A 57,671-nucleotide genomic window follows, 5' to 3' on the forward strand; every position below is an offset into this window, starting at 1 on the left:
TTGCTGCAATGAATCAATTTAAACCCTCTTATGCTTCTGGATGATTTAGCTCCTAAACTACTTGCTTATTCCGGAAAGTGACAGAAGAGGGATAGGGCAGTTTGTGGATTTGTTCTTTATCCCCAACATGGTTAACGAATACGAACACAACCTGAGATTAAAAGCGGGTATATCTCCCTTGGGTGTGCCGTTGAATCAAGCAGTGGTTGCTTCTCAAGTCCACAGGCCAACAGGCAACCAACTCATGAGCAAACTGATTGAAGCGGCGGAAAGCAAGGGTGGTATTTTAACTGTCACTCAAGGGGTGAAGTTTACGGGAGCTAGCTTTGCTGAAGTGGAAGCTACACTCTTAGAGATGTACAAATCAGGTTATGTAAAAATTGATAACGACCCCAATACTGGAGCCGTTACCTACCATTTCTACGAGCTTTAATTGTTATTTGTCATTTGTCATTCCTTACAAAGTCTGAGCGGAGGAAATCTCCGCCAGACTTTGCGCTTTGTCCTTTGTTAAAAACTAATGACCAATGATCAATGACCAATGACTAATTTCTACCTAACCACTTTTGACCATCCAAGCGCTGAACTAAGCCATATACCAATAAATCGAGAGTAATTTTGCGCTCATCGATTAAGAATGACTCAAGAGTGCTGGGTTTTTTGCCTTCATTACAAGAAAATCCCTTTTTCCCTTGAATATCTTCTTCGGGGAAATACAGGTTAAACTGACGCTTACCAATTTCTGACCAACTGCCGATAATTTGCCAGCATTCTTCGGCGGATTCAAAGCCAGTAATTGGCACTTTTTGCTTGGCAAAAGACACCTGTAAATCTTGTACACCTTTTTGAGCGATCGCTTTTTGTAAAGCTGGCAAGTAGTCTTGCTCAATGAACTCTACAAATGGCTTATTTTCAACAGCTGGGGCTTTTTCTTTTTTAGCGGCTTTAGCTGCGGCGGGTTTTTCTTCTGTTGCGTCGTCGGCTACAGGTTTTTCTGCTTTTGCGGCTTTAGCTGCGGCGGCGGGTTTTTCTTCTGTTGTGTCGTCGTCAGCGGGTTTTTCTGCTTTTGCGGCTTTAGCTGCGGCGGCGGGTTTTTCTCGCTTGGGTGGTACAGCAACTGGTTTAGCAGCATTGGGGTTATCTTCGGGATTCGCGGCTTTAGGATCTGGTGTGTTGGCAGTAGGAATATCTGTGGCTTCGGGTGAGTCTGTACTAGGAGCGTGTTCTTCAGCTACACTTGGAGCTTGCTTGTCAACAGTGCTGGGAGCTACTTCTCCCGCTTGATTGTGATTGGTTGGTTCTGCCATTGCTCAGGTCAATCCTTTAATCTAGCTTTGGGAGCGATCGCTCACCTTAATGTATCGGGTATTTTTATTTTGACATACTAGTACTGCAAGGCGGAATTCCTAATTTGTAATAATGCTCCTGCGGACGCTTATACAGTTAGAAATAACACAAAAGCTTAGGATATAGCAGGAGGCAGGAGGCAGAGGGCAGTTCTTGCTGGAGGTAAAACTATTGCTAACTCTCTTCTTTCACCGTTTCCAAATGTCCTAACCTGTGTGACTACGGCTATATAAGCTTTTTTACCCTCCGTCTCTTTCAAATCCCTTTGAATCCCATACCAGTTTCTACCTGTTGCTGTGCTGAAGTAGAAATCACTTTATCAGATACAATGCTAGAAGTTTGACGCTTAGTACCAACTTGGCTCAAGAATATGCCTACTAAAATCAAGCTACCGCCAATATATTGAGGTCGGGTAGGAGCTTCACCCAAAATTAAATAGGCTGCTATAATTCCCACAATTGGACCAAATGAGCTAACCAAAGAAGCCATAGAAGCAGTAGAAGTTTTCAAACCTTTAATCCAAAAAGACTGGCCCAGCACCACAATCAACCCGCCATAGATAAACATCCACTGCCACAAGAATGGTGAGAGGACACCAGCGAAATGATCCCTGCCATAGAGGATTAAAGCAAAAAAGAAAAAGATTACAGTTCCTAGTGCAGTCCGAAAAATGCTATAGATTCCCAAAGGAATCTGCAAAAGGTGTTTCTTGCTAATAATTGTAGAAACGGCTATAGCCACAGATGCGACTGCGGCCAAAAGTTCCCCTATACCTAAACCGAAACTTCCCATGTTCATCATGGTTTCTGTTGGAGGCTGAAGGATAATAGTTAGGATAACGCCAATAAAAGCTGCGATCGCACCAAGAAATTCCCAAATATTTACCCGTTCTCTTAATAACCAGACTGATAAAGCCAGAGTTAGAGGCGGTTCCAAGCGTCCCACCAAGATGACATTGTTCACCCTTGTGAGTGCCAGTGCCTGGAAAATTAAGCCAGGGGCTAGCGCTCCTAATAAAATAGCTACTGCCGTTAGACTGACCCAATCCTTCCTTGAGAGTTGCTTCAAAGTAGCTTTGTTCCACTGCCGCCCATAGATTAAGATCAGAAGTATCAAAGCGCAAAGGTTTCCCACGAATAAAACATTACACAAAGAAATCGGATTGCGATTATCAATGAAATGTTGAGCACCAATTTCTGTTAGTTTCCGGGTAACAGCGCTAGATGCTCCAAAAATTAGCATTGCTAGCCAAAGATATGTTTGTCCTGAAATTCTATGGATTTGGCGAGATGGTCTTTTGGCTCTAGTCACAATAACATCACTGCAATGAAAGCATTGCTCATTATATTAAGTTACGCTCACGCACTTCAAAATGAGGTTTTGTTGAGAAAATACTTAAATTATCCTGTGACTTTGAGCAGCCATGATTACCTGAGAAAATGCTGAGAATTCACTAAATTTTCTCAAAGGATAAATTCATGAAAATAGTGGCTTAGTTTCAATAAGCTCTCACTGCTACCTGAGATGCTTGGGATGTTCAGGATAAAACAAAAAACAGAAGTAACAAATGAAACTCGCACCCTTACTTACAAGTGTAGCTTTGGTTGGTTTTTTCACAGTTTGGGACGTACCATTAAAAGCGATCAATCCGTTATTAGTGCAAGCATCAGCAGCCCAAGAAATGTCTGTAGCACAGAAATTAGATTTGCTTACTAAGAGTAAGGGTCAAATTGGTAGTGGCGATCAACTACGTCGTTTCTTCTTTGGTGACTTGGAACCAATCGGTATCCAGGTAGGTGGTGCAGGTCATGTAGTTAACCTCTATAACAAAGCTAATGATGTCACCTTCGCTTACTGTTCACATTACGATGTGATTGTTGCCATTAAAAAAGGTAAGGTAACTAAATTTGAACCCAGTGAAGTGAAGTAATAATAAATCCACTTTCTAATTAATATTTTGCTGAAACTAGAGGAGCAATTCGATTAGTATCTAGGTTGCAATATATGAATAGAAGCCCGGAGTAACGGAAACGTCTCCGGCTTTATGCTGTGCGTTTACGCCCTAGCAAAAGTCTGATTACCTATCCAGAAAAAGCCATCAAATTTCTAGCAAAACAAGCTAAAAAAAAGGGGGAAAGATAAAACTTTCTTTTTAATTTTGTCCTTTAAGTCTTATTTAATTATTTTTGCCCAAGGTATTTTTAAGTGAGTAGGCTAAAAGCGATCGCCTACGAAAAGAAATTGTTTAATAGCTATTAAATCAATCAACTTTTACTTATACTGATACCTTTACTAAATGTATAAATTAATTATAATATTTATCTAGTAAAATTCTCTTTATTTGTGAAACTCTACAAAATTAGACTTGGCAAGACAAAAGATTGAGTAAATTGCTCTATGCAACCTCAGAGGTAATGGGTAGTGTTTTCACGAAGAGAAAGCCTACTTATATACTACTTTGCCCCAATATGCTTTTTTGTTGAAACAACGGAAGAAGTATATCAGCGAGTGAAAACATTCAGCAACTACTAAACCTTAACCAAGATGTTATGAAACCTTAATTTTATTCAAATATAGTCTTGTTAAGATAACTCCAAATACAATTTACAACCTTAGTTTTTGACTTTTAACGAGCAAATTTAAAGATGCTTAACTCTCGGCTCATTGTAATCTAGTTTGGGAATAATGGGTTTCCCAAAAATGCCTGGAAGTGTAACCTAAAGTAGTTTTGAGATTTCTATCTCCGAGCATCAAGTTATCACATATCCTACTCTCAAAAATTGAGTAAATACATAGTAATTACAAAAATCTTGAGTTAAGTAGTCCTAGCTTGTTTACAGTCAAAAGTTTAGCAGTATGTATTTCAGGTTTGCAAATTTCTCTGCTATATAAGCAAAGTAAGATAACACGGACTAATCTTAAATCTCAACCTGGGAAGGTTAGCTTTGTTTGTGTCGTACAAGCTTTTAGTCAGATAGTAATTTGCATATTTGGAGTGTTCCCAAAAGTTTAACAGGTTTCAATAAGGAGAAAATTCTCATGGCTCTTTACGGCTATACGATTGGAGAGGATCGTGACCAAAACCCTAATAATGGCAAGCAACTTGACGTTTACCGCTTTTTGATCCCTTCTGCACCTGGAGGTACTATTACTCCCACACGAGTAGGTACAGTCAATATTGCAGGTACTGTTACTAACGCAGATCTAGAAGGTTTGGCAACTAACCCCACTACCGGAAGGGTAATTGCAGTTAACGAAGCACGGGCTACTGCTCTTCCAAATAATCCAGGTCCTGTTATTGTCGTTAATAATGTAGATCAGCCTTTTGCTCCAGCCCAGGTCTCACCAACTCCTACACCATCTAACCTAGTGCGTTTTGGATTTGAGTCAGGTGCTGACTTTAGTAAACAACAAAATGCTCTCTACAACATTTCAGGCAATAAAACTGCTAATCTTGGTGGAGAACTAGTAGGAAGCTCACTTTATAAAATTACTACAGGTACCCCTGGAAATATTAGCCTTGTAGACGCTTTTGGCGCACCTACTACTGCTGCACAAACACAAGGAACTCAACCTACCAACCCTGGAAAATTTACCGATGGATTAGCTATCGACAATCTCAATCCTGGTGGAACTCGCGCTTTTGCTAGCGATTTTCATACCTCTGATGGAAATGGGAACAATCTTTATAAAGTCGATTTACTCACTGGTCAGCTATCTGCGCCGATTGCTCTGAGAACTCCTTCAGGGCAACCTCTGAATGTCAACGCAGATTCTGATTTGTCATTTACTAACTTAGGTTCTCAAAGATTGATCGGTTGGCTGGAAACTGGTGCTGTTTATGAGATCACAGGCTACCAAGATGAACTTGCTGCATCAGGTCTAGGTTTAGGTAGTGCCACAGGTACTAATGGCGCTGGCTTTGCAACCGCCACCTTACTTGGTAACGTTACCTTACCAAATGCTTTGGCAACACCACCCGTTCAGTATGAAGGCTTTTCGATTGTTAATGAATAACAGTCGTTAAGATGCTCTTTCTTCAACTCTTGTAAAAGTAGTTTTTACAAGAGTTGAAGAACGGATCTAAAGATAAAAAAAATTTATTTGCCAAACTACCTGTACTTTTTGTAAAGATTAACTAAATTTTTATTTTGAAATTTATCAAAACAGAATACATACATCAGTTTTAATAGCAAGTTCAATTTAGCACTTATAAACTAGTTAATTCTCGTAAAGAAAATTAAGCTTGAGTGATGGTTATGCATAGTGCAACCGTACATCTTGTTATGGGCGTAGGCGTAGCCCGCCGCAGGCATCGCCTGCAAACTACACCGAGGTTGATAACTAGTAACTTCGATTAATAGTCTGCCAAGCGGGATTATGACAGGTTAACGGAGTTGGTAGTAAGCACTTTAGTCTTTAAATAAGAGCTACCACCATTCAAAGTTTTATTTGATGAGCCATTAGAGCCTATAGTTAGCATTTCTTTAAAGATTAGTTTATTGTTGTCAATCGATAGAGAAATATCCGTTCCTTCAATGACTTGTTTCAAAAAGCTTGTCAATGTTTTACCATACTTATCTCTTTTTTTGTCAAAGTTGGGGATATTATCTTTCAATATTTTGTGAATTTGAGGTAGATGAATACCACCTTGTTTAAGCTGATTTAATTGCTCAACATTCTGCTTCAAGTTTTGTAAAGTATTCTTAGTTACTACTAAAATATCATCATCATTTAATGGACTCTCGCTAGTTACTTCATTAATTAAAATATCTTTTATTTTTTCCTGAGGAGCAGGTATAGGTATAAAGCAATCACAAACAGACTTGAGAATACGATTAATTTGTCCTTCGTAAGCACATCCAATTACAGTCTTTCCATACTCATGGAGCTTTTTAGCTAAAGCGGCAAATGCACCATCACCTGATACAATAACAAAAACTTGCAGTGTAGGACGACTCTGGGCTAATTCCATGACATCAATTGCCAATTGCATATCTGCTGCATTCCGTTTATGACTGTAATCAAAAATTTGAATTGCTTCAATACCAAGTTCTTGAATCTCATTTTTGAGTAGCCTTAATCGAGAATCACTCCAGTCAGCATAAGCGCATTGGATAGCTATTTTATTAACTAGGGTAGTATTTTCTAGATTTGTTTGAATTTGTTTCAGAGAAAAATTTAAGTTAGGGTTGCTTCTACCCATTGTTAAATTTTCGATATCATAAAAAATAGCTGTATTGAACTGCTCAGTCTTAGGTGAAGTATGAGCTGTGGAAGTAAACTGTTCTACACGAATCTGACGCTGCTTTAACTCTTTTAACTCAGCGATTAAGGACGTTATTTCTGGCGCTGACTCTGAACTACTCGTTTCCTGTTTTAACTCCGTAATTGTTGTTGTTAAGTCATTAACTTGTAATTTTGCTTGTTGTAATTCTTCTTGTAACTGCTCAGTTAATGTATTAATCTGACTCTGGGTTTGGACAGTCTGCTCTCGTAGTTCACCAATGGTTTTGGAGAGAATATACTGGCGTTGCTGATAAGCTGTTACTAAAGCTTGCTGAACAACATCCCATTCATGGGGGAAAGCCTCACGGGTACACACTTGCAAAACTGTTTCATAACCGGCGATCGCAATTTCTAAATTACTAGCAATATCCCCTTGTTTAAACTCTTGAATAATGGTACTTAGTTTGATAATGACTCTAGCTAAATTAATAGCAATAGCGGGTTCTTTAGCAAAGCGATCGCTTACCCTTTTTCGCAGCTTTAAAGCTAAATCATCGTTGATTTTACTTAAGTTTTGTTGCAGAATTGGATATACTTCCTGATTTTGATAAGTCGCTCTTAATAAATCAATTAGGAAGTCTTGCTCTTGGTTAGCAGCTTCGTTTGGCATAGCTAAATCCCTGACAATATATCTTTTAAGTTAGTATTCCCAAGTTTTCATGCTATCTAACAATTAAAGTGGTGTCATCCAATAGTTAATACCTCGAATAGCTTGTTTTTTTAAACCAAATAAACGTAAATTCTCTTCAGATAAACCTACATAAGTCCAATGTGGAACATCGTTTTCTACAGTTTGAAACCAACCATTTTGATTAAGAGCTTTTCTCTGTTCTTTACTACCTACGCGTAAATCAATTGCTAATCCAAAGAGATGTTGTGAAGTTCCAGGAGGTGCAACTAAACCGAGAATTTTTGTTTCTTTACCTTGTTGAACTTTTGCTAAAACTTGATTATTAGCATATTTATTCCAAAATTTTAAATTCGTGTTGAAAGTGCGAGTACAATCACCAGAGCCATAACCAGATTTTAGCGGAATTTGTTGTTGAGTTCGCGCTTTATTTAAAGCATCAGCCGCAGGTTTCTGTAAAAAACAGTCGTTAGTACCATCAATATGACCCATTGTTAAAGTAGCTTGAAACTCTTGGGTTTCTTGTTCATTAGCAAAGATATCTTTTTGCGGCAATTTAATCTTCATATCTGGATTTATAAATACTGCACCATAACTTCGCAGCAAAGTATATTCATAAGTACCAAGCTGAGGAATCGTGGGTAATTTTTTAGCGATCGCAGATAAAAAACGCTGTTGGGCATTTAATTTGGGATCGGGAATAAATGGTTCTGATGTTATATTTTTAGAGGAATCTATACAATGTAATGAATCATTATTAAAACATTTTTGTAATGGTTGAGCAGTTATAGCAACTTGGTGGTGATTAATCTCATTGCTAGCTACTAATACAAAAATCATCAATAAAACAATACCGATGAAACTGATTTTTCTAATAAATCTAGTAATATTTCTTTGATTGCTAAGGGTAAGTTTCATTTTTAAATAATTGCTTAGTGAGTTAATTCAATTAACATATTTAGAAAAAGTATTATTGATGACTGAAAATTTTAGATTATTTATCGATATTAAAATTTAGTTGCATCTGCTCAAAAAATATATAATACATATCAGTTATAAATTAATTTCTACTGTTTAACGATACAAACAATAGCTGCGATCGCAAAACCGGAATCTTGTCACAAATTTTAAAAAGATGATATTTTCCACTTACTACTAAAGTTAAAAAATAGAATCTTGCCTTTAATTGAGTACTAGTAAGTTTGTATAACTTTTTTATGAGAAAGTTACATCCATGAAACCACTGGAACAGTTAAAATTGAAAAGAACTCTAAGCTTGCCGATCCTGTAAGTATGACCATGCACAATTCCGTTGAATTCCAAGACGCTTTTGATGTCATAGTCGTCGGTGCAGGTCACTCCGGTTGCGAAGCAGCTCTCGCCTCTGCACGCCTCGGTTGTCGTACCCTGCTATTGACGCTCAACTTGGATAAAATCGCTTGGCAACCTTGTAACCCAGCCGTGGGTGGCCCAGCCAAATCTCAGTTGACTCATGAGGTAGATGCACTCGGCGGAGAAATTGGTAAAGTAGCAGACCGTACCTATCTACAAAAACGCATCCTCAACTCTTCACGAGGGCCTGCTGTTTGGGCATTACGCGCCCAGACTGATAAGCGCGAATATGCAGCAGTGATGAAAAATATTGTCGAGAATCAAGACAACTTGACAATCCGCGAAAGTATGGCAATAGATTTGGTGCTAGGCGCGAATGGTGAAGTCATTGGGGTTGAAACATATTTTGGTGTAGGGTTCCAATGTAAAGCAGTCATTTTGACAACTGGCACCTTTCTGGGAGGCAAAATTTGGGTTGGTAACAAATCAATGCCAGCAGGACGAGCTGGAGAATTTGCAGCTGAAGGATTGACACAAACCCTAAATCGCCTGGGATTTGAAACAGGTAGACTTAAAACTGGAACTCCAGCGCGGGTAGATAAGCGATCGGTAGATTATAGTAAAATGCTCATCCAGCCAGGGGATGAAGATGTGCGCTGGTTTAGCTTTGACCCAGATGTGTGGATAGAACGGGAACAGATGCCTTGCTACATCACCCGCACAACTGCCGAAACACATCGTCTGATTCAGGAAAATTTACACCTGTCGCCAGTTTATGGCGGTTGGGTGGAAGCCAAAGGGCCGCGTTATTGTCCCAGTATTGAAGATAAAATTGTCCGCTTTGCCGATAAAGAAAGCCACCAAATCTTTATTGAACCAGAAGGAAGGGATATACCCGAACTTTATATCCAAGGGTTTTCTACAGGGTTGCCAGAAAATTTGCAACTGCAAATGTTGCGGACTCTCCCCGGTTTGGAAAAATGTGTGATGCTGCGTCCCGCCTATGCAGTGGAATATGACTATTTACCAGCAACTCAGTGTTACCCCACGCTGATGACTAAGAAAATTGCGGGGCTGTTTTGTGCTGGGCAGATTAACGGCACTACAGGTTATGAAGAAGCTGCTGCTCAAGGACTGGTGGCAGGAATTAACGCCGCTCGATTTGTTCGCTCTCAAGAAATGATTGTCTTTGCCCGCGAACAAAGTTACATTGGGACGCTAGTTGATGACCTGTGTACAAAAGACCTGCGAGAACCTTACCGGATGCTTACCAGTAGGTCAGAGTACCGATTGCTATTGCGTTCTGACAATGCCGACCAACGCCTGACACCCTTGGGACGAGAAATTGGTTTAATTGACGATCGCCGTTGGGATATGTTTACCCAAAAACAGGGTAATATCACCACAGAAAAACAAAGATTGCAAACCACACGAGTTAAAGAACATGATCAAATTGGCATAGCGATCGCATCTGATACCCAACAAGCAATTAAAGGTTCGATTACCCTCAACGACTTGTTGCGCCGTCCAGGATTACATTACGTTGACCTCGACAGGTTCGGACTGGGAAACCCCAACCTCAACCGGGCCGAGAAAGAAGGCGCAGAAATTGACATCAAGTATTCTGGCTATCTCGCTAGGCAACAAAATCAGATTGACCAAATTGCCCGCCAAGCTCACCGCCAGTTACCTGGGAATTTAGATTACACAACAATTGATACTCTTTCTAAAGAGGCACGGGAAAAGCTGACTCACGTAAAACCACTTACTCTTGGTCAAGCTGCACGTATAGGTGGTGTAAACCCAGCGGATATTAATGCCTTATTATTATATTTAGAATTGCGTAGAACTAAGAACCAGTCAGGGTTTCCAGCGTTAACTTAATATAAACTTGATAAAGACTGAGTATAGTAGTAGAAAGAGAGATTGGTATGATAGATGACATAAATATTAGTAATGTCATCATCAACAATCTCTAGATGAAAGTTGAGTTTAATAATCAACACTCAATCAACTTATCTCAATTAAGATGGGGAATTGGATGTTTCTATTATTCAGGAGGCAAAAGGCAGGAGTAACCCACGCGCAACTGCATAGGATTGGAGCAAGACAGGAGACAAAGCGGCTCCAAGCTTTGTATCTCACTCAACACGTTTCAATACAATTCTGCTTTTTAATACGGGTAATTACTTAACTTTAAAGTTTTTATTCATACTTGTTTTCAGTAATAACTGTCCTTTTCCTGCTACCTCCTTTATAATCCTAATTCCAGGCAGTAGGGGTGGCGTTTACTCGTCCAAGCAACAACCCGAACGTCTATGTTACAACAAGCCAGCACCCGTCTCATAGTACCAGAACCATCAGAGGACTTAATCACCAACGAGCCTTGGTCGATAGAAAACTATGCTGATGGTTTAATGGATGAACTCTTTGCCGATATCGACTACATTCTGGATGTTAGTGGTAATTTACTTTCTCAAACTGTTAGGCACAGTAATCAAAACAAATCAAACCACTCTGTTGCTGGGGTTTTTGCCCAAGCTCAACGCCAATCGCCTTCAGAATACGTGCCTGTGCAGACAGCTACAATACCACAGATTATCTTACCAAACACACTCAATCAAGCAGTACATTCAGTTGCTCAAGATAACCACAAGCAATTAAGTACCGTTATATTTGATCCCGCTAATGTCGAACCAGTTAGTAGAAAGCGTCAGAAAACTAGTCCGGTTTTGGGCAAACTGCTGATTGTAGCAACAACTTTAGGGGTAGCGATCGCTAGTACAATCTACTTGGTGCAGTCTGGAGTCATATATCTTTTTAATACCAAATTGCCCGAATCAGCGCTGATAGTGCCGCAACCGCAGTCACGATTGCCCGTGAAAACAGAAATTGAGGCAGAATTAGTTGACTATATGCTCCAATCACTGGCAGTTATAGACAAGCAAGGAGCAAAAAGCAATCAAAAATCTTTCAGTCTAGGATTCTCCAATCAGGCAAATACTAACCAAATAGCCCTTAATCGCGAGCAAGCAACTGGTAATCTACCACCACTTCCACCACTTCTAGCTAACAATACACCACCAGCCCCCAACCCCCCCAACCGTTCTGGAAGCGTTGTTGAGCGCATCTACGTCCCCGTTTATCAAGCGCCGTCGCCAATGCGCTACGCCCTTCCAGCCATTCCGGGGACTCCCACACTTTTACCACAAGTTGCCAGTGCATTACGGCTATCTCAACCCAATGTTGTGAAAACTGCCCTGAATACAGTGCGGCAAGCTGCCAAGCCTGTAACTGTTAATATGTTAGCTGCTGCTGTCCAAACCGAACTCAAACCTGTGGCAGCCAAAACTGCACCTATTACCGTACGCCAAACACCCAAGCCTCTACCTGCATTACCAGTAGTTCCATTACGCGCCGCACTCGCCCCAGAGTCAGAACCAACTATTACTCAAGAACAAGTATATCCGCCAACTGCGATCGCAGAAGCTCCGAGTAATACCTTAGAGGGGTTGCTAGAGTTGGGCAACAAATCTGCCGCTTTATTTAAAATCGATGGCGTGACTCGTCGCATTAATATGGGTGAAAGTATCGGATCAAGCGGTTGGACGCTAGTAGATGTCAGTAATGGCGAAGCAGTCGTCCGACGTAATGGCGAAGTGCGATCGATTTATGCAGGACAGAAACTATAAATTTTTTAACCCACTGCTTGGTTAAGGAGAGTTTAAAAATTAAACTTATCTATCACCATTAATATGACTGCAACTAGTAATAATTGATTGAAATAATTTGATTCTGTCAAATAGTCCTCTATCTCTTTCTGCACTGTTAAGATTGCCTAGCATAGCTCATGCGATCGCGTTTAGTTTTAACACCATCAGCTTTATTAACAGTAAGATCGCTTTTACCTGAAATACCACAATCTTTAATCAATATAAGCAGAAAATCAGGTTTGTAATAAATAATTCAATTTCCCTACCTCAAGATAGTTTACATAAATAAATTTCAATGTTAAAACTAGAACTTGTGTTGATTATAGATCCATTACAGTGACTATATGTAAACTTACATCTTGCATATATCTTGCTTAAGCAAGATATATTTAGCTAAAAAAGTTAGTTTGTTAATTGATGTAATCCTCAAACCCTATATCATTTGTTTGTGAGGCTGCGCCAAATTTTCTTTTTTCCTTTGTGTCCTTCTCTAAGGAGATGCTACGTGAATGCGACCTACCCTGCGGGTTCACTCTTAGCATTATCGTAAGAGTAGTCGCTTTGCGTCTATGCAATTCATTTTTCAAAGTTGGCGCATTTTTATAGATAATTGGTATTAACAACATGAAACAACTTAACTATTTTAAAAATAATTCTAAAAACTCTTTAAGAGAAAAGTATCATCTTTACAAAGGTGAAAAATTAAACTGGTTTCAAGTAACTCTTCGACTTGAAAGGTCAATTATCTCTATTATTCTTCCTTGGGTAATTTTTTGTACTATCTATGGTACTTTTATATCATTTTTAAATCATTTAGGATTACCAATAGCATTTTCAGATTCTAGCAATATTCTTACCAATGCTGTTTTAAGTTTTAATATTGGTTTTACACTACTATTAGTATTTCGGACGAATACAGCCCATGATAGATTTTGGGAAGGTCGTCAGTTATGGGGAGCTTTAGTAAATACATCACGTAATTTAACTCGGGGAATTTCGATAATAGTTAAAGAGAAGACACCACAAGATAAATTAGAAAAAGAAGCAATGCTTCGGTTAGTAACTGCTTTTGCAATTGCAATGAAGTTACATCTAAGATCGGTACCTTTAGACACTCAGTTAGCATCATTAATGTCTGAAAAACAATATCTACAACTCCAAGAGACTAATCATCCTCCACTACAAATTGCTTATTGGATAGGAGATTACTTGCAATATCAGCATGACCGAAATTGTCTGAATGTTTATCAACTGACTACTTTACATAATTGTGTAGATGATTTAGTAGATATTTTAGGCGGTTGCGAACGCATTTTAAAAACGCCGCTGCCTTTGATATATACTATTAAACTCAGACAACTTTTATTAATGTTTTGTCTTATATTACCTTTAGAAATTGTGAGCTTTTTAAATTGGTGGACTGGTATAGTAATGGCTTTTGTAAGTTTTACATTATTAAGTATTGAACAAATTGGCTCAGAAATTGAAGAACCTTTTGGATTTGATCCGAATGACTTACCTTTAAATACTATTTGTAACACAATCTCAAACAATGTAGAAGAATTAATCAGTCTTTCTTCTAACAATGTTCGTTATTATTAAGGTCTATTATTAAAGTAATAATTTTAACTGCACACGACTAAAATTTATAAACTTGATTAGCTAATTCATCTAAAGAATAAACAATTTGAATATCAGGACGTACCAAACCAGTTTGAATTTCTACATCTTGTCTTCTAGCGTAGTTAGGATGAACTCCCACGAATAAAGGTTTATTTGTCATTGACCAAGCACCCAGTTCGTAGAGAACTATTGGACAGAGAGTTTCACATGGAAACCAAAAAAGAATTGCTGTGGCAAGTCGCAGATGCTTAAACTCCCATGTGATCTGCTGTTGAGAAGCACTTGAGTCATGAATGGGAAAATTAGCTTGTCGAGGATTTAAAATTATCCAAGGTGAGGGTTCTAATAATTCCACTATCTGTGATTGCCAATCTGGACAACCTGTAATTCCACCAGCAAAAAATATAGCTTTTCCTTCACCATCAAATTCTGAGGGTACTTCAATATATTTACTCGTATTCGTGTTTTTTTACACATCAATTACATACTTACAGTATATTTGCTCTAAATCCTACCTGCTCTGGTTTGTGAGAAAATACGGAAAAGAATTTAAAGTATAATTAGTAGCCATTATAAGGGGATATCAATGTGGATGCGTTAGCGAAGCTCACCGAAGGTATCGCTATCAGAGTTTATCGAAAATAGCCAAGACAAGCGAGAAATTCAACGGGCACTCGCAGTCAAGATGCTGCTAGAAGGATACACTCATGTTGCTATCCAACTGGAGTTTAGTCTAAACTCCAGGACGCTGTTCGCGTTCGTTCAACCCAACCTACGGCTATCTTTAACCCAAGCGTATTGATCTATAAACAAGTTATACCAAAATTTTATGATGAGAACGGAGAGATTTTTCCTTTATTAAACATAGAAAACACTTGGCTAAAAAATGCAATTGCTTAATAAATAGTTCGCCAAGCTTTTACTGTACCTTTGCCAATTTCGCTATCAACAGTTTGACCTCCTTCCAAGACTAATCTGATATCTAAGTTTTCATCTGGAGCATTTTTCAAAGCAGTAGCTAATTCTTTACTAACAGCAAATGTGCCAGTTGAACTGTCTAATTGAAAAACTTTTTTTCTGACCTTGAGCAAAAGCTTATCAACTTTTTTAGTCGTGACAAATCTAAAATAGTCAGGTCTAGGATATACGCGACCTGCTATGTAGAAAGGAGAGCTTGCTTGATCCGAATTTACTGTTACGAGTACTCGAATGCTCGAAGGAGTCCACAAACTAATAACTTGCTTTGAACTCTCACGGTACAAGCGGCCACCTAAAGAATTGCGATCAAACACTCCAACTAACTCCCCTTCAAAGGGGTCAACAATTCTTACGGTTTTCGACCAAGGCACATCCATATCGGGGGACAGTCCAGCTGATTTGACCATTGGCAAATCGCTTGATGCTTGGGCAACAATAGCTACCTCTTGAACGCCCAAAGCAGCACTTTGAGGGGAAATTACAGCCAAGCTAGCCCCAAAAAGAAGAACTGGAATCGTTTGCGGTAACTTCATCATAAGTCAAAGGTATAATCTTCAAATAGTTCTTACAGCAAAATGGTTTGCCTTACTTCAACTGGTTCACCCGTCAAACTAAAAGGGCGAACTTCGGTAATTTTTACCTTGACTAACTGCCCTTTGAGTTCTTTGATGTTACCGTTAAAAAAGGTCAAACGATTACCACCAGTGCGTCCCATCACCTGAGTTGGATCTTTAGGATTTTGGTCTTCTACTAAAACTTCTTCAATGCGTCCAAAGTAACGTTGCGATCGCTCTGCTACTTTCAAGTTTCCCAGATGATTGAGCCGTTGCAGGCGATCGCTTTTAATTTCTTCACTCAGTTGATTGTCCCATAAAGCAGCTGGTGTGCCTGGACGCGGCGAATATGCTGCTGTATTCAACATATCAAAGCCAATATCTTCCACCAGTTTCAAGGTATTTTCAAACTGTGCTTCTGTCTCCCCAGGAAAACCGACAATTACATCGGCACTAACCGAGGCATCTGGCATATACCGCCGAATGGTATCAATAATCCGGCGATATTTCTCATGAGTATAACCCCGCGCCATCGCTTTTAAAAGTTCATTATCCCCAGATTGAAAGGGAATGTGGAAGTGTTCGCACACCTTGGGCAACTCAGCACAAGCTTGAATTAATCTCTCGGTAAAATAGCGAGGGTGACTAGTAGCAAATCTTAATCTTTCAATTCCCGGTACATCATGCACATAATAAAGTAAATCTGTAAAGTTGTGCAGATGCCGACCTTCTGGTGTGACTCCAGGTAAATCTCTGCCGTAAGCATCAATATTTTGACCGAGTAGAGTAATTTCTTTGTAACCTTGCCTTCCTAATTCTTCCATTTCCGCCCGGATAGCTGACGGCGTGCGAGATTGTTCGACACCGCGCACATTGGGAACCACGCAATAAGTACAGCGTTCGTTACAGCCGTAAATTACATTCACCCAAGCTGTGACTGTACTATCTCGTCGCGGCTGCGTGATATCCTCAATAATGTGAACTGCTTCGGTTGCTACGACTTGATTACCCTCAAATACTGACTCCAGCAAATCTTTCAGACGGTTGGCATGTTGTGGCCCCATTACCAAATCTAATTCTGGGACTCGCCGCAACAGCGCTTCTCCTTCTTGCTGGGCAACACAACCAGCAACAATCAGGGTTAAATCAGGTTGCTCGTGTTTACGCTTGGCTTGTCTGCCAAGATAGGAATACACCTTTTGTTCAGCATTATCTCGAATTGTACAAGTATTGTAGAGAATCACATCTGCATGATTCGGATCTTGACACCACTCAAAGCCCATGTCTTCTAAAACGCCAGCCATGCGCTCTGAGTCAGCTTTATTCATCTGACAACCGAAAGTAGTGATGTGATATTGGCGTTTAGAACTGGTCATGGGCAATTCTGCTGAATCAGCGTAATGTTATGTAAGGTTTATTTCTATTCTATAACGCTCTTAAGCTGCTTCAGGAATGCTGAGTATCTTAGCTCAGATTTCTTTTAATATTTCGATATAAAAACCTCAATAAGTTACAAGCTGCAAGCATTAGCGGTGATGAAATTCAACTTCTGTTTCCAGAATTTTAATATCATAGTTGCCAAAGAAATCATGCCCTAATAAGCCGATGCTGGCTTTTGGTGCGATCGCCACTTGAAGATTGTTGGCTGTAACTCCACCTACTGCAACAGATTTTACCTTACTGGTTGAGAATTGTACTTCACTACCATCAGCAATTTGGGCTTGCATTATACCTGTAGCCTGTAGTTGAAGTGTATTCGCCATATCTTGAGTGATAATGGTTCCACTAGCACCTGTATCTACAATCATTTCAAAAGTTTTTTTGTCATTGAAGGTGACATCAATCACAGGAGTTCCACCAAAACGGCGTTTGATTGAGACTCGAAAAACTCTGTTGTCTGAAGGTGCGTCTATGATATTGCCACAAATCCCCCCCAATTCAACGGTTTTACCAGAGGAAGTTATCATGTAACACGCTCCTGGATCGTCTGCTGTTGCCTGATGAGAGAATGCTAAAAATATCAGCGTCGGCATTAGTGCAATCGTAGCTTGTTTAACAGTCGTAATCCAACGCCTACAAGCATTCTTCATGTTATATTGCTCTCCATTTTTTATAATTACTCTTAATAACTAAACTACTCATGGCGGCTATAAAACATTAAAATTATAGTTTTTCAATATGAAAAGTCAGTTTTTCTTAATTAACAAATAAAAATTAAAACTCTCTCTTTTTGTCACGGGATACTTTTAACCAATTATTGTAGTTTTAAGTTAGCTAGTAAAGTTTTTTATATAATATATCTCAATCAAGATAAAATTGCATTTTACTCAATACATATTACCGATAACTACTGAGTAAAAAATTAAAGATTAGGTAAAGACATGATAAAAATACTTAGAGCAAATTCAATCTGACATGCTAAGAAGTTGATCACAGAGATTTGTTAGCTTCTTCAAAGCTTAGTGCTGCATTAACAGTAGTTGCAAAGATATTTAAGCGCCGATATTCTTGTGTAATGCTATGAGCGATCGCATTAAATTTGGATTGGCTGAATCAATGCGTTCTTGTCCCTTGTAAAAAGTATTAGAAGATGCGCCCAATTATCTTAGAAAGCGTAAGTATTGCTTTACAGAAAATCTCCTCCTTCCCATATTTGAAGTTGTCTTTCAGCCGCAACTATGCAATTAAGATGTTTGGGTGGGTACAGAAAATGATCTTAATGAATGACCAAAAAAACGGATAATTGCCGCATCAATGCCACCATCCATCATTCCAAAAGAGTTAGCAAGGCTGACCATACAATCAAAATCTGGCAACCACTCGAAATAGTTATTCACTATTTCTACATTTGGTAAATAATTAAAATGCTGTTCAAAGGCTGCACACAACAAAGAGTTGGAAGCTACCAATATCAATTTCAAGCTTTCATTTCCTTCGCTTGAATACCTATTTTAAACGTCAGCTACGTCAAACATCAACGGTTTTTCTGTATTATCGGCTTTTTGTACTACAATTATAATACAAGATATGCCACCACTCAGTTGGTGACTGTTTGTCCCTTGAACAAGCTAAAGTACCGCAGGCGCATGTTATCTTTAGCATTGAGTAACTTGCAAATACCTGAAGCTTTAGCATCGGCAAAGGTGCAGTCTCGTTTGCCACATCCAGATGAATTGGAATTACTCACTGAATGGAGCGCTGCTTATAGTGTGGAAACTTTGGGACAAAGAGATACTCCCAGTTTAAGAACAGCTAGCCGTCTGGTAGTTGAGGCACGTCAAGCTACGGCTATGCATTGGGTTTTGGTAGCAGGAGATACCCCAGTTTCTTACTCTGCTTTCAATGCCAGCCTACCTGATATTGTGCAAATCGGTGGAGTCTGGACACCGCCAGCGCTGCGGGGTAAAGGCTACGCTAAAAGTGTAGTAGCAGGCTCATTGTTAGATGCGCGATCGCTCTTAGTAAAACGTTCCATCCTGTTTACAGGTGATAATAACCAAGCAGCCCAAGCAGTTTATCGAGGAATTGGCTTTTTGCCTACTGGCGAGAAGTATGGTTTAGTCTTATTTGAAGAGACTCAGGCTTGAGAAATATTGGGTTAAACGTTAGAGGTGCAACACCTTACGCCCTTGTTACCTATTTATAATTTCCCTTTTTCTGGATTTGCTGGAATTGATTTTGTAATTTTTACTAAATTGATAGTAATACTTAAACTATGAGCCATTATCGTTTCAAACAGTCATTCTCTGATGATCCCAGCTTAAGCGATAAGCTTTTTGACTTGATGGAAGTCACATTTCCCGGACTCAGCAGTTTAGCAGAATGTGCAAAAAAACTAGGTGCTTCCTGGGAAACAGCTTCAACTCCGTTTATGCGTTTTCATGATGATGTCGCTATTACCCATGTGGGAGTGTTAGAAATTCCCATGCAAATTATGGGACAAAAGCTTACTGTAGGAGGAATTCATGGAGTAGCTACCCGTGCAGAATTTCGCCGGAGAGGCTATTACCGCGAAGTAATGGAGGAAGTGCTAGGGTATTGCAATAGCATTTATGAAACACTAGTATTGACGACACCACAACCAGAGTTTTACTTACCTTTTGGCTTTCGTATAGTCGAAGAACATATCTTCAAAGTTAAGTGTAACTCCACAGGTAGCACTGATAGCTTCAGAATACTGGATTTTACAAATACCAAAGATTACACATTACTACACAGACTTTTAGAAACACGCGCCCCTGTCTCTAATATAGTTGGCGTAGTCAACAAAAAACTTGTGTTCTGCGTCAATGAAGGAAGTCGTCCCTTATACTATGCAGAAGATTTAGATTTAATCGCCTGTCTGGAGATAGAAGATAACCGACTTCATCTTTTCGATTTAGTTACAACGCAGATATGCTCTTTGAAGAATATTCTTAGTAAGATACCTCAACCAATTGAAGAAGTAGTGATTTACTTTAGCCCAGAACTTCTAGATGTCAAAGAAGTGCAAGCATTCACCCATACTTTTGATGAAACTGTGCTGATGGTTCGCGGTAAATTTGCAGCAGAGGGCGAGAAATTTATGCTGCCCCGTTCTGCAAGGTGTTAAGTTAATCAAAAACAATTAAATCATAATAGAACTGAAAGTTTCATGATCGGGACTGCTTTATGATGTATCAAACCGACCCGCCGCGATCGCCAAAAGATGTATTGCCGACAATGTACGATCTTCCCAGTGAAGATCCTGAGGAACCTGGTTTGCCCGATCAGTTTCATTTATTGCAACCTCGTCTGTTAGACGAAACCTTTCGTCCACCAAATTATCCTAGTGATGAGATATTTGTTGCTAGCGATCTGAATCTTTATTATGATCCGCGTTATCCACTGTGGTATAAGCGACCAGATTGGTTTGCCGTTTTAGGTGTTTCCCGTCTCTATGAACAACGGGATTTACGCTTAAATTATGTCGTTTGGCAAGAGGGAGTTCATCCTTTTATTGTAGTTGAATTGCTGTCTCCAGGTACTGAAAAAGAATACCTGGGGCAGATATTGCGAGATATCAAGCAACCACCAGGAAAATGGGAAGTGTATGAGCAGATTCTACGTGTTCCCTATTATGTAGTATTTGATCGGTACAAATATGAATTAAAAGTATTTAAGTTAGACGGTGGTCGTTATGCTGAGATAGCACTGTCAGAATCGCGCTTTTGGATACCAGAACTAGAACTAGGTTTGGGTGTATGGCAGGGACGCTATCAAGGTATAGAACAGCCCTGGTTACGCTGATATGATTGGACAGGCTGCTGGGTATTAACTTCTACTGAACAAGAAAGACAACGAGCTGAACGGTTGATAGCACAATTGCGATCGCTAGGCGTTGAACCTGATATAGATTAGCTTTTTGCCTGCCTTATCCCAACAACAAATAAATATTTCCGCCCACTTACTTAGTAGCACTGGAATAATACCAGTGTAAACTAGACGATGCCATACATAATTTTTATGTTGGGCTTCTGACTGACTTGCAATACTTTTAAGTCACCACAATGTTTGCAGATAAACTACTGTCTGCAATGCGCTATAGTTTTGTGGAGATATTGAAGAATATGCGGAGATTTTATCATGACGGCTGCCACCACGCCCCAGGTTCCTGTTGAAGCCTCAATCCGTCCGGCAGAACCCTGTGCGCTCGTTATCTTTGGAGCAGCAGGAGATTTAACCAAACGTCTGCTGCTTCCCGCCCTCTATAACCTCAAACAAAGCAATTTGCTGCCGCAAGAATTTGCGATCGTTGGAGTCGCACACACTTCAATGAGTCAGGACGATTTTCGTAGCAAACTCGCTCAAGACATTCATGAGTTCGCAACGGTTCCTGTAGACGAGAAGCTCTGGCAACCGCTTGAGGAGCGACTATACTATCTTGCTGGTGAGTTTCAGGAGGCCGACACTTACCATCAATTACAAGACTTACTCACTCAAATCGATCGAGACTGTGGCACTCAGGGAAACTATTTGTTCTACCTGGCAACTGGCTCTAACTTCTTTTGTGACATCATTACGCAGCTTGGCGCGGCAGGATTAGTGCGCGAAGAGAGCGATCGCTGGCGGCGAGTTATCATTGAGAAACCGTTTGGGCACGACTTGGACTCGGCTCGTGCCCTGAATAAATCCATTGGTGCTGTCCTTCAGGAAAAACAGATTTACCGCATCGATCACTACCTGGGCAAAGAGACTGTACAAAACATTTTGGTGTTTCGGTTTGGTAATGGCTTGTTTGAACCGATTTGGAATCGCGAACATATCGATCACGTACAGATTACCGTAGCCGAAACGGTTGGAGTAGAAGGCAGAGGCAACTTCTATGAAGGTACAGGCGCAGTGCGGGACATGGTGCAAAACCATCTGTTTCAACTACTGGCAATGACGGCGATGGAACCACCAGTCTCGTTTTCAGCCGATGAGGTGCGTGATGAAAAGTCAAAACTATTGAAGTCGATCATTCCGCTCACTGCTGAAAGTGTGCAAACTGATACTGTACGGGGACAATATGGTGCGGCAACGGTGAAGGATACCCAAGTGCCTGCTTATCGCTCAGAGCCACGAGTTGCATCAGACTCTACCACTGAAACTTATGCTGCCTTAAAGCTGAACATCGACAACTGGCGCTGGGCAGGGGTGCCGTTTTATCTCCGAACAGGCAAGCGTTTGGCTAAACGTGTGACTGAAATTGCAATTCAGTTTAAGCAAGTACCTTCACTATTATTTCGCCAAACCTCAATTGAGCGTCTCACGCCTAATTTCTTGACCATCCGCATTCAACCAGAGGAAGGAATTCACCTCCAATTTGGTGCAAAGGTGCCTGGACCAGCGATGGCAATGGATGCAGTAGAAATGGACTTTTGCTACACTGATTACTTTGGCAAGATCCAGAGTACTGGCTACGAAACCTTGCTATACGACTGCATGATCGGTGATGCGACTTTGTTTCAGCGATCGGACAACGTAGAACTGGGCTGGAGCGTCGTTACCCCCCTTCTAGAGGCTTGGGCAACCACGTCTCCTGAAAACTTTCCCAACTATGCAGCAGGCTCATGGGGACCATTGGCAGCAGATGATTTATTGGTGCGCGATGGTCGGCAATGGCACAAGACTGACTGATAGTCTAAACATACACTTATGTGCTAAATCTCTTAACATCAAGTTTTCACACAATTGAGGTGACATCAGATGCCAGATATTATAGATACTGCAATTAATGCAGGTTCTTTCAACACCTTGGTAACAGCTATTACTACCGCTGGTCTTGATACTGCACTTAAGGGAGATGGCCCATTTACTGTCTTTGCACCAACAGACGAAGCTTTTTCCAAGCTTCCATCAGGAGCCGTAGAAGAACTCCTACAGGATGTGATTAAGTTAAGAAAGGTTTTAGAGTATCATGTGGTTTCTGGCAAGATTAATGCAAGTGAACTAAATCAGTCGCAAAAGCTAACAACAACCGAGGGAAAAGATATCAAAGTTAATACTGAGAATAATGTTAAGGTGAATGATGCTTACATTGTGACTCCGGATGTGGAAGCTGACAATGGTGTTATCCATATTATTGATAATGTGTTGTTTCCTGAATAACTTTGTTCAGATACTTGCTTTCATTTAAATTTGTAACTACGATCGGATGAGCATTTGATTTTTTGCCTTTATTGGCAATCAAAATCACCTAAACTAAATATACTTATTCAGATTTAGTAGTTAATGTTGTATATCTATTACTGATAATTGGATTTAAATAGTTAAATATTTCCAGTGAATCGCTAGTAGATATATAACATATTGATATCGCTCAGTATTCACCGCCGCTTTTGCTGAAACGTCGAGAGTCAGTACTCAAAGGCTGTAAATAGTTGGAAACGCTCGTCTAACTTGTGAAGTTGCAAAAATTACATTGGGAGCAGGAGGCGATCGCCATAATATCATCTGCGGTTAAATACAAATCAATTGCGATCGCAATCACATATTACAAGTAATTTGCTGGATTTGATTCAGCAACGCCTGCCGTTGAGATTTATTTCTCCCGTCTCTTCTGTTTAATTGCATAGCCGTAGGGCAAAGACCAGTTCGGTTCCTCATCCAAGCTGCAACGGGCACGAATTGACCAATATGGATCGCGGAGCATTTCTCGACCGACGAGAACCAAATCTGCACATCCACGAGTAATTACTTGGTTGGCATACTCAGCCTCCTTGATCATCCCTACAGCCCCTGTCCTAATCCCAGCCTCTTCTCGGATTTTGGCAGCAAAAGGCACTTGATAACCTGTCTGCACGGGAATCCTAGCATGAGGGACTAAGCCTCCTGTGGAAACATCGATTAAATCAACGCCTAATTCCTTTAGTTCACGGGATAATATAACTGACTGCTCGATATCCCAACCTCCCTCTACCCAGTCGGTAGCAGAGAGGCGTACAAAAAGCGGCATCCCACTTGGCAGAATCTCTCGGATTCGTCTTGTCACCTCCAGTAATAAACGCATTCGGTTCTCCAACGAACCTCCGTAACGATCTGTTCGTTGATTACTTAGCGGTGAAAGAAAAGAATGCAGTAGGTATCCATGAGCCGAGTGGATTTCGATAATCTCAAAGCCCGCTTGCAGGGCACGCCCGGCTGTGGTAACGAAGGCTTGAATCACCTCTTCAATCCCAGCCTCATCGAGGGGTATGGGAATGGGGCCGCCCTCTTGAAACGGAATTGGGCTTGCCCCGATTACCGGCCAAGCCCCTTGTTCAGGTGTTAACGGTGTACCACCCAGCCACGGAACATTGCAACTCGCCTTCCGGCCAGCATGAGCTAATTGAATCCCGGCGATCGCTCCTTGTTGGTGAAGGAAGCGCACAATCCGAGCTAGTGGCTCGATTTGCATATCATCCCAAAGACCAAGATCGCCAGGGGTGATTCGTCCTTGGGATGTCACGGCTGTTGCTTCCACTATAATCAGCCCAGTACCTCCAACAGCCCTACTCCCCAAATGGACAAAGTGCCAATCATTGGCGACTCCATTCTCTGCTGAATATTGACACATTGGTGACATTGCTATGCGATCGGGCAGGGTGATATCTCGAATTTTCAGTGGACTAAACAAGTCTACTTCTGGTACATCCGAGTCGTGCAAACTCGTTGATTGACAGCCAGGGGAATCTATGGATTTTAATTCTGTCTGGGCTGGAGATGATGGCAAGGTAGTTAAGTTCTCTGTAGTCATGCTGTTACTTTTGCGTGCTTTGTGGATTAAGACCCAGTGTCCGAGTTAGCTCGTCGAAATCGATTCTGGATAAGTTTTAGATATTGGGTGTCTGATATTTTGTCGCTTACCAAACGATTTTTAACTAATCGCCATAATTCCCCATCCCTCTATAGGGTAAGGATGTAAGGAAATTGCAAATAAAAAATATCCCATTACACAGGGACAAGGAACACAAGGAGGACAAGGTAAAATTTCCTCTCTTATCTCCCCCATCTTCCCCTGCTCCCCCTGCGTCCCCTGCTTGCCTCATAGCCCTGCAAACCACTCATAGCCCTGATCCTCCCAATAGCCTTTAGTAGGTAACAAATTACTAACAAAGGTAATTTGAGTTACCCACTTGCTTTGCTTATAGCCCAGTTTGATTGGGGATGCTAGACGCATGGGCGCACCATTATCAACTGATAAAGGTTGTCCATTCTTTTGATAAGCCATGAGAGTTTGAGGATGGACAGCAGAGGCAATATCCCAGCTTTCATAGTAGCCATCAGCAGATTTGAAGTAGACATAGCGGACGTTTGATTTCGGCTGTACCAGCGCTACTAAGTCTCGTAATCGCACGCCTCCCCATTGAACGATCGCAGCCCAGCCTTCAACACAGACATGGCGAATTACCATTGAAGTCAAGGGAAGTTTTTGAATGTCTGCTATGCTCAATTGCATCGGATTACTAACCTCGCCATCAATTTTCAGGCGAAACTGCGCCGGATCAATTTGCGGGGTGAAGTCAAAGGTATTGATCAGCAACTTGTCTGCTTCTATGGCGCTGACAGAAAATTCTGGTGCTGGTTTCTGAGATAACAGGAGTGCTTCAAGACGTTCATTCAGTGGCTCAGATATTTGCCGCAGATTATCTGAGAACAAATTTGTCCCACAGCCACCTAAAAGAAAGCCTACCCCTGAAAGTCCAGATACTTGCAGTAACCGACGACGGGATAAGGTACGTTTGGGAAGAATCAGACTCATAAAACCTCTACAAAAACATAGATTTCACTAAACGGATGCTTCCTACCTTCAAGGCAAGTAAAGAATGAGCAACTGTAAACAGTATGACAGTGGGAACAGTGATAAAGTGAACAGTGCGTAGAGTTTGCCAACTACCAAACAGCGCGGAAAGCCAATGCAATTGGGCAGGTTTGTACATCGCCAGACCGCTCAAAATTGCCAGCAGCAACACTGGAATGATAGCAGTATAAACTAGCCGATGCCATGCGTAGTTTTTGCGCTTTGGGTTCTGGCTGATTTGCAATGCTTTTAAGTCACCGCGATCGGCAAACCGACGTTGCCAACGACGAGTTATAAAGATATAAAGTCCATACCAAAGTAAATTTAGCGAAAACAGCCACATAGCAGCAAAATGCCAGTTTCTGCCACCTGCTAGCCAGCCTCCTAGCAACAGAAAGTCAGGAAAATGCCAACCTTCACGCCCTCCAAATACCGGATTAGCATTATAGATTTGTAGTCCGCTAGCAATCATCAAGATGAGACTGATGATATTAATCCAGTGAAAAATCTTTGATAGGAAAGTCTGACTTGGTGTTGAGCGAACTTTACGTTTAGATGAGGTCATACCAATTTTGGATTTTAGATTGTTCCCAGTCAGACTTTTGGATTTGAGATTTTTATATTATTCCCAGGTAGACTTTTGGATTAGGTCTTCTAATCCAAAATCTAAAATTGGCACGTTTCACAGAGGTTGAGAGGGAAAGAACAAAGCCAGCCAAAGTTGTATCTCGATCGCCGATGCTCCTGTCCCAAGATTTATTTCGGTGAAAAAAGTGTGGAACTGTAATGTATTGCAATTGCAACAAGCCATCGGCTTTCATTAGCCATCGCCGCAGTCTTCACCTGCCTGCACCAGTTTTTGTAATTAGCCGATATCAATTATCAATATGCAGAAAGTTTTTTTGCATAGCGATGCCTACACTAATTATACTTAAAGAAATAAGGTATTGTATATTGCAAAATAATGCTGACATTTTTTTTTCTAGTAGCGATCGCTCGAAAGCAACTGATAGATCGAGCTTGAGATTGTCAAGAGTCGGCACTTGTCGATTTGCTTACTGGTTTAAATATGAACGATTTAGGCTTAGTTTTAACAGAGGAAAAATTTTGGTTGTTAAGCCCGGAAAGCTTATAGCAAGCACACCAGAAGACTAGCCTAGGAGCAAGCGGCTTGCCAAAAATCCCCAGAGGCGATCGCATCGTCACAGCCAGAGGTACACCATGACCAACACTAACAGCAACCGAGACGACGAACTGGAGTTAATCAGACTACTCAAGTAGAATTTCTGGCGACAGTCTTTGAAAACAAAAACAAAGTTATATTTGATGATTCTCATACTAGAGAAGTACTTCAACTTTAATGGAAGTATAAAGTCGCTGATGAGATTAAAGGTTAGGTAGAGAGACTAAAAGAGTTAGGAACTTATTTTTTAGAGTAAATAAAAGTTAAAAGTTAAGTAACTGCTGTAAATATTCGTGCAAATCTGATTATCAGATCAGCGTTAACTAACGATTCGGGTGGGCACTGTTACCCACCCTAACACTTTAACTTGCTACTGCCTCAGCAGGGGCTGCCTCAGCAGCAGCTACGGGTGAATAAACACTAACTTTTTTACGAGTTTTACCCTTTCTCTCAAACGTCACAACACCGTCGATTAAGGCAAACAAAGTGTCATCGCTACCAATACCGACATTGTTACCAGGGTGGAATTTAGTACCACGCTGACGCACAAGAATGTTTCCTGCACGTACAGCTTGACCGCCATAACGCTTGACACCCAGACGTTGGGCATTAGAATCACGACCGTTGCGTGTACTACCTGTTCCTTTCTTATGAGCCATATATTTCCTCTTGTGTATCTACTTCTTTTATTATTCAGCAGCGGTTTCAACTTCTTCAGCAGCAGTGTCATCTACAAGGGGAGTTTCCTTCTCCGCTTCTCCTTGGGCAGCAAACACTGCACCGTTAAGAGTGATGGAGTCAATCATAAGTCTGGTAATTTCCTGACGATGCCCCCGCTTTTTGCGGGTTTTCTTTTTCGGCTTCATTTTGTATACCAGAACTTTACGACCTCTGTAATGTCGCATTACAGTCCCTTCTACAGTCGCACCTGTTACTAATGGCTGTCCAATGGTGACTTCGCCATCGTGCTGCACGAGTAATACGGAATCTATCGTAATTTTTTCATCGGGTTCGATCGCAAGCAATTCAATATCATAAAACCGCCCTGGCTCTACTCGTATTTGTTTGCCGCCAGTTTCAATAATCGCGTAGGTCATGGAATTGTCCTTGAGGTTGCCGTACAGGTAGCTGGTTTCTATCTCTTGTAGAGATGCTTTTGCCAGCCTTTGTAATATGTCTACCTGATCCGAGCAGGAATTAGACAGACAATCTAACATACTATTTTATTAACAAGCGTCAAGTCAAGCTAGACGAGAATTTTTTTGGTAATTATCCTTATGTATGTTTTTAACCAATGCATAACACTTATTGATATTGCAATATCTGCGTAATTTTCTCAAAAAAAGAGTGATATAAAACTAAAGGAAAATATCTTTACTTTAAATGAGCAAGGAGTATTTATATGCATTATTCTTTTAGCACTTGCTTGCAAAATAGACTTCATCGCCAGAGCTTACTGAGTACGAGTGTGTTAGTTTCTCTAACTTTGATCTCACCCTTGTTTGTAACCAATTCAGGAATATTGAGTGCATCAGCACAAACACAAACAGTCCAGAAGCGCACAGAAGAGGCTTTACGTCTCTATCAAGTAGGCGAACAGCAGTATAATCAAGGTCAGTTGAGCCAAGCCCTAGAGACATTTCAACGGGTTTTAGTTATTTATCGAGAAATTGGCGATCGCTCTCACCAAGCGAAGACCTTTAATAATATTGGGGAAGTTTATAACGATATCAGTCAGTACCCCAAAGCTTTAGAGTTTTATCAGCAAGCAAATGCTATTACCAAACAAATCGGTGATACACAGGGGTCAGGTGCAACACTTAGAGGTATTGGGTCAGTTTACAACAACATCGATCAGTACCCCAAAGCTTTAGAGTTCTACCAACAAGCCTTATCCATTGCCAAACAAATTAACAACAACAAAGAGGAAAGTAAGACACTCAATGGTATTGGGGAACTTTACTATAAACAAAGTCAGTACCCCAAAGCTTTAGAGTTCTACCAACAAGCAAATACTATTGCTAAACAAATCGGCGACAACAAAGGGGAAATTCAAACCCTTAATAGTATTGGAGAAGTTTACTCTAGGCAGAGTCAGTATGCCAAAGCTTTAGAGTCCTATCAACAAGCAAATAGTATTGCTAAACAAAGCGGCGACAAAAAAGAGGAAAGTCAGGCCCTCAATAGTATTGGAAAGTTTTACTCTAGCCAGAGTCAGTACGCCAAAGCATTAGAGTTTTACCAGCAAGCAAATGGCATTGCCAAACAAATCGGCAACAAGAAAGGGGAAGTTGAGTCCCTCAACAGTATTGGGGCAGTTTATGACGACCTCAGTCAGTATGGCATAGCCTTAGAGTTTTTTGAGCAAGCAAATACCATTGCCAAACAAATCGGCGACAAAGAGGGAGAAGGTGCAAACCTCACAGATATTGGGTCAGTTTACTCTAGCCAGCGTCAGTACAAAAAAGCTCTAGAGTTCTACCAACAAGCAAATGCCATTTACCAACAAATCGGCAGCAAAGCCAAAGAAGGTACAACCTTGAATAGCATTGGGGATGCTTACTCCATTCAAGGTCAATACCCCAAAGCCTTAGAGTTTTACCAGCAAGCCTTAGAGATTACCAAACAAATTGGCAACAAAGAGGGAGAAGGTGCAAATCTGGCAAGTATGGGAGGATTTTACCACAGTCAGAGTCAGTATCCCAAAGCCTTAGAGTTTTACCAGCAAGCCTTAGCTATTTACAAACAAATAGGCAGCAAAGCCAAAGAAGCCTCTGCTCTCAACGGCATCGGGTCAGTTTATTATGGACAGAAGCAGTACCCTAAAGCCTTAGAGGTTATTGAGCAAGCGTTAGCAATTCACAAACAAATTGGCAGCAAAGCAGGGGAAGGTACAACCCTCAATAATATAGGAGCATTTTACTACAGCCAGAGTCAGTATCCCAAAGCTTTAGAGTTTTTTGGGCAAGCCTTAGCAATTAATAAAGAAATTGGCAACAAGTCAACAGAAGGTATAACTCTCAACAGTATTGGGGCAGTTTACTATAAACAGCGTGAGTACAAAAAAGCCTTAGAGTTTTTTGGACAAGCTTTAGTCATTTACCAACAAACTGGCTCTATTAGAAGTGAATGCATAACCCTGAAAAACATTGGAGCAATCTACACTAACTATAATCAAAATCCCAGATCCTTAAACTTGTATCGGCAAGCTTTAGGAACTTGCAAAAAAATTGGCATTAAGCTTTGATATGATACCAATTTCAATGCTATTGAGCTGAGTCTGAGCAGTAGTATTTCTTGCTCAGATTTTTTTCTATTCCCTGGGGCTTAATTATCATTTTTATTTACTTGGAGGCATAGTCTGCGATCGCCTACCTTCCCATATCATGAAGTAGACTGAATTCTTATAAAAACAACATAGCAAAACATACGTAATTTCACCAAACCCTTACTAGATAAGGAGATTGATAAAAAATAGCCTAAACGAGCAAACGCCCAAACCCAAGCTATTGAAGGATTATATATTTTAGATGCGTTTGCCCTAATCTCCTATGTCTTTACCTGCTTAATTTATGAGTTAGGATGGCTATATTTTCATTAGGTGATATGAAAAGAATAGAAGTTGAGCAAAGAACTATTTTAATTGGTTTGGCTGGTAGCCACGGTTATGGTTTAAATCGCCCTGATTCCGACTTTGATTATCGGGGAGTATTTATCGCACCCAAAAGGTACTACTTGGGATTTGATCGTATAGAACAAAAAGACGCTGGTTGGGATGAACCAGGTCTTTTTCCATTCGTTGATGGTAACAAAGATACAGTTATATATGAATTAAGAAAAATCCTCCAGTTATTAGCGGGCGCAAATCCCAATGTTTTAGAATTGCTGTGGTTGAATAACTATCCTTTTTTAAGTACAGTCGGACAGCATTTAATCGCTCAAAGACAGTTATTTTTGAGTAAGAAGGTAAAACATACTTATACAGGTTATGCCTTTGCTCAAATCAAAAAGATGGAAACTCATCGTAAGTGGTTGTTAAAGCCACCACAAAAAAAACCAATACCATCTGACTTCGCCATAGAAGACGAAGCACCTTTGAGCAAAGATGAATTAAATGCTTTTCTGGAGTATCTTTATAACTTAATTAGAGGACGGATTGAATTTTTGGAAGAAGCAGAACAATTATATCAATTGCTGACAGCAGATATTGATTTTAAAGGAGTGTTAAAACAATATACTTTACCCGATAAAACTTTGGAATATACCCAAAAGTTAACCAATAGCCGGAAAGATTTTATCCGTCTACTTCAGAAAAGTCAAAGCTATCAAATAGCTTTAAGAGAATGGAAAGCTTACTTATCTTGGCAGGAAAATAGAAATCCAGCTAGAGCAGAAATGGAAAGAAAGTCGGGTTTTGACTTAAAACATGGAATGCACTGCATTAGATTGTTACGCAGTGGAGTAGAAATATTGCAGCAAGGTGAAGTGATTGTAGATAGGAGAACATCTGGTGATGTTGAAGATTTAAAAGCTATTTTAAAAGGTGAGTATTCTTATGAGCAGGTGATGAGAATGGCAGAAGATTTAGTCGCCGAAATGGAAATTGTTTGCGAACAATCTGCCTTACCTCATAAACCTGATTTGGAGCAAATTAATCAGTTGTGTATGGAATTAGTGGAAATGCAAGGATGGAGTCATTAGTCATTGGCTGTGAACAAATGACTAGCTAGAGAGTGTACATCAAGTCAGCAAAGCCATAGAGGCTGATGATTAGTAATAGAAATGCTGTAAGTTGGGTAATTCGTCTCTGGGGTGAAGGGGCGATCGCTTCCCGCACTAAGATAGAAATAGATGCCCCAACTACTAAACTCAAGCCTAAGATTAAATAGGGTATATCATTGGGTAAAATACTAGCTACTGCCAACATAGCGATCGCTAATAAGAGCATCAATAATTCTACAAACCTGGGCGGGTTGTATTGGCTAGATAGAACAAAGCTGTTGAACCAAAAAGACCAAATTCTCATATTTTAGTGCTGAGTGCTGTTAGCGGTAGCGGGGCGTTTAGCCCGTAATAAGTGAGGAGTTAGGAGTTATATATAGTCAGTGCTGAGTGAGGAATTAGATAAAATTGTGAGATATGAAGCAGCTTTCCATTCAAAACTCTTAACTATTAATTCTTCACTGGAGGCGGAGCGTTTCCGGCTCCGCTCTTAACTTTTAACCCCTAGTCCCTAACTTTTGACCTGTGCCGTTTTTTTGTGCAGTATCACTTTCTGGTAGTTCGACGCCAAAAACACGGCTAAAAACTTTGGCGACTTTGTAGCCAGAATCAATCGATTCTAAAGGGTCTTTCCGCAGTCTGTGACGCAAACATAGTGTAATTACGCGATGAATATCATCAACTGTAACTTCAGTGCGTCCTTCATAAGCTGTTAAAGCTTTGGCAGCGCGGTTACTAACAATGTCACCCCGCAAACCATCCACATCCAATTCTGAACAGACTTCAGAAATTTTCACCCGCAAATCGTAGTCAATTTTCACTTCTGGCAAAAGCTGTTGAGCATTGACAATTTGCTCTTGTAATGCTTCTTGCTGGGGTTTGTAGTTTTCGAGAAATACTGGCGGATTTTGGTCAAAATCCGCCCGTTGTTCCACGATTTGCACCCGCAAGGCTGGTTCTTTGACCGTGTGAATTTCTGCGTGCATCCCAAAGCGATCGAGTAATTGGGGGCGTAGTTCGCCTTCTTCGGGGTTTCCAGAACCGACAAGCACAAAACGTGCAGGGTGACGAATAGAAATACCTTCCCGTTCTACAGTGTTCCATCCACTGGCAGCGGAGTCGAGTAACACGTCTACAAGGTGGTCATCTAGTAAGTTGACTTCATCCACATAGAGAATGCCGCGATTAGCCTTTGCCAAGAGTCCCGGTTCAAAAGCTTTGACACCTTCAGATAAAGCTTTCTCAATGTCGATTGTGCCACAAACTCGGTCTTCTGTAGCTCCTAGCGGCAAATCTACCATTTGGACTTTTTTGTGAGCTACGGGAATTTCCGCCCCTTGTTCTAAAAGTTGGCGGACTTCATCGCTCATCAAGTCGGGATCGCTAGGATCGCTACTGAAGGGGTCATTAGCAACCACAGAAATTTCTGGTAGCAGATCTGCCAGCGCCCGGATAGTTGTGGATTTCCCGGTGCCGCGATCGCCCATAATCATTACACCACCAATTTTGGGGTCAATCACGTTCAATAGCAGCGCCAGTTTCATTTCTTCCTGGCCGACAATTGCCGTAAAAGGAAATACTACGCGACGCGCACTTGCCGTGGATTGAGCAGTTGGACTCACTAAATTACCTTAACAATATTTTTCTTATTACAGTTCTTTATTGTGACACAGGTGGGGTGTGGGGGAATGTGAAGATCGGGAAGCGGCGGGCAGGGGTGAATTATTGAACAAGTCTCTCTTTTCTCTTCCCAATGCCGCATTCCCCATACCAAAAATATCTATTGGGCACAAATGCTTACTAGCTGCGTCAACTATCTTAATTTGTCTGCTTTAGTTTTTTTTGGTGCAAAAGTTCCATAAGCAAGGAACGAACAACTACTAACTCATCAATTTTGTACTAAGCATAAATACTTGTAAACTTATATGGTTAGTAGATTCAATCGTAAAAGCGAGCAGTGGCTTGTGTGGGTAGCTAATGCATCATTCAAATCCATGAAATCATCATTTATTGTTCAAAGTTGGCGGCGACTACTCAAGTCTCTTTTTCCGATTCTTGTTTTAATATCGTTGATTACTGTGTTGTTGGTGGACAGTTTCACCCCTGCGATCACCGAAGGTGGGCGCTTCAGCGCCATCGCACAGATACCCCGTCAGGAAATTCGCGGGGTTTGGATGACCACTAATGATTTTGATACCCTCAAGAATCGAGACAAAGTACACGATGCAGTCAGTCAACTGCGGCGGATGAACTTCAACACAATCTATCCTGTGGTATGGAATTCTGGCTATGTAATGCATCCTAGTGCCCTAGCACAACGCGCAGGTATTCAGCCTTTTGTCTACAAAGGTTCAGATGGACATGATATTTTCGCAGACCTAATTAACCAAGCTCATCACCAAGGATTGCTAGTAATTCCCTGGTTTGAGTTTGGCTTCATGGCTCCCCCAACGTCAGAACTAGCAATGAATTACCCGGATTGGTTCACACAAAAGCAGGATGGTAGCCAAACTTCAATCAGTGCGGCTGGTGAGGTGATGTGGCTCAATCCGTTCCTTCCACAAGTGCAACAGTTCATCACTAATCTTGTGCTGGAAACTGTTACTCAATATGATGCTGATGGCATTCAGTTTGACGATCATACGAGTTTGCCTCACGAGTTTGGCTACGATCGCTATACAGTTGCTTTGTACACCAAAGAAACCAAGAATCCTCCCCCAAAAAATCCTCAAGATGCAGCATGGGTAAAATGGCGCGCAGATAAGATTACGGCATTCATGGTAAAACTTAATCAAGCTGTGAAACAGAAAAAACCCCAGGCGATTTTCTCTGTTTCTCCTAATTACTATGATTTAGCCTACAAGTTTCACTTGCAAGATTGGCTAGGTTGGATGCGACAAAATATTGTGGACGAGTTAATTGTGCAAATTTATCGTCCCGATTTGAAAAGTTTTGTGGCAAATATTTCCCGCGCAGAAATTAAAGAAGCACAACAAAGAATTCCAACTGGAGTTGGCATTATGACAGGGTTACGAAATAATCCAGTTCCCATGCAGCAAATTAAGTCTCAGGTGCGGGCTGCCCAAGAACGAGGTCTAGGCATAATTTTCTTTTATTATGAAAGTCTTTGGAACGATGCTCTAGAATCTTTAAATGAGCGACAAGCCGGATTTAAAAATCTTTTTCCATCTCCTGCACTCCGCGCCAGGGTTGAATAAATTTTCTGTTTAAGATAATGTTAATCAGTTCGTAGTAAAGACTTTAGTCTTTATTTTCTAAGCATTAAAGTGCTTACTACAAACTCTTCATTACTAACTTGATATAACTTCTTACTTCCCACTCCCTACTCTTAATTCAGCATGGCAATCTTCTACCGAAGTGCGTTGTTGCATGGCACTAACTAAAGTCTCGTAGCTAGACCAATTTTCTTCTAGTAGAGTTTTTGCCTGGAGGGCATGAAAACGTAGTTTTTGCTGGAAAACTGATTCAGAAAAGCCCAAAATTGTCAAGACTCCTATCAGTTTGCTTTTGTCATCAGTTCCACCCTCAGCATTATTAAAAACCAGGGTTTCAGCAGCAATACCCGCCATCCAAACAGTGTAGTAGCGGTCTAGCATTTGGGCACTGATTTTACCCACTTCTAGTTGAGATGCTAATTCGCCATCATCAAAGCTAACGCCGCCTTGGCCTGATTGCCCCTGTTTCCAGGCTTCCCAAGCGCTGAGTGTGTAGCCTGTAACAGGAATACCCAACAGGTAAGCAACCAAGAAATGTCCTGCTTCGTGGTGGACGATGCGATCGCGGTGTTCTTTTGAAAAACCAGCAATCCAATCTAAAAAGATAGTACCACCCTTACCCTGCAAGCTGAAACTATCTAATGTTGCTATGCCTAAGATAGTGAAGGTAGCAAGTGCTGGGACTGCTGGTGATAAGTTTAAGAATGGCCCCAGCAGTACTGATAGGGTCATGAGAAAGATAGATATTGCAACTAAATTGAGGCTAGTTTGGCTCATTGAGAGTTTTCTGAGTATCTGTTTAATCTTTCTACATTATGAAGCGATATTTTCGACGGGCAAAGATGCAGCACAGCTTTTGTATCAAGCTATAGCAGGAGGCAGGAGGCAGAGGGCAGGAGGCAGGAGGTAAAACTATTGCTAACTCTCTTCTTTCACTCTTTCCAAGTGTCCTAACCTGTGTGACTACGGCTATAGTTGTAGCGATCGCCTAATTTTTTCATCTCACACCTAATTAAATTACTGGCTTAATATAGGAATCCTATTTGATTTTTGAAAAAACTCCGTACATCTGAAGGGTGGCGAAATCAAATGTAGTGTGTCGAATAAACCACTTCTTCCATCCACTTTAGATGCAGGAATGTTGGAATTAAGGCGCAGAAGCGTCGAACCCATGTTTTTGCTTGCAACCAAATATCTTCAATCGGATTTTGCGTAGGGCAATTGGGAGCAAAACGAACACAATGTATTTTCCATTCCTCTGTTGGTAAATCTTGATTTACCTCGGACAAGAAATCTTGAATTTCTTTAGAACGATGGTAGCTCGCACCATCCCAAAAAATCAGCAATCGCTGTTCCTTCGATTCAGCTAGTAAATATCGTAGGTAGTCGATAGTATTTTTTGAGTTTCCGGCTTCGTAGGCTTTGAGAATTAACTCTCCTTCGAGGTAGTCAACAGCACCATAATATGTTTGCTTTTCTCGCTCGTTAACTACTGGAACTGCTATTTCTTGGTCACTTCTACCCCATACATAACCACTTAAATCTCCCCACATTAAATGACACTCATCTATTAGCAGTACTCTTAACTTTCCTGCTTCGATTTCCTCCCGGTTATCTGCCAACACTGTTTCAAGCTCTTTTTTTTTTTCTGCGACAGCATTTGGATTTCCTTTAGGGTTTACTTTGGTGGTTTTCTTCCAACTAATTCCTGCTGCGTTGAACAAGTCATAGTAGCTTTGTTTTGACTCATAAATCACATCATACTCAAAAGCTAGTTTATATTCGAGTTCCCCCAGTTCCCAAAAATCCTTGGTTTGCAACCAACTCAATACCTGTTCTCTTTGTTCGCTACTTAAGTAACTTTTTTTGCCTTTGTGATCTAAGCGCAATCCATCAATTCCGTACTGTTCGTAGGCCTGCTTCCAACCTGTTATCAAACCCAGTGATACATCTAAAATTGTTTGAATTTCTTCATACAAGTAACCTTGATAAACTAACTTTACTGCCAGCGCTTTCCTTACCTCACGGGCATTTGGGCGAAGAGCTATAAATTCTTGTAGTTCTGCTATCGCATCCAAGGCGGTTTCTTCAGATGGAAGTATCACAGTTGTCACTCCCACAGTCAGTATTACCGTTTGTGAATGCTGCTTTACCATTGTTTGTTCTTACACTTTTACTCTCCTACGTATTCTCTCGTATTCTTTTTCAAAAATCAAATAGGATTCCTATATCAGTCTTCAGAATTTTGAAATTTTACCCCGATTTATCGAGCTGTTACTGAATAAGTCTTTAAGCTAAGTAACTGGTTATAAGCGCTATGAACCAGTAGAAAGTGGTGAATTTTACCCACTACTGACTACTTTTTAGTAGTCGCTGAAGCCCTCAATAATTATGTTGATTTCTATTCAGTTACTTATCTTTATTTTTTATACACATTTCAAAGCTGATGCGAATCATATATATTTTAAACGACGTTAAAAACTTAGCATTTACAGAAATGAAGAAGTATAGCAAGAGGCAGAAGGCAAAAGACAGTAGGTAGGAGGTAGAACTACTTACTATTCCTAGCATTGACGCTTGTCATTATGTCCTAACCTATGTGACTACGGCTATAAATAATACCAATTTGAAAAAGAATACAACACATGGATAAAAGCCACCTGCAACCCTCTCCTGAGAAAGCAGAGGGTTGCAGATAGAGTGAGAAATATTCTGAGTGTTAGACGATGACGTTAGTACCAACTACCAGATTAGTAGCTGTGAAATTATCCAAAGTTACTAATCTGGTAGTGTAATCACTCCTACCGTAATTATAATTAACTTCTGTAGAAGTACCTGATTGGACAAATAGTAGGTAGCCATCACTTACGGGATTGCTGCCAGTGTAGCCCCGATTTTTAAGCCAGTCAGTAATGATTAACTTATCCTCGATAACTGCTGCTGAGGGATTTGAGCCTTTACCTAGCCCACCAAAATCGGTGATGGTGTTGATACCATCACCTAAATTGTAAACAAATTCATCTTTGTCACCGCCACCAGTTAAGATGTCGTTGCCTTGATTACCTGCGATCGTATCATTGCCGGCTTGAGCGTTAATTATGTCACTATAATTATTGCCCACTAGATTATCAGCGCCATTGGTTCCATTCAGCCCATTGAACTCTAATGCACCAATATCAACTGTACCCTCAGATATTCTGTCAAATCCAGCGCTCCGTTGGTCGGTGGTGATACCTGCTGGAATCAGAGCATTATTCCCTGCATTAATGGCGGGACTATCGCTAATTAAGGCATTAGTAAAGGTTGCACCGCCGTTATTTTGCAGGGGGCTGAGTTTGGGATCAATAGGGTTGGCGCTGCTGCCGACAAGGGTGCTAGTAGTAAAGCCAGTGCTACCAGTGTTATCGCCAATCAGGTTATTACCGTCGTCGGTGAAGTCGCCGGAAACGTCGGGGTTGATGTCACCGCCGTAGATACCCCTGTTGTTAAAGTTGCCTGCAATGATCGTGTTCCCAACGATGACAGTACCGCCAGCAAAAACACCTCCACCAGTGCCGCCTCCCCAGTTGTAAAGGTCTTCTGCGGTATTATTGGTAATCGTGGTGCTGTTCAGATTGAGGATGCCTGAGCTAGAGATACCGCCACCGTCCCCTCCACTTGCACTGTTGCCAGAGACAGTACTGTTGGTGATGTTAAGGATGCCTGAGTTTGAGATGCCACCTCCAGAAAGTGCTTGATTACCAGAGATAGTGCTATTACTCAAGCTGACACTGCCAGAGTTAAAGATACCACCGCCATAGGAAGGGTAAGGGTCAGGCCCATAACGATTAAGACCACTGGCATAAGCCCCATTACCAGAGATAGTGCTTCCTGTCAGGCTGAGAGTACCTATATTAAATATGCCACCACCGCTGGCAGAGGAGTAACTGGTAGATGCACTATTGCCAGAGACAATGCTGTTAGTGAGGCTGAGGTTGCCTTTGTTAAAGATGCCTCCACCTAACGATGAACCCCTATTACTAGAGACAGTGCTTCTTGTCAAGCTGAGAGTGCCTTTGTTAAAGATGCCGCCTACCGTCCCCCTATTATCAGAGACAATGCTTTGTATCAAGTTGAGGCTAGTATTATTATTAAGCAAAATACCGCCAAAGGTATCGTTAGCATTAGCAATCTTCAAGCCATTAATGCTGGCATCTGTCCCTGTCCCCGATATCTCAAACACACCGGAGGCATTATTTCCACTGAGGATCAGGTTTGCTGCCCCAGTCCCCAAAACGGTAATATCATCGGTAATTGTTAGTTTGCCTGTGGTGAGGGTGATCGTATCTGGAGTGGCATCACTAAAAACTCCTCCAAAGGTAATAATATCTGCCCCAGCAGTAGCATTGGCATTGAGGATAGCTTGCCGCAACGACCCGTCTCCAGAATCGTTGGTATTAGTCACTACGAAATCATTGGCTGCGATCGCCACTGTCGCACTATAATCCACATTATTGATTTGGTAAGCTGAATCTGCTGCCAAGCTGAGGGTAAGATTTTCTGCCGCTTCTGCCTGAATATCATTGACAGGTGTCAGGGTGATATCTACATAGCTTTGCCCATCAGCAATCACAATACTGTTGCCGTTGATAGGGTTGCCACCCACGCTGAGATTGTAGTCTGCAATACTTGCATTACCATTGGCAGAGAAGTTGACTGTTAATGCCCCACTGCTATTACTGCGGCTGATGCGGTAAGTGCCAGTATTGCCACTGTTTTCATCGGCAGTGTTATCAGTTGCGATGATGCTGATGGTGGGTACTAGGGGATCAGGATTATCAGGTGGCGTAATTATCGTAGGCTGGACTTCATAAGAACCAATATCAATTGCAACGCCGGATATCCTGTCAAATCCAGCGCCCCTTTGATCGGTGGTGACACCAGCAGGAACTAGGGAATTATTGCCAGCATTAATAGCGGGGCTATCTGCAAGTAAGGTATGAGTAAAGGTTGCCCCACCATTATTTTGCAGTGACCCGATTTTTGGATCAATGGGACTGGCGATTGTGCCAATGAGAGTGCTGGTGGTAAAGTTAGTACTACCAGTACTATCGCCAATCAAATTATTGCCAAAGTCAGCGACGCTACCAGACACGTCAGGGTGTATATCACCAGAGGTAGAATTGTCAAAGTTGCCTGCAATAATGGTGTTACTAACGTTCATCGGGCTACCATAACTGGCAACACCTCCACCGTTGCCAACACCATTGCCATCTGAGTCGGCTATGTTGTTAGTAATTGTGGTGTTGATCAGAGTGAGGTCGTCGCCTGTGTAGCTGCCAGAATCATAGATGCCACCACCTTCATCATTCGCCGTATTGCCAGATATGGTGCTGTTAGTTAGAGTAGCTGAACCGCCAAAATAGCCACCATCATCTCCGTTAACGATACCACCACCGTTATAGTTTGCCGTATTGCCAGAGACAGTACTTGCCGTGATGTTGAGAGTACCGCCCTTATTGTATATGCCGCCACCGTAGTTTGCCGTATTGCCAGAGACAGTACTTGCCGTAATGTTGAGAGTACCGACGCTTGCACCGGAACCGTCATTATAGATGCCACCGCCGAAGTCACCCGTATTGCTAAAAACACTACTTCCCGTAAGGCTGAGGATGCTACTGTTAGAGATTCCGCCTTTCGTATTACCAAAGACAGTACTTTCGGTTATATTCAGGATGCCGTTATTAGAGATGCCGTTTTCCTGTGTATTGCCAGAAATACTGCTTGCTGTCAGGCTGAGGATGGAATTTGAATTGATTTGAATACCGCCGCTAGCGATCGCCAGGCCATCAATGGTAACACCTGTCGCTAGTCCCGATATCTCGAATACTCTGGAAGTATTATTACCACTCACAGTCAGCTGAGATGCGCCAGTTCCCAAGATGCTCACATCATCGGTAATGGTCAGTTTTCCAGAGATGAGGGTTATTACATCTGGGGTAGCATCAGTAAAAACTCCCCCAAAGGCGATCGCATCATCTCCAGCAGTTGCATTGGCTAAGTTAATTGCTTCCCGTAGAGTAGTGATACCGTTGTTCGGATCGCCATCATCTGCGTCTTTGATACTATTTACTGTAAAGGTTGCTAGTACTCCCGCGTAAGCTTCCCGCGTCGTTTCTGCAAACGCTAAACTCACTTCCATATCACTGGTGCGTACTTCCAGTTCCCAGTTACCTCCTAATGCCGCATTGCCAATCCGCTGACGGGAAGCAGCAATATTCGCTCCTGTAAGTTGGTGCAGTTTAGCAATAAATTCTGACCCCAGATCACCGTCAGCGACGTTGCAACCATAGATGAGTAAATTGGCTACTGTTGTAGCAGATGTAATTAGTGGTTTAGCGGTTTTAGATGAGGTGGAAAATATCTTCTGCCATTGTTGCAGTTGCTGACTATGGTATTCGAGGGTATCAAGTTTTAAGTAAGTATTGCCCAGTTGCAAGCTACCAGGGGCACCGTGGCAAACAATATGAATACTAATATTCTGGTCAGCGCGAGTTGCCAAAATCTTCGTAATTTGCTCAACACCGTTCTGTGTTGGGTCAATAATGAATACTTCGGTGCTGGGGACAACACCGTTAATTAAACTCTGACAGTCTTCAATTGCCGTGTCAATGAAGACCAGGTTATGCGTATATAAGGTGGGAATTACAGAATTTAATTGGAAGTGTGAAGTATGTAATGTTACCATTTTGTCACCTTAAACTAAGGTTAGGAGTTAAACTCAAACAGACTGAAGCTTTGTCATTACAGGGTTTTCACACAACTATTAACAGTAATAATAAATTATTTGTTACCATTAATTTCATTTTTTTATCATCAGGCCAATTGCTGTTTTTGTAAAGCAGTATTTCAGGAGTACCCATAAATGAACTAGTGATATCGTGTCTGGCAAAATACTTATCATTAAGACTGCAAGGGGGCAGGGGGAAAAAGAGTTTTCTTTCTTTTTGCACAGATGCAGAAACTATCACTAATTAGGCGGACATGATATGAGTTACCAAGAGAGTTTAAATCTGGAGTACTTTCAACTCAAAAATCAAAAGACTTTTATTCTCTGTTTTGGCTGCTGTGTTAAATGGGACTTATATATCTGCTGTGGTGTACTAGTAGTTCGCTTTCGTGACTTGGCGGGGTAAAGGGTAAGGGGGGGCCCCCTCTGGGGATAAGGGGCAGGGGGAAAGGTTTTAAATCCCAAACCCAGTTCCCTTTCCCCTTTCCCCAGCCCGAAAAAGCGCATCTTTGGGTTGGCAGACTACTAGAGTTCGATACCAGGGTATTGAAAAATAGAAAATAAGGCTGTGGCGACTTAAAATAGCATATTCAAAATTTTGAAGTTTTACCCCGATTTATCGAGCCGTTACTGAATAAGTCTTTAAGCTAAGTAACTGGTTACAAGCGCTATTAATCAGTAGAAAGTGGTGAATATTACCCACTACTGACTACTTTTTAATTGTCGCTGAAGCCCTCAATAATTATGTTGATTTCTACTTAGTTACTTATCTTTATTTTTTATACACATTTCAAAGCTGATGCGAATCATACATATTTTAAACGACGTTCAAGAAATAGGTAACGGTATTGTGAATGTGGCTGTGGATCTGGCTTGTCTACAGGCAAAATCTGGTTATGAAGTCGCGGTTGTTTCTGCTGGTGGGGAATACGAGGCTTTACTAGATATTTGTGGTGTCAAACATTACCAATTAGACCAAAGCAGAAAACTGGTAAATACGATTAAAGCAGCTATACGTTACCGAGCGATCGCAGCTGAATTTCAGCCGGATATTGTTCATGCCCACATGATGACGGGGGTAATACTAGCACGCATTTTTAAGGGACGCAAATATGCTTTAGTTTCTACAGTCCACAACGAATTTCAGCGTGCCAGCCTGCTGATGGGTTTAGCTGACAGAGTAATTGCTGTCAGTCAGGCTGTATGTGATTCTATGATTAAGCGTGGTATCCCAGAAAACAAGTTGCGGGTAGTATGTAACGGAACTTTAGGCAGTCCCCGCACCCGACAGATACAAGATTATCAACCTTTACCATTACAGCATCCAGCGATCGCCACTGTAGCCGGAATGTATCAACGCAAGGGAATCGCTGAGTTAATTGCTGCCTTTGAACAAATCGCCTCAGATTTTCCTCAAGCCCATCTTTATTTGGTAGGAAATGGCCCTGATAAACAGCTATTTGAGGCACAGGCACAAGCAACTTCTATAAATGAACGCATTCATTTTGAAGGCTTTCAACCGGAACCTCAACGCTATTTGATATCTTGTGACATATTTGTACTAGCTTCCCACCGCGATCCATGTCCTCTGGTACTTTCGGAAGCTAGAGAAACTGGAACTGCGATCGTTGGTACTCACGTAGACGGGATTCCTGAAGCTTTAGACAACGGGCGAGCAGGTCTTTTAGTGCCAGCAAAAGATAGTAATGCTTTAGCTGGGGTTTTAGTGCAATTACTAAGTAATGCCGAGATGCTAAACGAGTGGAAACAGCGGGCAAAGAAAAACCTAGAGAGGCTGAGTGTTGCCCGCGTTCATCAGGAAACAATGACAGTCTATCGGGAGTTAATTACAGAATGAGGGCATGGGGCATAGGGTAATAGACAACTAACTATTAACTGTCCACTCCCTACTCCCTTGCTTCTTCCCCAATCCCTAGTCCCCAGTCCCCAATCCCCAATCCTCTTAACAGAGCGATCGCTTTAGTTTGAAAGCTACGCCTAAAGCACCAAAGATTAGTACACCCAAAATGTTAGTTGATTCAGGAACGGCGGTATAATAAGCAGCCACTCTGATCGGCCCATCTTTATCTGCTTGCTCTGCTGGAATTGGTGGAATGATTCCAGCACCTGGCGCTAGATTAGGCAGGGTAGCGAATGGATTGTAAAACAGAGTTCCGTTTGGGATGACGCCACCACTAAAAGTGATAGTACTACCAGCAATCTTAATGTCTGTAAAAATATCCTTTAAATCCGGGTTAGCAGAGTTACCAATCTTCCCATCTCCATTAACATCCCCCCACTGCACTGGTTCATTATCAAATGGTGGAGTAGAATTCGGATTACTATACGACAGCGTTTTTAAATCAAAAACCAAGCTGTTTATATCGTAACCAGTGGCATTTAGAAAGTTATTAGCTACATCTGGAACACCATATTCTATTACTTGCCCTGGTAGATAATCTGTAAGGGTTCTTGGTTTTTTTACGTCGAGTATATCTTGATTTTTAGTCGTCACAATGGGTTCTACAAAAATGACGGCTTTTGCTGGTGTCCAAGACAAAAAACTAATTCCTGCTGCTCCAAGAACAGACAAGGCTATTTTTGTGGCAATTCTAATCATATTTGTGTCCTTTGGATATTGATTAACAGCTTGCTATACGGGATGGTTTAAATCAAACAGCAAAAACTCACTTTGTAAACCACTATCTATCTGCTAGATAAATAGTGGTTAATGTATGCTTGCTCAATGAGTTAATATTTACTCATAAGTTGATTTATAAGGCAATTATTGTAATTTTTTATCACGATAACTAGTAATTTTACGCAATCTTTATCAAAAATCTAAATTTAGAACTTATAAATTGACAGATTAGACAATATGTGGTTCATAAGTAATTATCCTGATTTTTAATAAACTATGGTTTATTGCAGGTTTGAAATGAAATGGTTATAAGATTTAGAGACTATGGCAAACGGCTTGCTGATTTTGAGCAAGAAATTTTAGTACGTTGTCCCCAATGCGAACGCAGTGCCAAGGTATTGACTGTAAACTCTGATAAATCAAGTCTTAGTTCCATCAAAAGAATTACCTGTCAGCACTGTAGCTATACAAAACAACAGTCAAAGGATGACAATTGAAAAGCCGCATTGTTACTGTGGCAGAACAATCACAGGGATAAAAGAAATTCTCGCTATGGAATATTAGACCATTTTTTTGGCTTATCCCTGTGGCTACAAACTTCTTGCTGCGGTCAGGTGCTATGGGCATATAATGAAGCTCATTTGAACTTCCTGGAAAGTTATGTTCAATCAAGGTTGCGAGAACGTTTGCCAGATGACTTATTAGGCTGGCACAATGGCAGTCTAATAAGTCGCCTACCCAGATGGATTAAGCTGACACAGCATCGGGAAAAAGTTTTACAGAAAATTCAACAGTTAAAGCACAGATTATAATCAACGCTTTAACGAATTACGAATTAAGAATTACTTTAATCTTGTTGATGAGCAAATTTATAACCACCCCATAAAGAAAGAGCGATCGCAACCACTAACAAAATCGGTATGCTGTACCAAGGAAACTGAGACAAAGGTAAATGGGCGACTGCACGCAATCCAATGCTGGCGTAGGTTAGTGGCAGCAGGTAAACTAAAACTTTCAGAGCCGCTGGTAGTGTAGCAGGGTCAAAGAAGGTTGCCCCTAAGAATGACATAGGGATAATGATAAAATTATTGTAGAGTCCAACTGATTCGAGCGATCGCACACTCAACCCTACAATCACCCCTAATCCAGCAAATACTGCACAATTGAGCGCCACTAATAGTAAAAATAGTGGGTTGAGAAAATTCCAGTTTCCTGTCAGCAGCAGCGCTACCAAAATCACGGAACCGGAAGTCATCAAACCCCGCACGACTCCCGCCAGCATTTTACCGATGTACAAAGCTAAAGGATGTATGGGAGTTAACAACAATTCCTCAAAGGTTTTGGTAAATAGTCTGTCTCCACAAATCGAAAATGTCGTTCCAGCAAAGCTAACCGTCATCGATGACAGCGCCACCATTCCCGGTAAGATAAATTCCAAATAGTTGTTATAGTTACCACTAATTCCTGAACCGGGTTTGATGGAACTACCCAAACCCAAGCCAAAAGCTAAAATATATATTAGTGGCGATATTAAGCCTGATGCAGCAACTGGTAGGATTCTCACCCGTAAATCTAACCAATCTCCCCAAAAAATAGTCAGACTATCAGCTAAGAAGATTTGAAGTTGCGAAGTTTTGAACCTCTTGCCTGAAGGTAGCGCTCTTTGAAATGTCACGTGCTTTCAATTACTTATTAAAATTTCATTAAGTTTTAATTTACATCGTTTTACACATCAATTGCTAGGGGTAACAAAAATATCTCATTCTAAAAATTGGAAATTAACAACAAAAGTTAGATAGTTTAAGCATTATGACTAAATTAATTGTGAAAACTCAATTAGTTATAGCAGGAGGCAGGAGGCAGAAGGCAGCAGGCAGAAGGCAGGAGGTAAAACATTACTATTCCTAACATCCAGGCTTTCAAGATGTCCTAACCTTTGATTCGCTTGCTATATATCTGATAACAATTAAAAGTATTAAAATTTTGTCCCAATATCTAGATAAACTAGTATTTTTCTCATTTAACAAGAATATTCCAGAGAAAATTACAGGCAATTACAGTCAAGAATAGGCATACTGAAAGAGGGAGAAAAACTTTAAACCACTCCCTCCCAAATCGGCGTGAAGGTGATTAAGCAACAATGAAACGTAAATCTACTGGTAGATCGGCTACTACTTCTAAACCCTCTATTTTCCAATCCCCTCTATTTAACTTCACCACCATCGCAATTATGGGAGGGGTGTTGATTTTGGGAATTGGCATTGGCATTGCTTTTAGTTCTACAACCACATTGACTCCATCAAATGTAGCTTCCCGTGAATTTATAGACACCAAAGCACCGAATCCGGAAATTTGTGTACAGTATGGAGCCAGCGCGATGGTGATGGACGCTAGACTGTTTGTCACTCTCAACCCCTTTAATGTCTATGTTGCCCAGCCAAGTATGCGTCCTGGATGCGTAATCCGACAAAATAACTGGGCGCTTTTAGAGCAACGTAAGCTGGTGACATCTGAGCAAGTAAATGAGTGCAAAAATCGCCTGAACACTTTTGGTTTCACAGGTAACTTGGACAGTGACAAACCGGATATTAGATGTATATATCAGAATGAAGCTGCTCAAAACTTTTTCACCGCTCAACCGGGAGCAGTTGGAGCACCTCAGGAGACAGATAGATTTTAGATTTTGGCATTTGGGTTAGTTAGGGAAGAGGTGACAGGTAACAGGGAATAATCTGTACCCTATTCCCTTTTTCAATTCCCAGTGCCTAGCGATCGCATCTGCCTTCATCAGCTCATTCGTAATCATCACGGATAATGGTCAAACCTAAAGCTTTGTAGGCACTCAGCATATTATTAGATACTGTAGGGGCAGTTACTAAGTAAGTCAGGGCATGAATAGACTCCACTAGATAAGGAGCAGCCGTATCTAGTTTTTCTGCTGTCACTAATCCTACTACCTCAGCCGATCCAGCAATCATGGCTCGTTTTACGTGCGCTTCGTCTAGGTTAGGTACACTAATCCCAACTTCTGGATGCAAACTGCAAACCCCCAACATACATAAATCTGCACGAATCATCCGTAATGTTTCAATTGTGACAGTACCCACGTTCACCAAGGCTTTCTTGTAGAGTTGTCCACCTAACATCACAACCTCTATATGGGGATGTTCTGCTAAAGCAACGGCGATTGGCGGACTATTTGTGATCACTGTTACGTGCAAATCTAAAGGTAAATGACGGGTTACTTGGAGAGTTGTCGTACCTCCATCTAAAATCACCACCTGTCCTGTACAAACTAATTTGGCTGCTGTGCGCGCGATCGCTTCCTTTTCTTTCGGGGCTTGCTTTTGGCGATCGGCATAACTGGCGGTGGCTGGAGATTTCAGGAGCGCTCCCCCATGAACGCGTTGCAATAGTCCGGTTTCTGCCAGTTCTCGCAAGTCTCGGCGAATCGTATCCTCAGAAACTTTGAGAACAGCACTAAGTTCTGTCGAAAGTACCTTTTTATCACGACGCAGAATTTCTAAGATGAATTGTCGTCGTTCAGCAGTTAGCATAATTAATTTTCCTGAAATTGCGTTTTTGAACTTAAAATTGCACGTTTGTGAGTTTATACTTATTAATATGCAAGTTCTTGTACGGTAATCCGTAACTTCAATTGAATTCAAGCACATTCATGCACACTTGCATGTATTGATTTTGGCATTTGATGATATCACACGGTTCCACAATGGTTCTGAGTGGTTGGCTTGAGCTTGGATAATTGTTGCCCATCAGGGTTTTAACAATTTTTTCGTAGTGCGATCGCGTGTTTTGTCTGTTCAAATTGTTTTTTATTCAATCTAGAAACCATGACTATTATGAACAACCAATTTCCAATTGATCTCGGTGCTTACAAACCTTTAGCGCTCAATCCCGCAAATTCCAGCCTCACAGATGAACAACGAGATACTCTCAAAGCGAATATTCAACTTTGCCGAGATGCGATCGTCTTTTTTACAGCGACTGGCGCTGCTAGCGGAGTCGGCGGTCATACTGGCGGGCCATACGATACAGTCCCAGAGGTGATGATCCTCGATGCCTTTTTCCGGGGAGCATCGGAGCAATTTGTACCAATTTTCTTTGATGAAGCAGGACATCGAGTCGCCACCCAATATCTAATGGCAACATTGCATGGTGATTTACCTGCCGAGCAACTTTTACATTATCGGCAAGCACATTCCAACTTACCGGGACACCCCGAACTAAAACTAACTCCTGGTGTGAAATTTAGTTCTGGCCGCTTGGGCCATATTTGGCCTTACGTCAATGGTGTGGCAATGGCGAATCCAGGCAAAGCTGTTTTCTGTCTTGGTTCTGATGGATCGCAGCAAGAAGGCAATGATGCTGAAGCGGCTCGCTTGGCTGTTGCTCAACATCTTAACGTCAAGCTGCTTATTGATGACAATGATGTAACGATCGCTGGACATCCTTCTAAATATTTACCTGGTTTTAGTGTCGCCAAAACCTTAGAAGGGCACGGGTTGAAAGTGCTTCAGGGAGACGGGGAAGACTTAGACGATTTATACCGTCGTATTTGCGAAGCTGTGAATACTCCCGGAGCGATCGCTCTAATCAATAAACGCCCGATGTGTCCTGGTATTGAAGGTTTAGAAGGTTCCATTCATGGTCATGATGTAATTCCTCTAGATTTAGCACTTAAGTATCTAGAATCTCGCGGACAAACTGCGGCTGTCGAATACCTTAAAAGTATTGAGAAACCCAAACAACCATATCAGTTTCTGGGTTCTGGTAACAAATGGGGCGCTAACCGTGGTGTGTTTGGTGATGCCGTGGTGGATGTCCTCAGTCGCATCAGTGAAGCGGAGCGTAAAGAAAAAGTCATGGTCATTGATAGCGACCTAGAAGGCTCCTGCGGTTTGAAGAAAATTCATGAAACATACCCGGAAATATTTATTTCCTCCGGCATCATGGAACGGAGCAACTTCTCTGCTGCGGCTGGATTCGGGATGGCCGAGGGCAAGCAAGGTATTTTTGCGACCTTCAGCGCCTTTTTAGAAATGTGTATCTCAGAAATCACGATGGCACGGCTGAACTATTCCAATGTTCTGTGTCATTTTTCCCATGCGGGTATAGATGACATGGCAGATAACAGCTGCCACTTTGGTATAAATAATATGTTTGCCGACAATGGCTTGGATGATGGCTACCCAACACAGTTGTACTTCCCGGCAGATAATAATCAAATGACAGCTTGTGTAGAAGCTGTGTTCTTTGAGCCGGGACTACGGTTTATTTTCTCCACCCGTTCCAAAGTGCCCAACATTAAAGACAGCAACGGCAATGACTTCTTTGGAATTGGCTACAAATTTGTTCCTGGTAAAGATGAAGTTATACGAGAAGGGACGCAAGGCTACATTATCAGTTTTGGCGATGCTCTCTACCGTGCCGTTGATGCTGTAGAGCGTCTTAAGCAAGAAGGGTTAGACGTTGGTTTAATTAACAAACCAACTTTAAACACCATTGATGAAGAAATAATTACCAAAGTTGGTAATGCTCCTTTTGTGCTTATAGTAGAACCCTTCAACCGTCGCACAGGCTTAGGTAGTCGTTTCGGCTCTTGGCTGCTAGAGCGGGGGTTGACTCCCAAATATGCCCATCTTGGAACTTATAAAGAAGGTTGCGGCGGTTTGTGGGAACAGTACCCATATCAAGGTATCGATCCAGTCGGCATCATCAACAAGGTGAAGGAGTTAGTTGGAAAAAAATAATTCATTGTATTAGGGCGTAACGCATAGCAAACCGGGCATTGGTTCGATTTCCCATGCCCCATGCCTAATTCCCTATTTTTATTTAGTTTTGGGTAAAGGTTGACCAAACTCGATCACTGGAGGATTGGGAGCATTGGGGATTGTTGGATCTGGAAATTCCGATATTCCTGAAGGAGGAATATTATTTAAATTATTGAGTTGATTTGGGAAAGAAGGAGGGGGAAGAATCGAAGCAGGTTGTTGAGAGGATGTATTTGGATTTAAAGGAGGTACGGTGACAAAAGGCTGCCCTGAGTTAGTAGTTGTTGAGGGCAGTTGATTGGATGGAGGCGGAGCTGTGAGTAAGGGCGATTGTGAATTAGTAGTTATGGGTGGGTTGCTAGGCGGCTTTTGGAGTGTTTGAGGTTGTTTCTTGGCTGAAGATGCGGACTTTCCTGGTTTTACAGCAGTAGTTTTACTATAAATAACCGGACGTAATACCCAGCGAGTGGAGTTTTTTCGGGAAACGGGTTGCAGTTGTACCTGTTTGGGATTAAAAACGGTTCCTGCTGCTAAATCTAAGACAATGCGTGTATCGTTTGCGTTCAGTTGAGAAATGCGAATGCTTTTGATTGCTCCAGAATAATTTTGTTGCGTGGTAACTTTGCCCAACTTAGTATTCGGTAAATCTACAACCAGACGAGAGGGTTGTGCCAAGTAGAAATAACGAGGGGTTACGCCTGCTGAGAGGGTGATTTCGAGTTGCTGTGTCTTGGGAGAAAAATGCCAATTATTTAGCTTTGCCCCTGGTGTAGCAGCAGTAGTGCAAGTTTCAAGGGCGATCGCTGCATAAAAGCCTAATATACAAATGCTAAATAGCTGCTTGCCCCATTGGTAAAATTGCTTAGTCTTTAGTCCCCGATCCATTCTGTTTATTTGCTCCATAAAACTCATACAATGCGCTCACATTGCTGTTTATTTCGCGCTTCCAATCCTGTAGACGCGATGAATAGCGTCTCTACCCACTCCCCATTCAATTAGCTTTTTGGGGCACAGCCGTAAATTTCAGAGGTTGTGGAATACCATTTACGGTTAATTGACCTGTTATATTACTTTTATCCACAAGTTGCATTTGAATTGTGACTGAGTTTAGAGGATCGTTTTGGGGGCGAGGAATATTACAAAGGATTGATCTGCCTACTTTCCCAGATAAATTTAATTGTTGATTTCGGAAGATGCCTGCCAGAGAGTGCTTTTCGTCAGTATCAGGGTTAGCGTTTGCCGGTAATACAGAGGCATTTAAATAAATACCTGACTGCTCAATGTTTAACGTCAGAGTATCCGATTTTTCACACTTAGGCAAATTCTCCGCTAGAGTTAGACGATAGCGACCGCTAACTGGAAGAGGAGCCTTGAGATTGTTTTCTCCATAAGCACTGACAGTTTTAAACAACAGTAGTACTGAAATTATTGCTACTCCGTAAAAAGTTAAAGATTTGAAGTTGAAATTATTCATGTTCTTAACTCCTCAATGGACTTCTTGCAGAACTAGGGAAAAGGAATAAAAAATCTTTCCCCTTTAACCTTTCCCCTTTTCCCACCTCTTGCAAAAGTTACTTTTGCAAGAGGTCTAATGTTGGCTCTTGACTACTAACCTCAGTAAGTACGGAAGCCAGATGAGCGCTGACTTGGCTGTAGCGACGGGTAATCAACAAGGAGGAAGAACATTGGATGGCTAGTTGATCTGTATATCTTCCCAAGGTTTGACGCTCAATACCCCAAGCGCGACTAGTACCAGCAATTGTCAAGTCTACATTTTTTGAGGCTTCGACTACAGTTTGGATTGCCTCTGGAGTTTGGACAATTTTGATTTCGATGCGATCGCGTACACTACTCGGTAATTTCTCCATCATCGTATTTAATTCGTAACTCAATTCATCCTTAAGCTGATTTTCGGGTATAACCTGCAAAACCTGTAACACACAAGTCTCACGGTTAATTAGTAGTCTCATAGCTATTATTAGCGCTAAATCATCATGAATATTTGCTGAATAAGGCACTAACAAGCTTTCTAAGCGATCGCTTCCCTTGTCTATAAACACTGCAACATCAACTGGCGCAGTAGTCAGCATTTGACCAACTCTTCCACCTAAGCGGTTGCTACTAAAAGCTGGGCGATGCCATCCCACAAGAATTAAATCAGCTTGTTTGAGTGCGGCAATCTGTGCAGTTTCTCGTGCAACATTACTAGATATGCGAATAATTGGACGCACGTGAGAGCGTATTTCTACTGGTTCAAGAGTATTAATCAATTCTTCTAGCTGCTGGCGGCGCTGGGCAATTAATCGGTCTGCTTCAACTGGCGTACTTTCAAAGGCATAATCTTTTTCAAATTCAATCAAGCTCAGAGGATTAACAACGGCAGGTTGTCGGGAGTTGAGAGCAATGCTTGCTGCCAACTCTAACAAGCCTTTTTGGGTACTCGGATTCGCCACAGGTACCAAAATTCGGTAGGGACGAATGTAAGTTTCGCTATCAGCAGCACTGGTAGCTGTTTCTGCTTCTAACTCCGGTTCCACCACATCTAACCGAATCAACTTCTTCGGATATGTCCATTCCAGAAGTGGCGAGGTCATGAAGGTAGTTACCAATGCCATAATTACCAGCATGGTAAATATTAAGGGGGATATTACCTTTAACTCTAAACCAATGTTTAGCACTATCAGTTCGGTTAAACCGCGAGTATTCATTAACCAACCGAGTGCCGAGGCTTCCCGTTTACTAATTCCACTGACACGAGCTGCTACATAAGTACCAACATATTTACCTGCGATCGCTACTCCTAAAACCAAAGCACACAAAAGCCACAATTCGGGACGGTTGAGCAAGCCAATCTGCGTTTTTAAGCCACTGTAGGCGAAAAATATGGGTAGCAAGAATATCAAAACAAAATCTTCGGTTTTTACTGCCAATTCCCGCACTAAATCTTCATTTTTAGGCATGGCTGCTCCCAGCAAAAATGCCCCAAAAATTAAGTGAATCCCAATTAGTTCGGTGATCAGTGCCGATGCAACCACGCCCATATAAATCCCAGCTAGCAGCAATTGGCTGAGGCGTCCCGCACGGAGGTAGTGTTTGGCAAGGCCTTTGAGGAACCAACGTCCCACCGTCAACATCAAGCCAATGTAGATGATGCTGGCGATAATCGTGGGTATAGCACCAGCAAAATCACCAGTCCTAGCAACTGCGATCGCTACCGCCAAAAGACACCAAGCTGTGACATCATCTACGGCTGCACAAGTTAAGGCCAACGTTCCTAAACGTGTTCCTTGTAAATTGTTTTCAGTAATGATTCGCGCCAACACTGGGAAGGCAGTAATCGACATCGCCGCTCCTAAAAACAAGGCAAAGGCGGTGAATGATACGCTAGCGTTAGAAACTAGGGGATAAAGTACCACCGCTAACAATGTTCCTAGAGAAAACGGCACCAAAATGCTGACATGAGAAGTTAAAACAGCTACTTCTAATTGACCGCCGAGGTATTTGGGATTTAGTTCTAATCCAATCAGAAACATGAAAAATATTAGTCCCACCTGAGACAAAACATTCAGAAAAGGAAAAGTTTCTGGTGGAAACAAGGTAACTGCTAAATGGGGAGCAACTAAACCAAATAAAGATGGGCCAAGCATAATCCCGGCGACAATCTCACCAATTACTAGTGGTTGCTTAATGGAACGAAATGCTAGCCCTACGAGCCGTGAAAGTCCAATAACAATCAGCACCTCAACCAGAACAAGAATAACTATGTGCATGGTTTCCTTAAAATTAACTATCTGGTTTCCCTAAGATAATTCTTTAAAAGACTGGGAAATGTCAAGCTTGTTAAATATAACCAAAAGTAATTTCTGCTTCATTGGTATATGAATTATTGTTAAGATATAGTCGCAGCCGTGAAACATCAATTCTGATGATTTTAGGAGCTAATCTCGAATAACTGCCGAATTAACAAGCGTTTATATGGTAATCCTATTTGATTTGCTTTTTGCTGAGAGTATTCAGATCCCCGACTTCTTGAAGAAGTCGGGGATCTTTTTATTCATAACTTATTTAGGATTACTATAACCGGACTGAAAACAGAGAATTTTACCCAATTACTAAGTAATTGATTTTATATTTAAACTACTTAATTAGAATATTTTTCATAGCTTGTACCGTGCAATAAAAAGGTAATCAGTGGTGATGCCATCAGGGTGGTAATGACTGCCATAATAACCATGATAGTGAATAAAGTTGGGGTGATTATACCTTGTTCTAAACCAATGTTGAGGATGATTAACTCCATCAAACCACGAGCATTCATCAAAGCGCCGATAGTTGCAGATTCGCGCCAATTTTCGCCGGCTAATTTTGCAGCTAACATACAAGTAACACCTTTACCAAGAATTGCGATCGCAATAATTAATAGCGTCACTCCCCACAAAGTAGGTGTATTTACTAAGCCAATTTGAGTGTTTAATCCAGAGAAAACAAAAAATATTGGTAACAAAAAAGAAGTAGTTAAAAACTCCGTATATTGGCGAATTTGTTGGGCAAATTCTCCCCGTGGTGTCACTGCTCCCAACACAAAAGCACCGAATATTGCATAGATGCCTGTCACATCGGTAAACCATGCACAAAACATCAAAATTATCAACATCAAAGTTAGGGTTTGTCTGTTCACACCTGCATCACGTTTTGTCATGCGTGTGAATGCTTGCAGTAGAGGTTGTCCGAGAAAAATTGCAAATAGCACATAACAAATGCCACCACCAATTGCTAATATGGCAATGCTCAAAGAATTTTTCACGCTAGCAAGTACAATCGCCAGCAAACACCAAGCAACTGCATCATCTACGGATGCTGCACCTAAAGCCAAAGTACCAAAGCGAGTTTGTGCAAGACCACGTTCGTAAAGAATACGAGCTAACATCGGAAAAGCTGTAATTGTCATTGATGCACCGAGATACAAAGCGGCTGACCAAGGCATAACTTTTGGTTGAAAGAAATCACCATTGCGATAAAACCAAAAAGATGCGATCGCTCCTAAAATAAAGGGAGTGATAATCCCGGCAGCAGATAGCAAACTTGCACTTTTGATATGATGTTTTAAGAGTTTGGTATTAAACTCTAAACCAATCAAAAACATATAAATTACCAACCCAATTTGGCTGATAGCATATAAAATTGACATAGATGGATTGGGTATCTTGAGTCCAATAGCAGTGATGATGGGAAGCTTAGGAAATAGCCATTGCTGAAAATTTGGTGCAATCAAACCTAGAAGTGACGGCCCAAGCATGACACCTGCAATCATTTCGCAAACAACATCGGTTTGACCAAGATAGCGGCGTCCTAAAATTGTGACAATCCGACAAGTGGTTAAAATAACTGTGAGTTGTAGAAATAGCCGAATAACCAGATCATAATTTGACATTGCACTTCCTTAATTTGCGTCTCTGCATTGAAGAATCTCCCTAGACTCCAAAGCTTGTCCTGTTTTTACTTATATATGACTACTACATCAGCACAAGTGCCGATTTTGTAAACAGAAGATAGCTGTTTTTAATTTGATGAGATACAACAGGCAATATGTTGCTTTGATTTCCAAAGTTGTAGCAGTTGCCATGTTATTCTTAGGAACGCATACAACTGTACGTCAATACAAGATATTGCATCTAAATTAAAACCGCCATATATGAGTTTTTATAATTTGTTAATTTGCAATTATTAACTTTTTTCATCTATTTAAACCACAATTGAGTGTAGATACGCACATTTGTGCATATCTACAGTTTAATCACCTGATAATTACTATAATTATTGATTAAATTAGTTTCGATAATTTGATATTTTATAACCACTCCCCACCCCGAAAACGCCAACGTGGGAAGATAATTCGCATTAGACTTTGGGAACTAATAAAAACTGCTATCCATACAATGCTATAGTGCAATAAAAAAGTTACTGGTGACAGTTCTTCCTTCGGTAAAGGTATTGGTAAAAAGCCAAATAGTTTGACTCCGCAAAATATAAATATTAATTCCCATATACCAGATAATAGTTGATAAACTGCGGGCCAATCTCTATCCCAACGGGATTTTTGTAGATAGTCATAAAGTACATCCCAACCCAAGCCAAATATAGCGACATAACCAAGTATCCAAAAATAAACTGAGTTAGCACCAGGGCCAATCCAACCTATTGCAAAAGGCAAAGATACAAGTACGCCGACAGTTACCAGTAATAATAATCGAGTTTGCCAGCGACCAAATAAAGTTGGTGTCATAAAAGTGCTGAGTTAAGAGTTAGGAGTATAGACGCGATTAATCGCGTCTGTACAAGAGTTAGGAGTAATGAATAATATAGAGAAATTAGAGTTTTTATAAATATATTTTGAATTGTTCATTAAAAATTTAAGAAGATTGTGGTGCTTTTTCCGAGGATCGCAAATACGATGATATTAGCTAGCCTCAAAGCACCAACACATCTATATTATTAGGATGGTTTCAGATGATAATCAAATTTAAAATGGTAAGCTGCGTTGGCAAAATCCATTGAAGGTATGGCATCCCAATTAATTACATCTTCTAACAAAGCTTGATAACCTAGTGTATTGGGATGAAGTCCATCTTCACTCAAGCGTTTGAGTCGCCAACTTTCACCGCGTTCCATCCATTGCTCAAAAATATCCAAATAGGGAATCTGCCGTTTGGTACAAGCAATTCGAGTTGCTTCTTTGTAACGGTATTGGTCGGCATGATTATAATAAAAACAATCTAAAAATGGCATCTTGGCTTCATCTACTGGCACCATGCCCACAAATAACACAGGACATAGTTGCTGTGCTAAATCTAGCAGAGAGGCAATTTCCTTTTCAAACAATGTAAAATCTGTATAACTTCGACCATCGGGACGTGCCAACCGTGCTGAGTCATTCACGCCTACAGATAAAATAATCAAATCGGGAACACGATTTCGCAGTTCGCCCCGGTGGCGAAATTCAACTTCTAGTCTTTGGGCTACTTGTTGGGTGCGATCGCCTCTTACCCCTAAATTATAAAGAATATGACCGGGACTATCCGGCAACATCCACCATCGCCGTAGTTGCTCGATCCAACCTCCTTTTTCCGGGTCGCCGAATCCATAAATTAAGCTATCCCCCAGCGCGACAATCTTCATTGGCTGAAAGTGATTTGGTGGTAAAGACCGTTGCATTGAGGAAGAAGCTAGAAATGTGTGCATTTAAAAACTATATTTTATATCTTTACAAGATTCTATACATTTCTATACCATAGATGGCTATCTTTAGTGTCCAAGCATATATTAGGTTTCTACTTGTTGATATGGTTGCAAGGTTAATTATTGCCACAGTTGAGCCTCTGAGGGTGAATGTTGAGCCTCTGAAGGTGAACGTTGAGCTTCTGAGGGTGAACGTTGCACCTTTGAGCCTGAAACTTGCACCTTTTATGCTGAAACTTACACCTTTGAGCCTGAAACTTGCGGTTTAAAAGCTCAAGTTTGGGGTTTGGTAGTGGAAACGTCTATGCAATGTCTACGACGGGCTACGCCTATGCACCATATTTCA

General features: G+C 41.2%; 46 protein-coding genes and 3 pseudogenes. 21 read left to right on the forward strand and 28 right to left on the reverse strand.

Annotated elements, in window-relative coordinates; genetic code table 11:
* Nucleotides 1-88 precede the first annotated feature (88 nt).
* A pseudogene (locus V7K79_RS11255) lies at nt 89-433 on the forward strand (hypothetical protein); the annotation flags it as partial.
* Between the two features lie 112 nt (nt 434-545).
* On the opposite strand, the gene V7K79_RS11260 reads toward V7K79_RS11255, so the two are convergent.
* Both V7K79_RS11260 and V7K79_RS11265 read right to left on the reverse strand, forming a co-directional pair.
* Nucleotides 546-1,307, reverse strand: coding sequence for a DUF2996 domain-containing protein (locus V7K79_RS11260; RefSeq protein ID WP_335047587.1), 762 nt, complete (start codon nt 1,305-1,307; stop codon nt 546-548).
* Between the two features lie 295 nt (nt 1,308-1,602).
* Nucleotides 1,603-2,658 carry a DMT family transporter gene (locus V7K79_RS11265; RefSeq protein WP_335047589.1) on the reverse strand — a complete coding sequence of 352 codons (1,056 nt, stop codon included), beginning with the start codon at nt 2,656-2,658 and terminating at the stop codon, nt 1,603-1,605.
* Between the two features lie 256 nt (nt 2,659-2,914).
* Here V7K79_RS11265 and V7K79_RS11270 point away from each other — a divergent pair, with 256 nt between their 5' ends.
* Nucleotides 2,915-3,277: a hypothetical protein gene (locus V7K79_RS11270; protein WP_335047591.1), complete on the forward strand. Its 363-nt coding sequence runs from the start codon at nt 2,915-2,917 to the stop codon at nt 3,275-3,277.
* Between the two features lie 1,109 nt (nt 3,278-4,386).
* A complete protein-coding gene (locus tag V7K79_RS11275) occupies nt 4,387-5,364 on the forward strand; it encodes a water stress protein WSP1 (RefSeq protein ID WP_335047593.1) in 978 nt (325 codons plus the stop codon).
* A 361-nt stretch (nt 5,365-5,725) separates the two neighbouring features.
* On the opposite strand, the gene V7K79_RS11280 is transcribed toward V7K79_RS11275, so the two are convergent.
* Nucleotides 5,726-7,246 (reverse strand): NYN domain-containing protein, encoded by a 1,521-nt coding sequence (locus V7K79_RS11280; RefSeq protein WP_335047595.1) that lies wholly within the window; start codon nt 7,244-7,246, stop codon nt 5,726-5,728.
* A 63-nt stretch (nt 7,247-7,309) separates the two neighbouring features.
* A complete protein-coding gene (locus tag V7K79_RS11285) occupies nt 7,310-8,182 on the reverse strand; it encodes a D-alanyl-D-alanine carboxypeptidase family protein (RefSeq protein ID WP_335047598.1) in 873 nt (290 codons plus the stop codon).
* Nucleotides 8,183-8,557: 375 nt separating this feature from the next.
* Between V7K79_RS11285 and mnmG the strand changes: the two genes are divergently transcribed.
* From mnmG to V7K79_RS11300, 3 genes are all read left to right on the forward strand, one after another.
* A complete protein-coding gene (gene mnmG, locus V7K79_RS11290) occupies nt 8,558-10,480 on the forward strand; it encodes a tRNA uridine-5-carboxymethylaminomethyl(34) synthesis enzyme MnmG (protein ID WP_335047600.1) in 1,923 nt (640 codons plus the stop codon).
* 434 nt (nt 10,481-10,914) lie between these two features.
* Nucleotides 10,915-12,288: a hypothetical protein gene (locus V7K79_RS11295; protein WP_335047602.1), complete on the forward strand. Its 1,374-nt coding sequence runs from the start codon at nt 10,915-10,917 to the stop codon at nt 12,286-12,288.
* Between the two features lie 645 nt (nt 12,289-12,933).
* Nucleotides 12,934-13,911: a bestrophin family protein gene (locus V7K79_RS11300; RefSeq protein WP_335047604.1), complete on the forward strand. Its 978-nt coding sequence runs from the start codon at nt 12,934-12,936 to the stop codon at nt 13,909-13,911.
* 37 nt (nt 13,912-13,948) lie between these two features.
* On the opposite strand, the gene V7K79_RS11305 is transcribed toward V7K79_RS11300, so the two are convergent.
* Nucleotides 13,949-14,377: a nucleoside 2-deoxyribosyltransferase domain-containing protein gene (locus tag V7K79_RS11305; RefSeq protein WP_335047676.1), complete on the reverse strand. Its 429-nt coding sequence runs from the start codon at nt 14,375-14,377 to the stop codon at nt 13,949-13,951.
* Between the two features lie 189 nt (nt 14,378-14,566).
* Here V7K79_RS11305 and V7K79_RS29980 point away from each other — a divergent pair.
* Nucleotides 14,567-14,674, forward strand: a pseudogene (locus tag V7K79_RS29980) (IS630 family transposase); the annotation flags it as partial.
* Nucleotides 14,675-14,828: 154 nt separating this feature from the next.
* Here V7K79_RS29980 and V7K79_RS11310 read toward each other — a convergent pair.
* From V7K79_RS11310 to V7K79_RS11325, 4 genes are all read right to left on the reverse strand, one after another.
* A complete protein-coding gene (locus V7K79_RS11310) occupies nt 14,829-15,446 on the reverse strand; it encodes a hypothetical protein (RefSeq protein ID WP_335047607.1) in 618 nt (205 codons plus the stop codon).
* Between the two features lie 29 nt (nt 15,447-15,475).
* Nucleotides 15,476-16,840, reverse strand: coding sequence for a tRNA (N6-isopentenyl adenosine(37)-C2)-methylthiotransferase MiaB (gene miaB / locus V7K79_RS11315; protein WP_335047608.1), 1,365 nt, complete (start codon nt 16,838-16,840; stop codon nt 15,476-15,478).
* Between the two features lie 150 nt (nt 16,841-16,990).
* Nucleotides 16,991-17,554 carry a retropepsin-like aspartic protease family protein gene (locus tag V7K79_RS11320; RefSeq protein WP_335047610.1) on the reverse strand — a complete coding sequence of 188 codons (564 nt, stop codon included), beginning with the start codon at nt 17,552-17,554 and terminating at the stop codon, nt 16,991-16,993.
* 594 nt (nt 17,555-18,148) lie between these two features.
* Nucleotides 18,149-18,385, reverse strand: coding sequence for a hypothetical protein (locus V7K79_RS11325; RefSeq protein ID WP_335047611.1), 237 nt, complete (start codon nt 18,383-18,385; stop codon nt 18,149-18,151).
* 165 nt (nt 18,386-18,550) lie between these two features.
* On the opposite strand from V7K79_RS11325, the gene V7K79_RS11330 reads away from it, so the two are divergent.
* From V7K79_RS11330 to V7K79_RS11350, 5 genes and pseudogenes are all read left to right on the forward strand, one after another.
* On the forward strand, nt 18,551-19,051 hold the full coding sequence (locus V7K79_RS11330; RefSeq protein WP_335047613.1) for a GNAT family N-acetyltransferase: 501 nt from the start codon (nt 18,551-18,553) through the stop codon (nt 19,049-19,051).
* A 128-nt stretch (nt 19,052-19,179) separates the two neighbouring features.
* The gene (locus V7K79_RS11335; RefSeq protein WP_335047615.1) at nt 19,180-20,055 is read left to right on the forward strand and encodes a GNAT family N-acetyltransferase; all 876 of its coding nucleotides are present in this window, start codon (nt 19,180-19,182) and stop codon (nt 20,053-20,055) included.
* Nucleotides 20,056-20,117: 62 nt separating this feature from the next.
* A pseudogene (locus V7K79_RS11340) lies at nt 20,118-20,843 on the forward strand (Uma2 family endonuclease).
* A 225-nt stretch (nt 20,844-21,068) separates the two neighbouring features.
* Nucleotides 21,069-22,604: a glucose-6-phosphate dehydrogenase gene (gene zwf / locus V7K79_RS11345; RefSeq protein WP_335047617.1), complete on the forward strand. Its 1,536-nt coding sequence runs from the start codon at nt 21,069-21,071 to the stop codon at nt 22,602-22,604.
* A 69-nt stretch (nt 22,605-22,673) separates the two neighbouring features.
* The gene (locus tag V7K79_RS11350) at nt 22,674-23,075 is read left to right on the forward strand and encodes a fasciclin domain-containing protein (protein ID WP_335047620.1); all 402 of its coding nucleotides are present in this window, start codon (nt 22,674-22,676) and stop codon (nt 23,073-23,075) included.
* Nucleotides 23,076-23,508: 433 nt separating this feature from the next.
* On the opposite strand, the gene V7K79_RS11355 is transcribed toward V7K79_RS11350, so the two are convergent.
* The 5 genes from V7K79_RS11355 to rplU form a co-directional block, all read right to left on the reverse strand.
* Nucleotides 23,509-24,702 carry an NADH:flavin oxidoreductase/NADH oxidase gene (locus V7K79_RS11355; RefSeq protein ID WP_335047623.1) on the reverse strand — a complete coding sequence of 398 codons (1,194 nt, stop codon included), beginning with the start codon at nt 24,700-24,702 and terminating at the stop codon, nt 23,509-23,511.
* Between the two features lie 288 nt (nt 24,703-24,990).
* Nucleotides 24,991-25,707, reverse strand: a complete 717-nt coding sequence (locus V7K79_RS11360) for a molybdopterin-dependent oxidoreductase (RefSeq protein WP_335047625.1) — start codon at nt 25,705-25,707, stop codon at nt 24,991-24,993.
* A 7-nt stretch (nt 25,708-25,714) separates the two neighbouring features.
* Nucleotides 25,715-26,311 (reverse strand): cytochrome b/b6 domain-containing protein, encoded by a 597-nt coding sequence (locus V7K79_RS11365; RefSeq protein ID WP_335047628.1) that lies wholly within the window; start codon nt 26,309-26,311, stop codon nt 25,715-25,717.
* Nucleotides 26,312-27,291: 980 nt separating this feature from the next.
* Nucleotides 27,292-27,588: a 50S ribosomal protein L27 gene (gene rpmA, locus V7K79_RS11370; protein ID WP_335047631.1), complete on the reverse strand. Its 297-nt coding sequence runs from the start codon at nt 27,586-27,588 to the stop codon at nt 27,292-27,294.
* Nucleotides 27,589-27,618: 30 nt separating this feature from the next.
* Nucleotides 27,619-28,026, reverse strand: a complete 408-nt coding sequence (rplU, locus tag V7K79_RS11375; protein ID WP_335047678.1) for a 50S ribosomal protein L21 — start codon at nt 28,024-28,026, stop codon at nt 27,619-27,621.
* 305 nt (nt 28,027-28,331) lie between these two features.
* Here rplU and V7K79_RS11380 point away from each other — a divergent pair, with 305 nt between their 5' ends.
* Entirely contained in the window at nt 28,332-30,176 is a 1,845-nt protein-coding gene (locus V7K79_RS11380) for a tetratricopeptide repeat protein (RefSeq protein ID WP_335047633.1), read from the forward strand.
* A 359-nt stretch (nt 30,177-30,535) separates the two neighbouring features.
* On the forward strand, nt 30,536-31,630 hold the full coding sequence (locus V7K79_RS11385) for a nucleotidyltransferase domain-containing protein (protein ID WP_335047681.1): 1,095 nt from the start codon (nt 30,536-30,538) through the stop codon (nt 31,628-31,630).
* A 25-nt stretch (nt 31,631-31,655) separates the two neighbouring features.
* Here V7K79_RS11385 and V7K79_RS11390 read toward each other — a convergent pair whose 3' ends face one another.
* Nucleotides 31,656-31,955: a hypothetical protein gene (locus tag V7K79_RS11390; RefSeq protein ID WP_335047634.1), complete on the reverse strand. Its 300-nt coding sequence runs from the start codon at nt 31,953-31,955 to the stop codon at nt 31,656-31,658.
* A 193-nt stretch (nt 31,956-32,148) separates the two neighbouring features.
* Complete coding sequence (bchI, locus tag V7K79_RS11395) at nt 32,149-33,273, reverse strand: magnesium chelatase ATPase subunit I (RefSeq protein WP_335047636.1); 1,125 nt, start codon at nt 33,271-33,273, stop codon at nt 32,149-32,151.
* A gap of 303 nt (nt 33,274-33,576) precedes the next feature.
* On the opposite strand from bchI, the gene V7K79_RS11400 reads away from it, so the two are divergent.
* Nucleotides 33,577-34,869, forward strand: a complete 1,293-nt coding sequence (locus tag V7K79_RS11400; RefSeq protein ID WP_335047638.1) for a glycoside hydrolase family 10 protein — start codon at nt 33,577-33,579, stop codon at nt 34,867-34,869.
* Between the two features lie 111 nt (nt 34,870-34,980).
* On the opposite strand, the gene V7K79_RS11405 is transcribed toward V7K79_RS11400, so the two are convergent.
* From V7K79_RS11405 to V7K79_RS11415, 3 genes are all read right to left on the reverse strand, one after another.
* Nucleotides 34,981-35,664: an ATP-dependent Zn protease gene (locus tag V7K79_RS11405; RefSeq protein ID WP_335047639.1), complete on the reverse strand. Its 684-nt coding sequence runs from the start codon at nt 35,662-35,664 to the stop codon at nt 34,981-34,983.
* 262 nt (nt 35,665-35,926) lie between these two features.
* Nucleotides 35,927-37,043 (reverse strand): IS630 family transposase gene (locus tag V7K79_RS11410; RefSeq protein ID WP_442938911.1). Its coding sequence is split into 2 segments (ribosomal slippage): nt 35,927-35,998 and nt 36,000-37,043, totalling 1,116 coding nucleotides; the frame shifts between segments, so codons are not numbered across the junction.
* A gap of 563 nt (nt 37,044-37,606) precedes the next feature.
* Nucleotides 37,607-41,614, reverse strand: a complete 4,008-nt coding sequence (locus V7K79_RS11415) for a DUF4347 domain-containing protein (protein WP_335047640.1) — start codon at nt 41,612-41,614, stop codon at nt 37,607-37,609.
* A gap of 841 nt (nt 41,615-42,455) precedes the next feature.
* Here V7K79_RS11415 and V7K79_RS11420 point away from each other — a divergent pair.
* The gene (locus V7K79_RS11420) at nt 42,456-43,514 is read left to right on the forward strand and encodes a glycosyltransferase family 4 protein (protein WP_335047641.1); all 1,059 of its coding nucleotides are present in this window, start codon (nt 42,456-42,458) and stop codon (nt 43,512-43,514) included.
* 105 nt (nt 43,515-43,619) lie between these two features.
* On the opposite strand, the gene V7K79_RS11425 is transcribed toward V7K79_RS11420, so the two are convergent.
* Nucleotides 43,620-44,276 carry a hypothetical protein gene (locus tag V7K79_RS11425; protein ID WP_335047643.1) on the reverse strand — a complete coding sequence of 219 codons (657 nt, stop codon included), beginning with the start codon at nt 44,274-44,276 and terminating at the stop codon, nt 43,620-43,622.
* Between the two features lie 323 nt (nt 44,277-44,599).
* Between V7K79_RS11425 and V7K79_RS11430 the strand changes: the two genes are divergently transcribed.
* Complete coding sequence (locus V7K79_RS11430) at nt 44,600-44,794, forward strand: hypothetical protein (protein WP_335047645.1); 195 nt, start codon at nt 44,600-44,602, stop codon at nt 44,792-44,794.
* Nucleotides 44,795-44,803: 9 nt separating this feature from the next.
* On the forward strand, nt 44,804-45,109 hold the full coding sequence (locus tag V7K79_RS11435) for a hypothetical protein (RefSeq protein ID WP_335047647.1): 306 nt from the start codon (nt 44,804-44,806) through the stop codon (nt 45,107-45,109).
* Between the two features lie 35 nt (nt 45,110-45,144).
* On the opposite strand, the gene V7K79_RS11440 is transcribed toward V7K79_RS11435, so the two are convergent.
* Nucleotides 45,145-45,972, reverse strand: a complete 828-nt coding sequence (locus tag V7K79_RS11440; RefSeq protein WP_335047649.1) for an ABC transporter permease — start codon at nt 45,970-45,972, stop codon at nt 45,145-45,147.
* Nucleotides 45,973-46,437: 465 nt separating this feature from the next.
* Here V7K79_RS11440 and V7K79_RS11445 point away from each other — a divergent pair, with 465 nt between their 5' ends.
* The gene (locus tag V7K79_RS11445) at nt 46,438-46,977 is read left to right on the forward strand and encodes a DUF3172 domain-containing protein (protein ID WP_335047650.1); all 540 of its coding nucleotides are present in this window, start codon (nt 46,438-46,440) and stop codon (nt 46,975-46,977) included.
* 112 nt (nt 46,978-47,089) lie between these two features.
* Here the strand turns inward: V7K79_RS11445 and V7K79_RS11450 are convergent, their stop codons facing one another.
* On the reverse strand, nt 47,090-47,854 hold the full coding sequence (locus V7K79_RS11450) for a DeoR/GlpR family DNA-binding transcription regulator (protein WP_335047652.1): 765 nt from the start codon (nt 47,852-47,854) through the stop codon (nt 47,090-47,092).
* A gap of 294 nt (nt 47,855-48,148) precedes the next feature.
* Here V7K79_RS11450 and V7K79_RS11455 point away from each other — a divergent pair, with 294 nt between their 5' ends.
* Nucleotides 48,149-50,068 carry a transketolase C-terminal domain-containing protein gene (locus V7K79_RS11455; protein ID WP_335047654.1) on the forward strand — a complete coding sequence of 640 codons (1,920 nt, stop codon included), beginning with the start codon at nt 48,149-48,151 and terminating at the stop codon, nt 50,066-50,068.
* A gap of 78 nt (nt 50,069-50,146) precedes the next feature.
* Here V7K79_RS11455 and V7K79_RS11460 read toward each other — a convergent pair whose 3' ends face one another.
* The 6 genes from V7K79_RS11460 to V7K79_RS11485 all read right to left on the reverse strand — a co-directional run bounded on the left by V7K79_RS11460 (nt 50,147) and on the right by V7K79_RS11485 (nt 57,328).
* Entirely contained in the window at nt 50,147-50,974 is an 828-nt protein-coding gene (locus V7K79_RS11460) for an AMIN domain-containing protein (protein WP_335047656.1), read from the reverse strand.
* Between the two features lie 106 nt (nt 50,975-51,080).
* Nucleotides 51,081-51,563, reverse strand: a complete 483-nt coding sequence (locus V7K79_RS11465; protein ID WP_335047658.1) for a hypothetical protein — start codon at nt 51,561-51,563, stop codon at nt 51,081-51,083.
* 97 nt (nt 51,564-51,660) lie between these two features.
* Complete coding sequence (locus tag V7K79_RS11470; protein ID WP_335047661.1) at nt 51,661-53,859, reverse strand: cation:proton antiporter; 2,199 nt, start codon at nt 53,857-53,859, stop codon at nt 51,661-51,663.
* Between the two features lie 371 nt (nt 53,860-54,230).
* Complete coding sequence (locus tag V7K79_RS11475; RefSeq protein ID WP_335047663.1) at nt 54,231-55,520, reverse strand: cation:proton antiporter; 1,290 nt, start codon at nt 55,518-55,520, stop codon at nt 54,231-54,233.
* Between the two features lie 417 nt (nt 55,521-55,937).
* Nucleotides 55,938-56,372 (reverse strand): hypothetical protein, encoded by a 435-nt coding sequence (locus V7K79_RS11480; protein WP_335047665.1) that lies wholly within the window; start codon nt 56,370-56,372, stop codon nt 55,938-55,940.
* Nucleotides 56,373-56,581: 209 nt separating this feature from the next.
* Nucleotides 56,582-57,328, reverse strand: a complete 747-nt coding sequence (locus V7K79_RS11485; RefSeq protein WP_335047667.1) for a GDSL-type esterase/lipase family protein — start codon at nt 57,326-57,328, stop codon at nt 56,582-56,584.
* A gap of 101 nt (nt 57,329-57,429) precedes the next feature.
* Between V7K79_RS11485 and V7K79_RS11490 the strand changes: the two genes are divergently transcribed.
* Complete coding sequence (locus tag V7K79_RS11490) at nt 57,430-57,594, forward strand: hypothetical protein (RefSeq protein WP_335047669.1); 165 nt, start codon at nt 57,430-57,432, stop codon at nt 57,592-57,594.
* The last annotated feature ends 77 nt before the right edge of the window (nt 57,595-57,671 follow it).

The sequence above is a fragment of the Nostoc sp. genome, assembly GCF_036917575.1.
Classification (GTDB): Bacteria; Cyanobacteriota; Cyanobacteriia; order Cyanobacteriales; family Nostocaceae; genus Nostoc.

Coding starts and splice junctions, on each gene's coding strand:
- V7K79_RS11385 (WP_335047681.1), top strand. CDS start 30,536: ATGAAAAGAATAGAAGTTGAGCAAAGAACTATTTTAATTGGTTTGGCT.
- rpmA (WP_335047631.1), bottom strand. CDS start 27,588: ATGGCTCATAAGAAAGGAACAGGTAGTACACGCAACGGTCGTGATTCT.
- V7K79_RS11275 (WP_335047593.1), top strand. CDS start 4,387: ATGGCTCTTTACGGCTATACGATTGGAGAGGATCGTGACCAAAACCCT.
- V7K79_RS11480 (WP_335047665.1), bottom strand. CDS start 56,372: ATGACACCAACTTTATTTGGTCGCTGGCAAACTCGATTATTATTACTG.
- rplU (WP_335047678.1), bottom strand. CDS start 28,026: ATGACCTACGCGATTATTGAAACTGGCGGCAAACAAATACGAGTAGAG.
- zwf (WP_335047617.1), top strand. CDS start 21,069: ATGACGGCTGCCACCACGCCCCAGGTTCCTGTTGAAGCCTCAATCCGT.
- V7K79_RS11335 (WP_335047615.1), top strand. CDS start 19,180: ATGAGCCATTATCGTTTCAAACAGTCATTCTCTGATGATCCCAGCTTA.
- V7K79_RS11365 (WP_335047628.1), bottom strand. CDS start 26,311: ATGACCTCATCTAAACGTAAAGTTCGCTCAACACCAAGTCAGACTTTC.
- V7K79_RS11350 (WP_335047620.1), top strand. CDS start 22,674: ATGCCAGATATTATAGATACTGCAATTAATGCAGGTTCTTTCAACACC.
- V7K79_RS11490 (WP_335047669.1), top strand. CDS start 57,430: ATGGTTGCAAGGTTAATTATTGCCACAGTTGAGCCTCTGAGGGTGAAT.
- V7K79_RS11445 (WP_335047650.1), top strand. CDS start 46,438: ATGAAACGTAAATCTACTGGTAGATCGGCTACTACTTCTAAACCCTCT.
- V7K79_RS11415 (WP_335047640.1), bottom strand. CDS start 41,614: ATGGTAACATTACATACTTCACACTTCCAATTAAATTCTGTAATTCCC.
- V7K79_RS11320 (WP_335047610.1), bottom strand. CDS start 17,554: ATGAAGAATGCTTGTAGGCGTTGGATTACGACTGTTAAACAAGCTACG.
- V7K79_RS11470 (WP_335047661.1), bottom strand. CDS start 53,859: ATGCACATAGTTATTCTTGTTCTGGTTGAGGTGCTGATTGTTATTGGA.
- V7K79_RS11460 (WP_335047656.1), bottom strand. CDS start 50,974: ATGGATCGGGGACTAAAGACTAAGCAATTTTACCAATGGGGCAAGCAG.
- V7K79_RS11260 (WP_335047587.1), bottom strand. CDS start 1,307: ATGGCAGAACCAACCAATCACAATCAAGCGGGAGAAGTAGCTCCCAGC.
- V7K79_RS11475 (WP_335047663.1), bottom strand. CDS start 55,520: ATGTCAAATTATGATCTGGTTATTCGGCTATTTCTACAACTCACAGTT.
- V7K79_RS11355 (WP_335047623.1), bottom strand. CDS start 24,702: ATGACTACAGAGAACTTAACTACCTTGCCATCATCTCCAGCCCAGACA.
- V7K79_RS11390 (WP_335047634.1), bottom strand. CDS start 31,955: ATGAGAATTTGGTCTTTTTGGTTCAACAGCTTTGTTCTATCTAGCCAA.
- V7K79_RS11330 (WP_335047613.1), top strand. CDS start 18,551: ATGTTATCTTTAGCATTGAGTAACTTGCAAATACCTGAAGCTTTAGCA.
- V7K79_RS11450 (WP_335047652.1), bottom strand. CDS start 47,854: ATGCTAACTGCTGAACGACGACAATTCATCTTAGAAATTCTGCGTCGT.
- V7K79_RS11300 (WP_335047604.1), top strand. CDS start 12,934: ATGAAACAACTTAACTATTTTAAAAATAATTCTAAAAACTCTTTAAGA.
- V7K79_RS11485 (WP_335047667.1), bottom strand. CDS start 57,328: ATGCACACATTTCTAGCTTCTTCCTCAATGCAACGGTCTTTACCACCA.
- V7K79_RS11285 (WP_335047598.1), bottom strand. CDS start 8,182: ATGAAACTTACCCTTAGCAATCAAAGAAATATTACTAGATTTATTAGA.
- V7K79_RS11360 (WP_335047625.1), bottom strand. CDS start 25,707: ATGAGTCTGATTCTTCCCAAACGTACCTTATCCCGTCGTCGGTTACTG.
- V7K79_RS11465 (WP_335047658.1), bottom strand. CDS start 51,563: ATGAATAATTTCAACTTCAAATCTTTAACTTTTTACGGAGTAGCAATA.
- mnmG (WP_335047600.1), top strand. CDS start 8,558: ATGACCATGCACAATTCCGTTGAATTCCAAGACGCTTTTGATGTCATA.
- V7K79_RS11295 (WP_335047602.1), top strand. CDS start 10,915: ATGTTACAACAAGCCAGCACCCGTCTCATAGTACCAGAACCATCAGAG.
- V7K79_RS11455 (WP_335047654.1), top strand. CDS start 48,149: ATGACTATTATGAACAACCAATTTCCAATTGATCTCGGTGCTTACAAA.
- V7K79_RS11430 (WP_335047645.1), top strand. CDS start 44,600: ATGGTTATAAGATTTAGAGACTATGGCAAACGGCTTGCTGATTTTGAG.
- V7K79_RS11400 (WP_335047638.1), top strand. CDS start 33,577: ATGGTTAGTAGATTCAATCGTAAAAGCGAGCAGTGGCTTGTGTGGGTA.
- V7K79_RS11405 (WP_335047639.1), bottom strand. CDS start 35,664: ATGAGCCAAACTAGCCTCAATTTAGTTGCAATATCTATCTTTCTCATG.
- V7K79_RS11270 (WP_335047591.1), top strand. CDS start 2,915: ATGAAACTCGCACCCTTACTTACAAGTGTAGCTTTGGTTGGTTTTTTC.
- miaB (WP_335047608.1), bottom strand. CDS start 16,840: ATGACCAGTTCTAAACGCCAATATCACATCACTACTTTCGGTTGTCAG.
- V7K79_RS11280 (WP_335047595.1), bottom strand. CDS start 7,246: ATGCCAAACGAAGCTGCTAACCAAGAGCAAGACTTCCTAATTGATTTA.
- V7K79_RS11310 (WP_335047607.1), bottom strand. CDS start 15,446: ATGATGAAGTTACCGCAAACGATTCCAGTTCTTCTTTTTGGGGCTAGC.
- V7K79_RS11380 (WP_335047633.1), top strand. CDS start 28,332: ATGCATTATTCTTTTAGCACTTGCTTGCAAAATAGACTTCATCGCCAG.
- V7K79_RS11420 (WP_335047641.1), top strand. CDS start 42,456: ATGCGAATCATACATATTTTAAACGACGTTCAAGAAATAGGTAACGGT.
- V7K79_RS11425 (WP_335047643.1), bottom strand. CDS start 44,276: ATGATTAGAATTGCCACAAAAATAGCCTTGTCTGTTCTTGGAGCAGCA.